Source organism: Oceanimonas smirnovii ATCC BAA-899, assembly GCF_000381965.1.
GTDB lineage: Bacteria > Pseudomonadota > Gammaproteobacteria > Enterobacterales > Aeromonadaceae > Oceanimonas > Oceanimonas smirnovii.
Map to the genome: position 1 here is coordinate 173,015 of NZ_KB908457.1, position 55,579 is coordinate 228,593.

Sequence of the window (55,579 nt, forward strand, 5' to 3'; positions counted from 1 at the left end):
GCTGCACACCCTGATGGCCGACGGCAGCTATTTTGAACGGCTGCTGACCCGCTTCTCGGTACCGGAAGAGCTGTTTGGCCCGCTGTCCATCAAGGCGCTGGAGCAGGACAGATACCTGCGCCAGACGCAAGGCTACCTGCCCGAGGCCTCCATTGCCTTTATTGATGAAATCTTCAAGGCCAACAGCGCCATTCTCAACAGCCTGCTGACCCTGCTGAACGAGCGCCAGTTCGATAACGGCAACGCGCGCCTGCCGGTGCCGCTGGTGTCTGTGATTGCCGCCAGTAACGAGCTGCCGGAAGGGGCCGAGCTGAACGCCCTCTATGACCGTTTTCTGCTGCGTTTTCAGGTGGCCCCGGTGGGCGACGATGCCTTTACCGGCCTGCTCACCCTGAACAGTGACTATCAGGCTCCGCCGGCCGAGCTGAAGCTGACCAGCACCGAACTGGCTGATCTGCGCAGCCAAGCCGAGCAGCTGCCGCTGTCGCCGGCGCTGATCCGCCTGCTGCACAGCCTGCGCCGTTTTCTTGCCGAGCAGGAAATTCCGGTGTCGGACCGGCGCTGGCGCAAGGTGGTCAAGCTGCTCAAGGTGTCGGCCTGCTGCAACGGTCAGTCACAGGCAGACCTGCTTGATGCCTGGCTGCTGCCCCACTGCCTGTGGCAGCAGCCGGATCAGCATGGCCGCCTCACCGACTGGCTGCACGAACACATTGCCGCCGACCCGGGCTTCAGTCCGCAGCTGGTGAGCGATATGGTAGACAGCTGGCAGGAGCGGCTGGATCAGGACGCCGATCCGGTACTGCCGTCCCTCAACGAGCAGGGCTATCAGCTTTATCTCGACGAGCAGGGTCAGCCGGTCACCGAAGCCAAAGGCCAGCGCCACAAGCGCAATGAAAGCGGCCAGCTGCTCTATCGTCAGCCCCGGCTGCCCGACTCGGTATTTACCGAGCAGGAAATTCGCAACCTGGGCGGCAATCTGGATCAATATCAGCCGCTGCTGGAAGATTATGTGCGCCCCAGCGCCCTGCAGCCCAAGGCCTGGCCCGCCAGCCACGTGGCCTCGCGCCTGCGCCAGCTGGATGAACGCATTAACGAGCTGGCGGACTATCTGGCCTGGCTGGAGACTCAGCAACAGGGGCTGGGCCAGCGTTTGCGTCAGCATCTGTGGCTGAGCCCGGAGCTGGGTGAGCGCGCCCGCGCTCAGCTGGAGCAGCAACAGGCCGGCCTGAGCCGCCAGCATGAGCGGCTGCAGGCCCTGCGTGAGGCCTTTGCCGACCTGCCGGTAGAAGGCTGACATGGCCTCTGCCCAAAGCGCTGGCCTGGCGCCGTTAAGCGAGCTGCCCGAGAGCCTGTTCAGTCTGGTGGTCACCCACCCCCTGGGCAGCCTGCTGCCCAGAGCCAGCCGGGTGCTGGATATGCTGAGCGAGCTCGACAAGGGCCGGCTGCCGGCCCCCGGCAACTGGCTGAGCACCAGCACGGAGCGGCGCATTCGTCAGCTGCTGGTGCGCGCCAATGCGCTGGAATACAGCAAGGAAACCCCGGACGTGGCCCGGGCCATCGTACAGGACATATTGCTGGTGCTGGAGCAGGTGGAGCTGGACTGGCCGGCCACCGCCGGTTTGCTTACGCAACAACTGGGCATTGCCGCCGAGCGGGCCGAGCGCCGTGCCCGGGCCCGGCACACACGGCGGGCCCTCGCCAAACTGGCGGAGCAGTGGCAGCAGCGCATCACTCTGTGGCAGGCGCTGGATGACGTGGCCGAGGAGTTTGGCATAGCGCCGGCCATCGGCACCGATAAAGACAGCGGCAACCTGCGCGATCGCGCCTGGTTTGATCTGCTGCGGCTGGCCCGCTGGGTGGCGGAGATTCGTGAGTTACAAAAACTGCTGAAACTCATGGGCCAGCAGCGTCCGGATCCGGAGCAGAGCGCCACCCTGAGCCAGCTGCAGCAGATGATGAGCCCGCGGGATAACGGCCCCAGAGAGCGGCGGCTGCCGGGCATTCCCATGGAAACCCAGGGCATTACCCGCTCCGATAATCTGTCCCGCATGCTGGCACTGGAAGCGGCCCTGCTGGGGCATCCGTCTTTGCATATGCTGTGGCACGCACGCCGGGCCGAGCAGAGCCTGCTCAGCTACGCCGTGGCCGGGGTGATGCCCATCGACTCGGGCAACGACTGGCCCCTGCCCCGGGCGGGCAAGGGCGAAGGTGACGGCAAGGGCACTCAGCTGGGCCCCATTATTCTGTGTCTGGACACGTCCGCCTCCATGCACGGCCTGGCGGAGCAGGTGTCCAAGGCCATGGTGCTGGAAGCCCTGCGCATGGCCAAAAAGCAGCAGAGAGGTTGTCTGGTGTATCTGTTTGGCGGTGCCGGTGAATTACTGGTGCTCGACAATCAGACCCTGACCCTGCCCGAGCTGCTCGACATGCTGCGCGGCTCCTTCAGTGGCGGCACCGACGTGAGCACACCACTGAACGCTGCCCTCACCCGGCTGCAGCAGCAGGAGTGGCGGCAGGCGGATATTCTGCTGGTAAGCGACGGCGAATTTGAAGTGTCCCGAGAGTTGCAGGCGCAGGTGAAGCACGGCAAGGAGGCATTGGGCGTGCGCCTGTTTGGCCTGCAGCTGGGCTACGCCACCGCCCTGCACGCCATGCGCAAGGTGTGCGATCCTGTGCACCTGTTCAGCGACTGGCGCAGCCTGGAGCAGGCGGCAAGAGCTTAAGCTTCGTAAGCGTTTGCTTTGCCGTGCTCTACCGTCGGCCAAAGCGCACTGCTTCTCCGGCACGCCGTGAATACCTCCCTGTAGGCTCCGCTGCGCCATCCATGGCGCAGAGGGCACAGCGAAGCAGACACCCTTTGCCCTCCTAGAGACACTCGGCGCTGACTGAACGATGAAATTCAGCGCCGATGTTACTCGAAGCCACTGCGGGGATTGCCGAAGCCGAGCGCTACATGGAAGTACTTGCAAGTGCAACCACGCAGCTGCTTCGCATGGCAATTGTTGGTGTATTTAACTTCTCACCATCACCAGCCGGGGTTCGCCGGGGCCGAAGTAGTCGTTTTCCCGGCCGGCTTCAACAAAGCCGAGGCTCTGGTAAAGCTGTAGTGCCGGATTGTCGGGCAGTACCGTCAGTTTAATGCGCGCGCAGCCCCGCTCTTCCAGTGCGGTAACCGCCGCCTGCAGCAATTGCCGGCCCAGCCCTCGGCCCCGTGCCGCCGGTGCAACTGCCAGCGACAAGATCCAGCCCTCGTTTACTTTCTCTCCCCTGCCCGCCAGCACATAGCCCTGCAGCTCTCTTTCACTTTCTGCCACCAGCAACGAGCCCGGCCACAGATCCCAGGCCTGGCGCAGAAAAAAGTACGGATAGCCGTGTTCACCAAAGGCGACGCATTCCAGCTGGTAAACCTCAGCCAGATCGGCCTTGGTGGCTGCTCTTATTTTCATGTTTTGTTCCTGATCTTTGTATTGCGGACAATATGGTAAGGCATGGCCCCTGCTTTAACTGTTTAAATAACAACCAACCAGCTAAGCTTCAAAGTATGAACAAAAAGGAGGCAGTATGGCGTGGCGAACAGGCTGGTGGGCATGGTGGCTGCTGCTGGTCAGCGTTATGGTGCCGGCTCAGGAGCGTTACTGGCAGCTGGATATCAAGGGGGCCATCGGCCCCGGCATTTCCGACTATCTGGTGACCGAGATTAATCAGGCTCAGAGTGAGCGCCCGGCGCTGGTGCTGCTGACCATGGACACCCCCGGCGGCCTGTACAGCGCCACCCGCGATATTATCAGTGCCATGCTGGAGTCCAGTGTGCCTGTGGTGGTGTATGTCTCCCCCGGCGGTGCCAGAGCAGCTTCTGCCGGTACTTATATTCTTTATGCCAGCCACGTGGCCGCCATGGCCCCGGGCACTCACCTGGGTGCCGCCACCCCGGTGCAGATGATGCCCGCCCCAGCCGGCGAGGCGGATAAAGACGAAGAGAAAGATGACAGCAGCCCGCCTGCCGGCAGCGCCATGGAGCGCAAGTCCCTGAACGATGCCATTGCCTATCTGCGCAGCCTGGCCCAGCTGCGCGGCCGCAATGTGGAATGGGCCGAACAGGCGGTGCGCAACGCCGCCACCCTCACCGCCCCCGAGGCACTGGAGCAGAAGGTGATTGAGCTGGTGGCCAGTGATATTGCCGAACTGCTGCAGCAGCTCGACGGCAGGGAAGTCTTCCTTAAAAACGATACCATCACCCTGGCCACCGCCGGGCTGATTGCCGAACAGCGCCAGCCCGACTGGCGCCAGCAGTTCATTATTACCATCAGCAACCCCAATATCGCCTATCTGCTGATGCTGGTAGGGGTCTATGGTCTATTGCTGGAGTTTTACAGTCCGGGCTTTGGCGTGTCGGGCGTGATTGGTGCCATCTGCCTGCTGCTGGCCATGCTGTCGCTGCAGATGCTGCCCTTCAATATGGTGGGGCTGGGACTGCTGGCCCTGGGGCTGGCGCTGATGGTGGCGGAAGGCCTGTCCCCCAGTTTTGGCATTCTCGGCGGCGGTGGTCTGGTGGCCTTTGTTATTGGCTCTGTGCTGCTGTTCGACACGCCCGATCAGGCCTTTCGCGTGGCCTGGCCCTTTATTGCCGCCTTTACCCTCTTTTCTCTCAGCTTGATCCTTGTGGTGGTGCGCCTGATCGTAAAACAACGCCGGGCGGCCCCCGTCTCGGGGGCGGCGGCCATGATTGGCGAGCAGGCCAGAACAATAACGGCGCTGGATCCCGACGGTACCGTATTGCTGCAGGGTGAACGCTGGCAGGCACACAGCCACAGCCGGATTGCCGCCGACAGGGCTGTGGTGGTGGTGGCGGTGCACGATCTGGTAGTAGAGGTAAAACCGATACAGGAGAGCGAAGCATGATCATTGATTTTATTTATTTTCAGCTGCTGATCATTATTCTGCTGATCATGCTGTTTGCCAGCATGTTCCGCATTCTGCGGGAATACGAGCGGGGCGTGGTGTTTCTGCTGGGGCGCTTTCACAAGGTAAAAGGACCCGGCTTTATTATTCTGATCCCTCTGGTGCAGCAGATGGTGCGGGTGGATCTGCGTATTGTGACCATGGATATTCCGTCTCAGGATCTGATCTCGAAAGACAACGTGACCGTGCGGGTCAACGCCGTGCTGTATTTTCGTGTGCTGGATCCGCAAAAGGCGATCATTAACGTAGAGAATTATCTGGAGGCCACCAGTCAGCTGGCCCAGACCACAATGCGCTCTGTGCTGGGGCAGCACGAGCTGGACGAGATCCTCTCGTCCCGGGATACGTTAAATGCGGATCTGCAGCGCATTCTGGATCAAAGCACCGATAACTGGGGTATCAAGGTGTCGGCGGTGGAGATCAAGCATGTGGATCTTGACGAGTCCATGATTCGGGCCATCGCCCGTCAGGCCGAGGCGGAGCGTTCCCGCCGGGCCAAGGTGATCCACGCCACCGGTGAGCTGGAGGCCTCAAAACAACTGCTGGAAGCGGCCCGCATGCTGGGGCAACAGCCGGAAGCCATTCAGCTGCGCTATCTGCAGACCCTCACCGAGATCAGCAGCGACAACAGCAAAATCGTGGTGTTTCCCCTGCCCATGGAGCTGGGAAAAATATTGCAGAAAATGAGTTCGGACGAGCCGCCGTAAGACACCGACGGGCCAACGCAAATGACTTAAGCAAGCTGTAGGCCGTAAGCTGTAAGAAAAAACCGGATTACTTCCAGCTTCCAGCTTCTCGCTTACGGCTCACCTGCGCAGCAGGTGTGATTACCGAATATTCAGGGGCTCAAAACTTTTGATCAAGTCATCCAGCGCCTTGAGCTGGGTCAGGAAGGGCTCGAGTTTGTCGAGAGGCAGGGCGCTGGGGCCGTCGCAGCGGGCCTTGCTCGGATCCGGATGAGCCTCCAGGAAGAGACCGGCCAGACCGGTAGACAGGCCGGCCCGGGCCAGATCCAGCACCTGTTCACGACGACCGCCGGACGCTTCACCCAAAGGATCCCGGCACTGCAGGGCGTGAGTCACGTCAAAGATGATAGGGGCGTCATTCGTAGCCTTTTTCATCACGCCAAAGCCGAGCATGTCCACCACCAGGTTGTCGTAACCAAAGTTACTGCCCCGCTCGCACAGAATAAGCTGGTCGTTGCCGCATTCAATAAACTTGTCGGTGATGTTCTTCATCTGCCCCGGGCTGAGGAACTGGGGCTTTTTGATGTTAATCACCCGGCCGGTGTCGGCCATGGCCTGCACCAGATCGGTCTGGCGGGCCAGAAAGGCGGGCAGCTGGATAACGTCTGCCACCTCGGCCACCGGGGCCGCCTGATGGGGCTCGTGCAAGTCGGTGATCACCGGCACCTTAAAGGTGTCTTTTACTTCCTGCAGCAGCTTCATGCCTTCTTCCAGACCCGGACCACGGAAGGAATGAATGGAAGAGCGGTTGGCCTTGTCCCAGCTGGCCTTGAACACATAGGGAATGCCCAGCTTTTCGGTCACCTTTACATAGTGTTCGCAGGCCTGCATGGCCAGATCCCGGGACTCCAGCACGTTGATGCCGCCAAACAGCACCATGGGCTTGTTGTTGGCGACCGCAATGTTATTGATGTGTACGGTTTTCATATCGGCTTCCTAGTGAAGGGTTTTGGGGCTGAGATCCAGGCCGGCTATCTGGGCTTTGAGCACATCGGCAATGGGATCATCCGGTCTGTGCTCAATAAAGAATTCAAAGTCGTCGGCGGCCAGTTTGCCGCAATCCAGCTGCTCATACAAAAAGCCCCTGTCCCGCCGCTCAAAGGGGCAGTCGGGCTTGAGCCGCAGCAGAAGCTCGCTGCAGGCCAGCGCCTTGCCAAACTGCTGTTGATTGATATAGGCGGCCTTGGTCACGTTCAGCAGCCGCACCAGCACTTCTGTGTCTGAGGTACCTTTAAGGTGCTCCGGTGTCAGCCGGGCCAGGTTGCCCCTGGCCCCCCGCAGCAGCAGCTCTACTTCATGACGGGGCAATTGCCGGCCGGTGAAAGGATCGATCACCGCCCCTTCTTCTTCCGACCACATACGAACAAGAAAATGGCCGGGAAAATTAATGCCTTCGGCATCCACCCCAAAGCGCCGGCACAGATGAATAAGCAGGATGCCGAGGCTCACCGGAATACCTTCCCGCCGGGCCAGTACCCGGTTCATCAGGCAGTTATCAACGGAGAAAAAGGTGTCGCTGTCGCCGGCAAAGCCCAGCCCGTCATAGAGACAGGGCAGCAGATGCAGGGGGGCTATCATGTCTTCCAGCTCTTCCGCCAGCGCCCGCTCCAGCGCAAACAGCTCCCGCTCGGCTTCATCCCGGGCCGCCGGCCCTTCCAGGCTTTCCACCACATCCAGCGCCAGCGTCATCAGATCCAGCAGTTCGTCGCTGTGCCAGCGCTCACTGATATTACTTTCAAGCATGCTTCCTCCCGGGCCACTGGCCCAGGGTCACTCTGTCCTGCCCGCCGTAGTCGCGCAGCGTGGTGACCTGTTCAAAACCATTGTCGGTAAAAACGGACTGCACCGCCTCACCTTGCTGCCAGCCGTGCTCCACCAGCAGCCAGCCGCCGGCACAGAGGTGGGCCGGTGCCAGGCTGGCAATATGGCGAATATCCGCAAGGCCCTGATCGTCGGCCACCAGGGCCGACAGCGGCTCAAAGCGCACATCCCCCTGAGCCAGATGCGGATCGGCGGCATCAATATAAGGCGGATTGGAGACTATCATGTCAAAGGTCAGGCCGGCGAGGGGTTCAAACCAGCTGCCCTGGCGCACTTCCACATCGAGATCCAGCCGCTCGGCATTGCGCCGGGCCAGAGCGGCGGCTTGCGGGTTAAACTCCACCGCCATAACGGTATCGTCAGGGCGCTCGCATTTGATGGACAGCGCAATGGCACCGGTGCCGGTGCCCAGATCCACCACCCGTGCCGGCCTTTCGGGCAGGCGCTCAAGTGCAGACTCAACCAGCACTTCGGTATCAGGCCGGGGAATAAGGGTATCCGGGCTCACCTCCAGCATCAGGCTCCAGAACTCCCGCTGGCCGGTAAGATGAGCCACCGGCTCGCCCTGCTGGCGACGGCGAATAAGCTCGGCCAGCTCGGCCTTCTGCCCGGCAGACACCTCAAACTCGGGCCAGGCCAGCAGAAAGCTGCGGGGCTTGTTCAGCACATGGCACAGCAGCACGTCCGCATCCAGCGCCGGGGATTCGCCGCCGGCCAGTTGCTCGCGCAGTTGAGCGCGCAGTTCGCTCAGGCGCATTATTGTCCCGCCAGGGCGGCAAGCAAATCGGCCTGGTGCTCCTGCAGAATAGGCTGAGTGAGCATATCGAGCTGGCCTTCCAGCACTTCACTCAGCCGGTACAGAGTCAGGTTGATGCGGTGGTCCGACACCCGGCCCTGCGGGTAGTTGTAGGTGCGAATGCGATCGGAGCGGTCACCGCTGCCCAGCAGGTTGCGGCGGGTGCTCTGCTCTTCGGCGTGGCGCTTGTCCTGCTCGGCCTGAGCCAGACGCGAGGCCAGCACCGCCATGGCCTTGGCCCGGTTCTTGTGCTGGGAGCGTTCGTCCTGACATTCCACCACCATGCCGGTGGGCAGGTGAGTAATACGAATGGCAGAGTCGGTTTTGTTAACGTGCTGACCACCGGCACCGGAGGCGCGGAAGGTATCTACCTTGAGATCCGCCGGATTGATCTCCGGGGCCTCGGCCTCGGGAATTTCCGGCATTACCGCCACCGTGCAGGCAGAGGTATGAATGCGGCCCTGAGATTCGGTTTCCGGCACCCGCTGCACCCGGTGACCGCCAGACTCGAACTTGAGCTGGCCGTACACGCCGGTGCCCTCAATGCGGGCAATGATCTCCTTGAAGCCGCCGTGCTCGCCCTCGCTGGCGCTGACAATTTCCACCCGCCAGCGCTGAATCTCGGCATAGCGGCTGTACATACGGAACAAGTCGCCGGCAAAAATGGCCGCCTCGTCGCCGCCGGCCCCGGCGCGAATTTCCAGAAAGCAGTTATTATCGTCCCGCGGATCCTTGGGCAGCAGCAAAATCTGCAGCTCCTGGCTCAGGGTCTCGATGGCGGCTTCGGCGCTGTCGATTTCTTCCTTTGCCATGGCTTTCATCTCGGCGTCGTCTTCCGCCAGCATTTCTTTCGCCTCGGCCAGATTCTCCTCGGCACGGCGGTAGCGCTGAAAACAGGCCACCACGTCTTCCAGCTGAGCATATTCCCGGGTCAGGGCGCGATAGTGATCCTGGTTGTTGATTACCGAGGCCTCGCCCAGCAGCGCCTGCACTTCCTGGTAGCGCTCTTCCAGGCCTTCCAGTTTTTTCAGTACGGATTCGTTCATCAGCGTCTCGCGGTTGTGCCGGTCAGGGCCGGCTGATGCCCAGGCTGCGGGACAGCACCGCCAGCATGTCCTGATCGCCGTCTTTGCCGGCCTGACTCAGGGCCTGGGTGGGAGTATGAATAAGCTTGTTGGTCAGCCGGCGGGTCAGCTGCTGCACCACCTGGGTGGCGTCTTCGCCCTGGGCCAGCGCCTGCAATGCCCGGGCCAGCTCCTGCTCGCGCACCGCCTCGGCCTGAGCACGGTAATGACGGATCAGATCCACCGAGTGCAGCGAACGGTACCAGGCCATAAACTGATCCCGCTCTTCCAGAATAATGCGCTCGGCCTGAGCCGCGGCCCGTTTGCGGGCTTCCATGTTCTGCTCGATGATGCCCTGCAGATCGTCCACGGTATAAAGGTAGGCGTCGTTCAGTTCATCCACCTCGGGCTCAATGTCCCGGGGCACGGCAATGTCCACCAGCAGAATGGGCTTGTGCCGGCGGGCCTTGAGCGCCCGCTCCACCATGCCTTTGCCGATAATGGGCAGGGGGCTGGCGGTGGAGCTGATCACTATGTCGGCCTGAGGCAAAAAGTCGGGGATCTGCTCAAGCGTCATCACCTCGGCTTCAAATTCCTGCGCCAGGTTCTGAGCCCGCTCCAGAGTACGGTTGGCCACCATCATTTGAGTGACCGACTGCTCACGCAGGTGCCGGGCCACCAGCTCGACGGTTTCACCGGCGCCCACCAGCAGCACCTTGGTGCGGCCCAGATCCGAGAATATACGCTTGGCCAGACTGACGGCGGCAAAGGCCACCGACACGGCACTGGCACCGATGTCGGTTTCAGTGCGTACCCGTTTAGCGACAGAAAATGACTTCTGAAACAGCCGCTCCAGCAGGCCTTTCAGGCTGCCCGCCTGATGGGACTGACTGTAGGCCTGCTTTATTTGCCCCAGTATCTGCGGCTCGCCCAGCACCAGAGAATCCAGCCCGCAGGCCACCCGCATCAAATGGCGAATGGCCTCTTCACCCTGATGCTGATACAGGCAGGCAGTGAGCTCATCTTCGTCAAGATGATGAAACTGCTGCAGCCAGTGGCGCACCACGTCACTGTCGCCGTCCGCACTCAGGCTGCAATACAGCTCGGTGCGGTTGCAGGTAGACAGGATCACGGTTTCTGCCACACCTGGAGTAGCCATCAGCTCCTGCAGTGCCCGGGGGGCAAGATCAGGGCCAAACGCCACCCGCTCGCGCAGGGCGACGGACGCTGTCTTATGATTGATTCCCAGTACCAGCAGGCTCATGAGGATTTTATGCGGCTCACATCGTTTTTCGATTAGCCGTCTATTGTACGAGAAAGGCCAAATCTTTAAAAGTCACCGGCCTTGCCCTTATACTGGCTTTCTCTTTTTTCAGCGGGGTGCCTTACGTGCGTACTGTATTGATTTTTATTGGCTTGTTGCTGGTTTCCGGCTGTGCTTACCGGGCAGAGCAGGCACCGGCAGGTTCCTGGCTGGCTCAGAAGCAACAGCTGAGTGAGCTGGAAAACTGGCAGCTGGCGGCCAGACTCGGCATCATCACCCCCGACGAGCGCGGCAGCCTGAGCCTGTTCTGGCGCAATAACAGTGACGATTACCGCCTTAATCTCACCAATGTGGTGGGCAAACGGGTATTTGATCTCAGCCGGCGCAATGGCCGCATTGAACTGATCGACAGCGAAGGCCAGCGCCACACCGCCAGCAATGCCCGGGATCTGGTGTATGCCCTTACCGGCTGGGACCTGCCGGTGGAACAGCTGGCCGACTGGATAAAAGGCATGCCCGGCGATGCCGACACCGTCAGTTTTGATGCCGATGGCCGCCCGGCACAAGTACAGTCTCATGGCTGGCAGCTGCGCTATCTGGGGTATACCCAAATCGACCGGCTCTGGCTGCCCAGCCGGCTGGAGCTGAGCCACAACACCACTACCCTAAAGCTGGCAGTCAGCCGCTGGGAGCTGAACCCATGATATGCCTGCCCGCCCCGGCCAAGCTCAACCTGTTTCTGTACATTACCGGTCGCCGTGATGATGGCTACCACAACCTGCAGACCCTGTTTCAGTTTGTGGACTTTGGCGATGAGCTCGGCTTTGAAACCGCCGATGAGCTGACCTTGTCTCCTGAGCTGCCCGGCGTCGCACCCGAGAGTAATCTCATCATAAAAGCCGCGCGCCTGCTGCAGGCACACACCGGCAGCCATAAAGGCGCACATATTACCCTCACCAAGCGGCTGCCCATGGGCGGTGGACTGGGCGGCGGCTCCAGCGATGCCGCTACCACCCTGGTGGGGCTGAACCGGTTATGGCAGCTGGGTCTTGGTAATGACGAGCTGGCAAGCCTGGGACTTCAGCTGGGTGCCGATGTGCCGGTGTTTGTGCATGGCCGCGCCGCTTTTGCCGAAGGGGTGGGCGATATTTTTACCGATGCGGTGCCACCCGAGCCCTGGTATCTGGTGTTGAACCCGGGGGTGGAAGTGTCGACGCCGGCTGTTTTTACCGATCCTGAACTGCCCCGTAACAGTCCGGTAATGAGCCTCGAACAGCGCCTTAACTCACCCTGGCAAAACGACTGCGAAGCACTGGTTAAAAAGCGACACCCCGAGGTTGCCAAACTTCTGAGCTGGTTGCTAGAATATGCGCCGTCACGAATGACGGGCACAGGTGCGTGTGTTTTCGGCACCTTTGACAGCCGGAAAGCAGCTGAAAATGCGCTTGAAAATGCGCCGGCAGGCACAGTGGGGTTTGTTGCCAAAGGCTGCAACCAGTCTCCTTTGCTTACGGCAATCAAGGCCCTGTAAGCAACCGTCAATAATCCGTGAACAAGGCAGAATCAGGCAGCGATGGCATGAAAACGGGGTGGGCTCGTTTTCTCCCTTATCCCAAGGGTCAGTTCGCTGCCGGCGGTCGCCAGCAGGACGACACGGCCAATGGCCGGCTCACCGTTGAGTGCTCTCATTCAACACCCTGACTGACGTTCCGAACCAGACTAAAATTCCGAAACCACCACCCACGAAGCAACCCCGAGGTTTTAAACCGTGCCCGACATGAAGCTGTTTGCTGGTAATGCAACGCCGGAACTCGCCCAACGTATCGCCGATCGTCTTTTCATCAAACTGAGTGCTGCCGATGTTGGCCGTTTCAGCGATGGTGAGATCAGCGTACAAATCAACGAAAATGTACGCGGCGGCGATGTCTTCATCATCCAGTCCACCTGTGCGCCCACCAACGACAACCTGATGGAGCTTATCGTCATGGTCGACGCCCTGCGTCGGGCCTCTGCCGGTCGTATTACCGCTGTCATTCCTTACTTCGGCTACGCTCGTCAGGATCGCCGTGTGCGTTCTGCCCGGGTGCCGATCACTGCCAAGGTAGTGGCCGACTTCCTGTCCAGCGTGGGTGTAGACAGAGTACTCACCGTAGATCTGCACGCCGAGCAGATTCAGGGCTTCTTTGACGTGCCGGTAGACAACGTATTCGGTACCCCGGTACTGCTGGAAGACATGAAAGCCAAAGGCCTGCAGGATGCCGTTGTGGTGTCTCCCGACATTGGTGGTGTGGTGCGTGCCCGTGCCGTGGCCAAACTGCTGGACGAAACCGATATCGCCATTATCGACAAGCGCCGCCCCCGCGCCAACGTGTCTCAGGTAATGCACCTTATCGGTGACGTGGAAGGCCGTGACTGCGTGATCGTCGACGACATGATCGACACCGGCGGCACCCTGTGCAAGGCCGCTGAAGCGCTGAAAAACCGTGGTGCCAAGCGCGTATTTGCCTATGCCACCCATGCCGTGTTCTCCGGCAACGCCGCCCAGAACATCAAGGACTCAGTAATCGATGAAGTCATCATCACCGACTCCGTGCCCCTGAGCGATGAAATCAAGGCCATCAGCAAGGTCAAGCAACTGACCCTGTCGCCCATGATGGCCGAGGCCATTCGTCGCATCAGCAACGAAGAGTCCATCTCCGCCATGTTCGAGCAATAAGCACGGACAAAACAGCTGGAAGTAAAAGCCCGCGAGATTCGCGGGCTTTTTTGTAATTGCAACGGACATGCATACAGTCAACGCCAATGTTTAATGAAGCAGCAGTGGGGATTGCCGAAGCCGACCGTCAAATGTCATGGATGACATTTGACGAGCGTCCCAGGGATGGGCCCGAAGCGTGTCGGCGGAGCGTAACCGCACTGATGCTTCACATTGCGTATCCATTACAGCTCCCCGAAGGGGGTGTAAAAACGAATAAAATAATACCCGCTCAGCGCCATACCAAAGGCGACAATGCCCCAGGCCAGCAGGCGGGGTTTTATCCATTCCAGCACCCGGGCACCCAGCTTGCCGCCAAGCAGATAACCCAGCGCCAGCAGCAGCGCCTCATGCCAGTACACCAGCCCCGACACGGAATACACCACTATAGTGGCACCGCTGGCCAGCATCGACAGATACAACTTGATGGCATGTTGCTGCAAACTGGAGCCCATGCGCAGCTGGCCCATCAGCGCCATCAGCAGAACCCCAAGGCCACCGCCAAAAAAGCCGCCGTAAAAACTGCCCCCCAGGAGTGCCGGCCAGGCTGCAGGTTTCATCAGCAAAGGCCCCTCAAACCCTTTGCTGCTCAGCAGCTGGCGGCCATAAAGCAGGCTCACCCCCAGCAGCAGCCAGGGCACCAGATAGTTAAAATTGTCAGCCTGAAACCGGGTCAGGGCAAAAGCCCCCAGACCGCCACCGGCAAGGCCAATCAGCGTCAGCGCCAGCAGCGGGCCGCCCCGCAGGCGCTTGCGCATGCCCCAGAAGGCGCTCACATAACCGGGCCAGGACGCCACACTGGCGGTGGCCACGGCCCCGGTGCTGGGAATGCCTGCCCCCAACAGTGCCGGCAGAGTAAAAAACAGACCGCCACCGGCCAGCGCATTAACCACGCCGGCAAGCAGGGACCAGCCCAAAAGTTCAAGCATGATGATGTCCGTAAAATAGATTCTGTGCAGATAAAGCAAAAAGTGAAGGACTCACTTTTGAATGAACAATCATAGCACAGATTGTAAACAATTAATCTGAAAGTCCCTCATGGTGGCCATTATCACCGCACTTCATTAGAATATGGCGTCATTTTAACGGCCAATTCAGCTATGCAATCTATCGAACTTATTGTCGGACTGGCTAACCCCGGCCCGGAATACGCCCAGACCCGGCACAATGCCGGTGCCTGGTATGTGGCCGAGCTGGCCCGCATGCACGGCACTCAGCTCAAGGAAGAAGGCAAATTCTTCGGCTGGACCGGGCGCGTGCGCATTGGCGGCAAAGAGGTGCGTCTGCTGGTGCCCGCCACCTTTATGAACCGCTCGGGTAAAGCGGTAGCGGCTCTGGCCAACTTTTACCAGATCCCGCCCGAGTCAATTCTGGTGGCCCACGACGAGCTGGACCTGTCACCGGGCATAGCCCGCTTCAAGCAGGGCGGCGGCCATGGCGGCCATAATGGCCTGCGCGACATTATCAGTTGCCTTGGCAACAACAAGAACTTTTACCGGCTGCGGCTGGGCATAGGCCATCCGGGCGATAAATCCCGGGTCTCTGGCTTTGTACTGACCAAGGCCCCGGCTGCCGAGCAGACTCTGCTTGATGCCGCCGTGGACGAAGCTGCCCGCGCCACCGATATTTTATTCAGTGACGGCATGGTCAAGGCAATGAACCGCCTGCATGCCTTCAACGCCAATTCCACCAAGTAATTCAGGACATTATCATGGGTTTTAAATGCGGTATTGTGGGTCTGCCCAACGTAGGCAAATCCACCCTGTTCAACGCACTGACCAAGGCCGGCATCGAAGCGGCCAACTTTCCGTTCTGTACCATAGAGCCGAACACCGGCGTGGTGCCGGTGCCGGACAAGCGTCTCGACGCCCTGGCCAAAATTGTTAACCCTCAGCGGGTGCTGCCCACCACCATGGAGTTTGTGGACATCGCCGGTCTGGTAGCAGGTGCTTCCAAGGGCGAAGGTCTTGGCAACAAGTTCCTGGCCAATATTCGCGAGACAGATGCCATCGGTCATGTAGTACGCTGCTTTGAAAACGACAATATAGTGCATGTGGCCGGCAAGGTATCACCGAAAGACGATATCGAAATCATTAATACCGAGCTGGCCCTGGCGGATCTCGACACCTGCGAGCGTGCCATTACCCGCAATGCCAAGAAAGCCAAGGGCGGCGACAAGGATGCCAAGTTCGAGGTCTCGGTACTGGAAAAACTGCTGCCGGTACTGGAAGAAGCCAAAGTGCTGCGCAGCGTGGAGCTGACCAAGGAAGAGCGGGCGGCCATCGACTATCTGAACTTCCTTACCATCAAACCCACCATGTACATTGCCAACGTCAATGAAGACGGCTTTGAAAACAATCCCCTGCTGGCCGAGGTGGAAGCCATTGCTGCCGCTGAAAACGCCATCGTAGTGCCGGTATGTGCCGCCATGGAGTCGGAAATTGCCGAGCTGGATGCAGAAGAAGCCGCCGAATTCATGGACGACATGGGTCTGGAAGAGCCGGGTCTGAACCGGGTGATCCGCGCCGGTTATGAGCTGCTTAACCTGCAGACTTACTTTACTGCCGGAGTGAAAGAAGTACGCGCCTGGACCATTCCTGTGGGTGCCACCGCCCCTCAGGCCGCCGGTAAAATTCATACCGACTTTGAAAAAGGCTTTATACGCGCCCAGACCATAGCTTATGAAGACTACATCACCTATAAAGGTGAACAGGGTGCCAAGGAAGCGGGCAAACAGCGTGCCGAGGGCAAGGATTACATCGTTAAAGACGGTGATGTGATGAACTTCCTGTTTAACGTGTAAGCCCTTTTGAGGGAAGGTTGGGACTCGTCCCAACCTACTTCCTCCCTAATCCCCCAATGCTGTAAATCTCACCGGCTTTTGCTCAGCTTCACGACAAGCCGTTCAGTTTGTGGCCAACCGGCTGCTGCAAAGCAATTTTTTGAAGAAAAGAGGTTGACGCTGTCGGAACGGATACGCATAATGCGCCCCGTTCGGTGACGGAAGGTCATCAACAAGCAGTGGCTATGTAGCTCAGTTGGTTAGAGCACATCACTCATAATGATGGGGTCGCAGGTTCGAATCCCGCCATAGCCACCATTGCTGGGGTATCGCCAAGCGGTAAGGCAGCGGGTTTTGATCTCGCCATTCCCAGGTTCGAATCCTGGTACCCCAGCCATTTTCAGAAAAGGTTGAAGAAAAATTTTCTGCTTATCTTCAGCCATTTTCAAATGTGCTGGTATATGTTAAAAATACGGGCGCAGCTGTTGGGGTATCGCCAAGCGGTAAGGCAGCGGGTTTTGATCTCGCCATTCCCAGGTTCGAATCCTGGTACCCCAGCCATTTTCAGGAAATGTTGAAGATACAGCACCAGATGCACTTCAGACGTTTCAGGAACATTGAGGCGACTCAATGCTTTATGTGGCTATGTAGCTCAGTTGGTTAGAGCACATCACTCATAATGATGGGGTCGCAGGTTCGAATCCCGCCATAGCCACCACTCTTTTGCGGGAGTGGCGAAATTGGTAGACGCACCAGATTTAGGTTCTGGCGCCGCAAGGTGTGCGAGTTCAAGTCTCGCCTCCCGCACCATTTAAAAAATTGGGGTATCGCCAAGCGGTAAGGCAGCGGGTTTTGATCTCGCCATTCCCAGGTTCGAATCCTGGTACCCCAGCCATATATCGAAAAGCCGGCCTCTGAGCCGGTTTTTTGCTTTCTGAGATTAGGGATTAGGGATTAGGGATTAGGGATTAGGGATTAGGGATTAGGGATTAGGGATTAGGGAATCGTACCTGTCCCAATTCCCCATTCCCTGCTCCCCCGCAGTTAAAGTCCCATGGCGTATTTCATCACTTGCTTTTTCAGCGGTCCGCTGTGCTCGGCGGCCTTTAGCCCCAGGTTACGCAGCAGCTTGAGCGGTGGCAGCTCGTTGCTGAAGGCCTGATAAAACACATCCATGGCCCCCTGCATCAGCAAGTTGTCGGGACGGCGGCGGCGTTCAAAGCGCTTGAGCAGCTCAGGGGCGGCAATATCCTCACCCTGCTCCACCGCCTGATGAACCAGCTCACTCAGCACCGCCACGTCCTTGAAGCCCAGGTTTACCCCCTGCCCCGCCAGCGGATTGATGGTGTGGGCTGCATCCCCCAGCAGCACCACCCTTCCCTTTACGTACTGGTTGGCATGACGCCGGCGCAGAGGAAAGTGGCCTTTATCGAGCACGGTCACCGGGCCAAGCCGGGGCGGAAAATGCGCCGCCACCTCGGCAGCCAGCGCCTCATTACTCAGGGCCGCCAGCTGCTCAATACGGTCTTTGCTGTCATACCACACCAGCGAGGCTTTGCCGTTGCCCAGCGGTAACAGCGCCCGGGGGCCGGATGAACAGAACTGCTGCCAGGTAATGTCCTGCTCAAGCTGCGCTCCTGCCACGCTGATCAGCATACACTGCTGGGCATAGTCCCAGGCGGTCACGCCCATGCCCGCCAGCTGCCGCACCCGGGACTCGGCCCCGTCACAGGCCAGCACCAGCCGGGCCTGCAATTGCTCGCCATTACCCAGGGTGAGCAAGGCACCTTCGGGGGTTTGTTGCAGTGTCTCCATGGTCTGAGGGCAGTCGATGGTCACGTTATGCCACTGGGCCAGGGTCTGCCACAGACCCAACTGAATAATACGGTTTTCCAGCATGTAGCCCAGATACTCACAGTCCAGCTCTTCAGCACTGAAATGAGTGGCAAAGCCCTGCCACTCGCTCGCCTCCAGCTTTTGGTAAGGCCAGGCGCGCATGTGAGTAATGGCCTGCCAGGCACCGGCCTGCTGCAACAGCCTTACCGAGGCGGCACTGATGGAAGAAATACGCAGATCATGAGGTTGTGCGGGTGAAAACTCGACGGGCTGGCGGCCTTCCAGCACGCGAATGGATAGCCCGGCAGATGCCAGCATGGCAGCGGCCAACGCCCCTACCATGCCGCCGCCTACAATAGCGATATCACACTGTTGCATTGTTTACCCTCCGGATTTTTCCGTTATTCTACCCTAACTCTCATTGTTTGGCCGACGGCAATTTGCTCATTTGGCACCGGACCGCGACTGGATATTATCTGGCCACTGTGCAGAGAAAAGAGTAGAATGCCCGGTCCAAAATGCACGACTCACAGCAGTAACTAGAGCGCCATGAGCAAAAAACTTCATATCAAAACCTGGGGCTGTCAGATGAACGAATACGATTCATCCAAGATGGCCGATCTGCTGGATGCCAGCCACGGCTACCAGCTTACCGAAGAAGCAGACCAAGCCGATGTGCTGCTGCTTAACACCTGCTCCATTCGCGAGAAGGCCCAGGAGAAGGTCTTTCATCAGCTCGGGCGCTGGCGTCCGCTCAAGGAAGCCAACCCCAAACTGGTGATTGGTGTGGGCGGCTGCGTGGCGTCCCAGGAAGGAGATGCCATTCGTGCCCGCGCGCCTTTTGTGGACATTGTGTTCGGTCCGCAAACCCTGCACCGGCTGCCCGCCATGATCAAATCCGTGCTTGAGGGCCGTGGTGCTCAGGTAGACGTGGCATTCCCGGAAATTGAAAAGTTCGACAACCTGCCCGAGCCCAAAGCCGAAGGGGCCACCGCCTTTGTGTCCATTATGGAAGGCTGCTCCAAATATTGCTCCTTCTGCGTGGTGCCCTATACCCGCGGCGAGGAAGTGAGCCGCCCGCTGGACGATGTGCTTTATGAAATCGCCCAGCTTGCCGATCAGGGCGTGCGGGAAGTGAACCTGCTGGGCCAGAACGTCAACGCCTACCGGGGCGAAACCCATGACGGCGACATTTGCACCTTTGCCGAGCTGCTGCGGCTGGTGGCCGCCATCGACGGCATCGACCGCATTCGTTACACCACCAGTCATCCCATCGAGTTCACCGATGACATTATTGAGGTGTATAAAGACACGCCTGAAGTAGTAAGTTTCCTGCACCTGCCGGTGCAAAGCGGCTCGGATCGCATTCTCACCCTGATGAAGCGCCCGCACACCGCCATTGAATACAAGTCCAAGATTCGCAAGCTCAGGGCCGCGCGCCCCGACATCACCATCAGCTCCGACTTTATTGTGGGCTTTCCCGGGGAAGAGGCCGACGACTTTGAAAAGACCATGAAACTCATTGAAGACGTGGGCTTTGATATGAGCTTCAGCTTTATTTACAGCCCCCGTCCGGGCACACCGGCCGCCGATTTGCCCGACGATATTTCGATGGAAGAGAAAAAACAGCGCCTGTACCGGTTGCAGAACACCATCAATAATCAGGCACAGCTGATCAGCCGGCAGATGCTCGGCTCCGTCCAGCGTATTCTGGTGGAAGGGCCGTCCAAGCTGAACCCCATGGAGCTGCGCGGTCGCACCGAGAACAACCGGGTGGTGAACTTTGAAGGCCCGCATACCCTGATTGGCGGTTTTGCCGATGTGGAGATCACCGAAGTGATGCCCCACAGCCTGCGCGGCAAATTCCTGCACGGCGAAGACGGCATGGATCTGCGCACTCAGGTGTCACCCCAAAGCATTCTGGCCCGCCGCCCAGACGGCGTGCCCGACGACACCGGTGTCGCCACTTTTACCCCTTAACAGCAGCTTGAAGCTGGAAGCTGGAAGCTGGAAGTCAACAGCAAGTCACTCCGCTTCCAGCTTCGAGCTTATCGCTTCCAGCTTTTGAACAGGAGTTACCTTGACAGCCAACGTCACTCATCTGGACCTTGAACTGCAACCCGCCGACGGCCAGCGTCTGGTCAGCCTGTGCGGCCCCTTTGACGACAATATCAAACAGCTGGAACGCCGTTTAGGGGTGGAAATCAACCACAGCGATGAGCACTTTCAGATTGTCGGCCCCGCGCGTCTGGCTCAGGTGGCCAACGACATTCTCACCCGCCTTTACGTCGACACTCAGTCCGTCAAGGGCCAGCCCGTGCCCGATATCACCCCTGAACAGGTACATCTGGCCATCAAGGAAAGCCGCGTGCTGGAGCAGGACGACGAAGACGATGCCGGCTATCGCTACGGCAAGGAAGTGACCATCAAGACCAAGCGGGGCCTTATCAAGCCGCGCAGCCCCAATCAGGCGCACTATGTGGCCCATATTCTGAGCCACGATATCACCTTTGGTATTGGCCCGGCAGGCACCGGCAAAACCTATCTGGCGGTAGCTGCGGCAGTCGACGCGCTAGAGCGTCAGGAAATCCGCCGCATTCTGCTTACCCGGCCGGCAGTGGAAGCAGGCGAGAAGCTTGGCTTTCTGCCCGGCGATCTGAGCCAGAAAGTGGATCCTTACCTGCGCCCGCTTTACGATGCCCTGTTTGAAATGCTGGGCTTTGAGCGGGTGGAAAAGCTCATTGAGCGCAACGTCATTGAAGTGGCCCCGCTGGCCTACATGCGCGGACGCACCCTGAACGATGCCTTTGTGATCCTGGATGAAAGCCAGAACACCACTGTGGAGCAGATGAAAATGTTCCTCACCCGTATTGGCTTTAATTCCAAGGCGGTGATCACCGGTGACATCACGCAGATTGACCTGCCCCGCAACGCCAAATCCGGCCTGCGCCACGCCATTGAGGTCTTGAGCGGCGTAGAAGGCCTGTCGTTCAACTTCTTTCGCGCCGAAGACGTGGTACGCCACCCTGTGGTGGCACGCATAGTGCGCGCCTATGAAGCCTTTGATGACGCCCAGAAGCGCCAGCAAAGCAACACCAACGGAGCATCATCAGCATGACACTGTGGCTGGATCTGCAAATCGCCTGCGATGAGGCACCCGGCCTGCCAACCGAGCAGGATTTTGAGCGGTGGCTGACTGCCGCCCTCAACGGTGAGCGCGATGAAACCGAAATGACGGTGCGGCTGGTAGATGAAGCAGAAAGTCAGGCGCTTAACCGGGACTACCGCGGCAAAGACAAACCAACCAATGTGCTGTCGTTTCCGTTTGAGGCACCACCCGGCATAGCGCTGCCGCTGCTGGGCGATCTGGTGATCTGCCGGCAGGTAGTAGAGCGGGAAGCCGCCGAGCAAAATAAGCCCTTGCAGGCACACTGGGCGCACATGGTGGTGCATGGTTGCTTGCATTTACTCGGGTTTGACCATATTAAGGATGATGAAGCCGAAGAAATGGAGGCCAGAGAGATTGTTATTCTGGCCGGGCTGGGCATGGATAACCCCTATCAAGACGACGACGAAGGTTAACAAGTGAGCGACGACAATTCACACTCAGACAACGGTTCGTCCGCAAAGAAAAACTGGCTTGAACGACTGGGCCAGATGTTTCAGGGCGAACCGAAGAACCGGGAAGAACTGGTAGAAGTAATCATGGACGCGGGTGAACGGGATCTGATTGATCAGGACACCAAAGACATGATTGAAGGCGTACTGGAAGTGAGCGAACTCAGGGTTCGCGACATCATGATCCCCCGCTCCCAGATGGTGACGGTGGAAAAATCCCAGCCGGTCTCCAGCTTTTTGCCCATGATCATCGAGTCTACCCACTCCCGTTTTCCGGTGGTGAACGAAGACAAGGATCATATTGAAGGCATACTGCTGGCCAAGGATCTGCTGCCCTACGGCTTTGGCCTCACCGAAGAAGACTTTTCCATTGAAAAGGTCCTTCGTCCCGCCGTGGTGGTGCCCGAGAGTAAACGCCTCGACAAGCTGCTCAAGGAATTCCGCGAAGAGCGCTACCACATGGCCATCGTCGTGGATGAATTTGGCGGCGTGTCGGGCCTGGTCACCATTGAAGATATTCTCGAGCTGATTGTGGGTGATATTGAAGACGAGTTTGATGCCGAAGAAAGCGCTGAAATCCGCCAGATCAGCAAGCGGGTGTTCTCGGTGGCGGCACTTACCGACATTGATGATTTCAACGACTTTTTCAACTCCGACTTCAGCGATGAAGAAGCCGATACCGTCGGCGGTCTGGTGATGCACGCTTTTGGCCACCTGCCCGGCAAGGGCGAACAGCTGGAGCTGAACGGTTTTGTATTTAAGGTGGCTCATGCCGACCGTCGACGCCTGCTGCAGTTACAGGTTAAGATACCGGACAATCAGGAAACCTCCTCATCGGAGCCGGCATAAGTGTATAAATTGCTGCCATTATTCGGGGCCCTGCTATGCGGGGCCCTTGGCGTTTTAGCCTTCAGTCCTTTTGATATCTGGCCTCTGGCGCTGGTATCACTGACGGGCCTGTTTGCCTTAACTCATCACTGCGCCCCGGGCGCTGCTGCCCGCCGTGGCTTTGCCTGGAGCCTGGGCTTGTACCTGCCCGGCCTGTGGTGGATCCACAACAGCATGACACTGTTCGGCGGCCTGCCGCTGCCGGTGGCCTTTGTGCTGGTGGCCCTGCTGGCGGCCTATCTGTCGGCCTATACCGGCCTGGCGCTGTGGCTGGCCCATCGCTTTGTGGCCTCGCCCCGGGCGCGGTTACTGTGGGTGCTGCCGGTATTGCTGATAGGCGCCGACTGGCTGCGGGGCTGGGTGCTGACCGGCTTTCCCTGGCTGTGGGCGGGCTACTCTCAGCTCGACGGCCCGGTGGCAGGGCTGGCCCCCATACTGGGAGTGCAGGGCATCAGCTGGCTGCTGACCTTTTCTGCCGCTGTGCTCTGGTGGGCAGGGGCAAACCGGCGCTGGCGTGCACTGGCCTTTACCGGTGTGCTCTGGGGGCTGGGGGTGGCCAGTCAGCAACTGCAATGGGTGTCTCCCACACAACCGCTTAGAGTGGCTCTGGTGCAGGGCAACATAGAGCAATCCCTGAAGTGGATTCCGGGCCAGCTGGAGCTGAGCCTGCAACGTTATCTGGATCTGACCCGCCCGGCATTAAATGCCGATGTGGTGATCTGGCCCGAGTCAGCTCTGCCTGCCTCGGAGCAGCAACTGGCTCCCTGGCTGGAGCAGGTCGACAAACTGATGTTTGAACGGGGACAATCGCTGATCACCGGCCTGGTGTCCCGCCCCAACGACGACCATGTTTATAACGCCGTACTGGGCCTTGGCAGCGGTGATTATCAGCCCGGTCAGAGTAACCGCTATTACAAACAACAACTGGTGCCCATTGGTGAGTTTGTGCCCTTTGGTAATCTGCTGCGCCCGCTGGCTCCCTTTTTCAACCTGCCCATGTCGTCTTTTTCCCGGGGCACAAACGAGCAGGCGGATCTGAAGGCCGCCGGCAGGGACATGAGTGTGGCTATCTGCTATGAAGTGGCCTTTCCCGGCCTGGTACGCGATAACCTGAAGCCGGAAACCGACTTTCTGCTGACGGTATCGAACGACACCTGGTTTGGCCGCTCCATCGGCCCCTGGCAACATCAGCAAATTGCCCGCATGCGTGCCCTTGAGCTGGGCCGGCCCATGATCCGTGCTACCAATAATGGCGTCACGCTGGTGACCGATGAAAAAGGCCGCATGACCGCCAGTCTGCCTCAGTTTGAAAAAGGGGTGCTGACCGCCGACGTCATTGGTATGACTGGGCTGACACCCTACGCCCGATTTGGCAGCCTGCCGCTGCTGGGCATATTGGCATTCAGCCTGCTGATTGGCCTGCGTTGCCGCCAGCCGGCCAACAACCGGCTGGTCATGGCAGAGCGACAATTATTTAAATAATCAATGTTCTGGTAACGCCCTCAGGGCGTTAACGGATGGCGAATAAAGGTGTGGTGATTGCACTCCAGGCAGGTAGTCAGCACCTCGGGGTGAGTCACCTCGTGGCGGTGGGCGCACAGGGTGCAGTCATACAGACCCGGCCCCACCACTTCACCGGCCTGATATTCGCCGTGATGAGCCAGGTCTTCGCGCAGCTCCTGCCATTCCAGCTGGCTTCTGTCGGTAATGTCAGCCAGCCAGCTCCATACCGTCTCACTGATGCGACGATAAAACAGGCTGTCGCGAAAGCCGCCTTTCTCTTCGCCAAAAGCGGCCAGATCCCGTTTTACATATTCAGCGATGAGCGCAAGCTCGTCTTTGGTCAGATCGCTGGCCGCTTCCATATAGGCCTGGGTTTTTTCCACCGCTTCTTTTAGCGTGGTGGTTTCAGCCATTTCCCACTGACGCTGCAGCTCTTCCACAAAGGCGTCATACCCTTTTTTCTGCTTGTCGTCTTGTTCGCTCATGACGTTATCCTCACAGTCAGTGCCGGGGCCGGTATTGTTGCCGGCTACCCCCTAAGGTATTCTATGCCGATTTATCGCTGGTGTTACCACTCATTTACGGAACCGGACGTCATAATGCAAGAGCAATATAACCCCCAGAATATCGAACCCCAGGTGCAACGCCATTGGGACGAGCAGCAGACCTTCAAGGCCACCGAACAAGCCGGCAAAGACAAATTTTATTGCCTTTCGATGTTCCCCTATCCTTCAGGTCGGCTACATATGGGGCACGTCCGTAACTACACCATAGGCGACGTTATCTCCCGCTATCAACGGTTGCAGGGCAAAAATGTGCTGCAGCCCATCGGCTGGGATGCCTTTGGTCTGCCCGCCGAAAACGCTGCCATCAACAACAAGACAGCGCCGGCCCCCTGGACCTACGAAAATATCGACTACATGAAAAACCAGCTCAAGCGACTGGGTTTTGGTTACGACTGGAACCGTGAGCTGGCCACCTGCACGCCGGAATATTACCGCTGGGAGCAGTGGTTCTTTACCAAGCTGTATGAAAAAGGCCTGGTATATAAAAAGACCTCTTCAGTGAACTGGTGCCCCAACGACGAAACCGTGCTCGCCAACGAGCAGGTCAACGACGGCTGCTGCTGGCGCTGCGACACGCCGGTAGAGCAAAAGGAAATTCCTCAGTGGTTTATCAAGATCACCGACTACGCCGATGAGCTGCTGCGCGATATCGACGAGCTGGAAGGCTGGCCCGATCAGGTGAAAACCATGCAGCGTAACTGGATTGGCCGCAGTGAAGGCGTGACCCTGCGCTTTGATGTGGCCGGAGCCGACGACAGCTTTGAGGTGTACACCACCCGCCCCGATACCCTGTTTGGTGTGACCTATGTTGGCATTGCCGCCGGTCACCCGCTGGCCGCCAAAGCCGCCGAAAACAATCCGGAGCTGGCTGCCTTTATCGACGACTGCAAACATAACAAGGTGGCCGAAGCCGAGATGGCCACCATGGAGAAAAAGGGCATGGCCACCGGCCTGATGGCGGTGCACCCGCTCACCGGCAAGCAGGTGCCGGTGTGGGTGGCCAACTTTGTGCTGATGGATTACGGCTCCGGTGCTGTTATGGCCGTGCCCGCCCACGATCAGCGTGACTATGAGTTTGCCGGCAAGTACGGCCTCGACATAGTACCGGTGATCAAGCCCGCCGACGGCAGCGAGCTGGACGTAAGCACCGAGGCCTACACCGAGAAAGGCCTGCTGTTCGGCTCCGGTGAGTTTGACGGCCTCGACTTCGCTCAGGCCTTTGACGCCATCGCCAAGACCCTGGAAGAAAAAGGCCTGGGCCGCAAGACCGTGAATTTCCGCCTGCGCGACTGGGGCGTGAGCCGCCAGCGCTACTGGGGCGCGCCCATTCCCATGCTCAATCTGGAAGACGGCACAGTCGTGGGTGCGCCGGAAGACACACTGCCGGTGGTGCTGCCGGAAGACGTGGTGATGGACGGCATTCAGAGCCCGATCAAGGCGGATCCCGAGTGGGCCAAAACCACTTATAACGGCCAGCCGGCGCGGCGTGAAACCGACACCTTTGACACCTTTATGGAGTCGTCCTGGTACTATGCCCGCTACTGCAGCCCGAACTATGACGAAGGCATGCTGGACGTGGAAAAGGCCAACTACTGGCTGCCGGTGGATCAGTACATCGGCGGCATTGAGCACGCCTGTATGCACCTGCTCTACGCCCGCTTCTTTCACAAGCTGCTGCGTGACACTGGTCTGGTCGAGTCCGACGAGCCGTTCAAGCGTCTGCTGTGTCAGGGCATGGTACTGGCCGACGCCTTCTACTACACCGACGACAAGGGTGCCCGCGTCTGGGTAAGCCCGCTCGACGTGACCGTGGAGCGGGACGAAAAAGGCCGCATCAAGAAAGCCACCGACGCCGACGGCCACGAGCTGGTGCACACCGGCATGACCAAGATGTCCAAGTCCAAGAACAACGGCATTGATCCCCAGGTCATGATCGACCGCTACGGTGCCGATACCGTGCGCCTGTTTATGATGTTCGCCTCTCCCGCCGACATGACCCTGGAGTGGTCCGACTCCGGGGTGGAAGGTGCCCAGCGCTTCCTCAAGCGGGTGTGGAAGCTGGTGTTTGAGCACCAGTCTCATGGCACTGCTCCGGCTCTGAACAAGGCTGCTCTTGATGGCAACCAGAAAACCCTGCGTCGGGAACTGCACAAAACCATTGCCAAGGTGAGCGACGATATCGGCCGCCGCCAGACCTTTAACACTGCCATTGCCGCCATTATGGAGCTGCTCAACCATCTGGCCAAAGTGGACATGAGCGACGAGCAGAACCGCGCCCTGCTGCAGGAAGCGCTGGAAGCCGTGGTAGTGATGCTGCACCCGATTGTGCCCCACACCTGCTTTGAGCTGTGGCGTGCCCTGGGCCATAACGACATCGATCACGCCGCCTGGCCGGTAGTGGATACCGACGCCCTGGTGGAAGACGAAAAACTGGTGGTAGTACAGGTAAACGGCAAGGTACGGGGCAAAATCACCGTGCCCGCCGATGCGGATAAAGACGCGGTAGAAGCCGCCGGCACCGCCGATGACAACGTGGCCCGCCACCTGGACGGCAAGACCATTCGCAAGGTGATCTACGTACCCGGCAAGCTGCTGAACATAGTGGCTAATTGATAGCTGGAAGCTGGAAGCTGGAAGCTGGAAGCTAGAAGCTAGAAGCTAGAAGCTAGAAGCTAGAAGCTAGAAGCTAGAAGCTAGAAGCTAGAAGCTAGAAGCTAGAAGCTAGAAGCTAGAAGCTAGAAAAAAGCATGACACAACAAGCTGGTGTGTCTGTGTTTTTCTTCAAGCTTCCGGCTTCCAGCTTCAGACTATGTTTTATAGGAGTAGTTATGCTCACTCGAATCAAGGCCATTGTGCTGCTGTCGCTGACCCTGGCACTGGCCGGTTGCGGCTTTCAGCTGCGCGGCGGGGATAACCTGCCGCCTCAGCTGCAGCGGCTGGTGCTGAATGGCGATGACAAAACCCAGTTCTACCGGCTGGTGTCGGCCCGGTTGCTGCGCGCCGGTGTGGTGCTGGTAGACAACGACGGTGATACCCCTGTTCTCTCTATTACCGGTGTCGGTCAGGGCAACACCACAGCGTCGGTCAAGCCTTCCGGTGACACCCTGGAATATGCCATGCGTTTTGGCACTCGCTTTACCCTGGATATGCCCGATGAGCCCCGTCAGGTATTTAATGTTACCTTTAACCGCAGCTTTCTCGACAAGTCGTCTCAGGCGCTGGCATCAAGCCGGGAACAACAGCAACTGCGGGAGCAGATGGAGCATGAAGCCGCAGAGCAAATTGTGCGGCAGCTGAGCCGTCTGTCATTCTGATGCGTCTGTATCCGGAGCAACTGAGTAAACATCTTCAGGCAGGGCTGGCCCCCTGCTATTTTATTTATGGTGATGAGCCACTGCTCAGGCAGGAGGCCCTGGATCAGTTGCGCCGGGCCGCCCGGGCACAGGGCTTTGATGAGCGTTACCGCTTCGATGCCGACGACGGCCCGGACTGGGATGCGATTTTTGATGCCAGTCAGAGCATGAGCCTGTTCAGCAGCCGGCAGATTATCGAGCTGGCACTCCCGGAGAAACTGGACAAAACCGCCTCAGACCGGCTCAGAGAGCTGCTTGCTCAAAGCCACTCCGATCTGTTGTTACTGATAAGCGGTCCCCGCCTTAACCAGCAGCAACAAAAAACCGCCTGGTACAAAGCCCTCGCTGCCGCCGGCCCGGTGATCCCGGTATTTACACCCGATGCCCGCCACCTGGCACGCTGGCTCGAGCTGCGCCTGCGCCAGCATCAGCTTGCTGCCGAGCCCGATGCCCTGCACTGGCTGACTCTGGCCTTTGAAGGTAACCTGCTGGCCGCTGCCGGCGAAATTGAAAAGCTGGCCCTGCTTAACCTGCCTCAGCCGCTGACCTTACCGGCGCTGCAGCAGCATGTGCAGCCCCATTACCATTTCAACCCGTTTCAGCTGCTGGATCCTTTGTTGCAGGGCAAGGTAAAGCGGGGCTGCCGTATTCTGCAGCAGCTTCGCCAGGAAGGTGTAGAAGCAGGCATGCTTTGTTACCTGCTGACCAAAGAGCTGAATACACTGCAAAGCCTGCACGCGGCACTGGCCGGCGGACAGTCTTTTCAGCAGGCCGCTGCCGCTTTGCATGTGTGGTCCAGTCGCCAGCCGCTGATGCAGGCCGCACTCAACCGGCTTAAAGGCCCTAAAATTACCGCCCTCTCCCGCATGCTGGCTGCGGCCGATGCTGCCGTGGCCGGGTTTGATGACGACAGTGCCTGGCGCTGGCTGCAGGCCCTGTGCGTTGGATTTTTCGACGACAAGGAGCCCGTCATACTGCCATGACTGCCCCCATCGGATTACTCGGAGGGACCTTTGATCCCGTCCACATTGCTCATCTGCGTACTGCCATTGTGGCCAAAGAACAACTGGGCCTGAATGAAGTGCGGCTGCTGCCCAATCATATTCCTCCTCACAGAGCTACCCCCGACAGCGCACCGGCACACCGGCTGGCCATGGTGCGCCTGGCCGCTGCGGCTACCCCAGGACTGGTGGCAGACGAACGCGAACTGACCCGCAGCACACCCTCTTATACGGTCGACACCCTGGCAGCCCTTCGTGCCGAGCAGGGTGACCGGCCCTTGTGCTTTATTATGGGTATGGACTCGCTGTGCAGTCTTGATAAATGGCATCGCTGGCAGGAGCTGCTGGAATATGCGCATCTGGTGGTCAGTCACAGGCCCGGCTGGAAACCGAAGCTGAACACCAGGTTAACCGCCCTGCTTGAGCATCACGGCACTCAGGACAGAGAGCGACTGCATCAGACACCCGCCGGCCATATTTTTCTGCTGAACAACCCCGAGCTTGAAGTATCATCCACACAAATACGCAACAGCATCAAAGCGGGGAACAATCCGCAATATTTGTTGCCCGAGGCAGTGGCCAACTACATTCGACAGCAGGGACTCTATACCGGCACCATGGTATAATTCACGGTTGTATCATCAAGGAGAATGCACTTTTGCAAGACAAAGCACTGCACGATTTTATCGTCGATAAACTGGACGATCTCAAAGCCCGGGACATTCGTGTGCTGGATGTAACCGGTAAATCCACTATCACAGACTGCATGATCGTCTGTTCCGGTAATTCAAGCCGGCACGTTAACTCCATTGCAGACCACCTGGCTACCGAAGCCAAGCATGCCGGCCTTAATCTGCTGAGCATGGCGGGTCAGGATGCCGGTGAATGGGTGCTGGTCGATTTGGGTGATGCCATCGTCCATGTGATGCAGGAAGAAACCCGCGATTTTTATCAGCTGGAAAAACTCTGGGGTGGCAGCGCCGCCGGAGCCATGGCCGGATGAAACTCCAGCTGGTGGCGGTCGGTACCAAAATGCCGGCCTGGGTAACCACGGGCTTTCAGGAATATCAGCGTCGCTTTCCCCGGGATATGCCTCTGGAACTCACCGAGATCAGCGCCGGCAAGCGGGGAAAAAATGCCGATATTGACCGCATTCTGCATAAAGAAGGCGAACAGATGCTGGCTGCCATCAATAAATCAGCCCGCATCGTCACCCTGGATATTCCCGGCAGACCCTGGACCACAGAGCAGCTGGCCGAGCAACTTACCCGCTGGCAGCACGACGGCCGGGATGTGGCCATTCTGATCGGTGGCCCCGAAGGGCTGGCGCCGGCCTGCAAGGCAGCTGCCGAGCAAAGCTGGTCACTTTCACCGCTCACTTTGCCCCATCCGCTGGTTAGGGTGCTGGCTGCTGAAAGCCTTTATCGTGCCTGGAGCATCAACAATAACCATCCCTATCACCGGGAGTAAGTCGTGGCCAAATCCCGGGTAAAAATGCGCGATCATGTCGCCGAATCTTCTTTGCACTGGCGGCGCACCCTGGTGTCGTTTATCGCCATTGTGCTGATGATGGGCGGCCTGTTTGCCAACCTCTATCATCTGCAGATTGAAGAGCATCAGAGCTACCAGACCAGGTCCAACGACAACCGCATCAAGGTGGTGCCCATCGCACCTACCCGGGGGCTGATTTATGATCGTAACGGCGTGCTGCTGGCAGAAAACCGCCCCATTTACAGCCTGGAGATCACGCCGGAAAAGTCGAATGACCTCAATGATACCATCGAGCAGCTGATCACCCTGCTGGATCTGGATCCTGAGCTGAAAGAACGTTTTTTTCATGATGTACAGCGTCATCGCCGTTTTAACCCGGTGGTGCTGGTCAGCCGTCTGAATGAAGATCAGGTGGCCCGTTTCAGTATTAATCAGCACAAGTTCCCCGGCGCGTCCATTGAAGCCTACCTGAAGCGTTACTATCCCTACAAAGACACACTTACCCACGTACTGGGCTATATGGCCAAAATCAATGACAGAGACGTGGAGCGACTGAAACAGGACAACAAGCTGGCCAACTATGCTGCCACCCGGGATATCGGCAAACTGGGCGTTGAGCGCTATTACGAAGACCTGCTGCATGGTCATGTGGGCTACCAGGAAGTGGAGGTCAACAACCGGGGCCGGGTGATCCGCACGCTGAAATATGAGCCACCGGTGCCCGGCACCGACATTTATCTTAATCTTGATATTCGCCTGCAGCAGCAGGCCCAGGCATTGCTGGACGGCAAGCGCGGTGCCATTGTGATGATGACCCCGAAAGACGGTCAGGTACGGGCGCTGGTCTCCAACCCCAGCTATGATCCCAACCTGTTTGTGCACGGCATCAGTGGTCCGGATTATCGCGAGTTGCTGCAAAATCCCGATCGCCCTCTGATTAACCGCGCCAGCCAGGGTATTTATGCCCCCGCCTCGACGGTCAAGCCCATGCTGTCGGTTATGGCGCTGAATGAGGGAGCCATTACACCGTCTACCCGTTTTTTTGGTGGTCCTTACTTTCAGATCCCCAATACCAAACGTAAATTCCGTGACTGGCGGCGCTGGGGGCATGGCTGGATGGACGTATACAGAGCCATTGAAATCTCGGCTGATACATTCTTTTACGATATAGCCTACCGGCTGGGCATAGATACCATGCACGATTACATGAGCCGTTTTGGCTTTGGCCAGAACTCGGGCATTGATCTGCACGAAGAAGCAAGCGGCACCATGCCATCCCGGGACTGGAAACAACGCCGGCATAAGCAGCCCTGGTATCAGGGCGACACCATTTCCGTGGGCATAGGTCAGGGTTACTGGACCGCCACCCCGCTGCAGCTGGCCCGGGCCACGTCCATTATGGTCGATCACGGCGATACCGTGCATCCGCGCCTGCTCAATGCCATTGTATTGAATGGTAAAAAAGTCAGCATGCCGATCAGTCATGGCGATCCTATCGAGCTCAAGCAGGATAATCACTGGAATGTGGCGCTCACCGGCATGTGGCGGGTCATTAACGGCAAGGAGGGCACTGCCCGCCGGGCCTTTGCCGATACTCCCTATATTGCCGGCGGCAAGTCAGGTACGGCTCAGGTGTTCAGTCTGGCGGAAAACCAACAGTATGATCATCAAAGTCTGAAGGAACACCTGCGGGATAATGCCCTGTTTGTGGCCTTTGCTCCCTTTGATGAACCTGAAGCCGTGGTCTCTGTGGTACTGGAAAATGTCGGTGGCGGCAGCTCTCATGCCGCTCCCGTGGCCAGGGCCATGCTGGACGCCTATCTGTTGCCTGATACGCCCGAGCTGAATGAAGAGGTCACCGCTCATGAATAAGCATCGCCGCTCTTTGGGTGAGCGCCTGCATCTGGACTGGCCGCTGCTGGGCGGCCTGCTGATCTTACTTACTGCCAGCCTGGTGATTCTCTATTCTGCCAGCGGGGAAAATACCGATACCTTAACCCGTCAGGGCATACATATTGCTGTATCACTCAGTGTGATGGTGATACTGGCCCAGTTCTCTCCGGGCTTTTATGCTCGCTGGGCTCCTCCTGTCTTTATCATTGGCGTTGTGCTGCTGATATTGGTGCTGCTAATCGGTGATGTTGGCAAGGGAGCCCAGCGCTGGCTGGAAATTGGCTCATTCCGGTTTCAGCCGTCAGAAGCACTGAAGCTGGCCATGCCCATTACCATTGCTGCCTATATCAGCCGCTATCCGCTGCCGCCCAGCCTGCTGCATGTGGCACTGGCTTTTGCCCTGGTGCTGGTCCCTACTCTGCTGATTGCCAAGCAGCCGGATCTGGGGACGTCTCTGCTGGTTGCCGCCTCTGGTCTGTTCGTTATTTTTCTTGCCGGTCTGCCCTGGCGCCTGATCATGCTGGCACTGGCGGGTCTGGCGGCCTTTTTGCCGGCGCTCTGGTATTTTCTGATGCACGACTATCAGAAACGACGAGTACTGACCCTACTCAACCCGGAAAGTGATCCACTCGGTGCCGGCTATCATATTATTCAGTCTAAAATCGCCATAGGCTCAGGCGGGCTGTGGGGGAAAGGCTGGCTGCACGGCACTCAGTCTCAGCTGGAATTTCTGCCCGAACGCCATACCGACTTTATTTTTGCGGTGCTGGCAGAAGAATTCGGGCTGGTGGGAGTCAGTGTGCTGATCCTGATGTATCTGTTTATTATTGGCCGGGGCCTGCAAATTTCAGTACAGGCTCAGGGAGCTTTTCCCAGGCTGCTGGCAGGTGCACTGACACTGACCTTTTTTGTTTATGTGTTCGTGAATATCGGTATGGTCAGCGGCCTGCTGCCGGTGGTGGGCGTCCCGCTGCCGCTGATCAGTTATGGTGGCACCTCCATGGTGACACTGATGGCCGGATTTGGCATTCTCATGTCCGTGCACACTCACAAACGCCTGTTGGCAAAATAACACACAAGGAATCACGCAATGCGCCTCGCTCTCCTTTCAGCGGCACTTTGGTTTTCAACCTCGGTTTCAGCCGCCCCCACTGTTACCGAGCAGCAGCAATGGCTGAATGAGCTGGCGGACAAATTTGAGTTGAGCCAGCAAGATCTGGATCAGGCCATTGCCGGCGCTACCTATCAGCAGTCCATTATTGATGCCATGACCCGTCCGGCCGAGGCCAAACCCTGGCGTGATTATCGCCCCATTTTTCTGACCGACAAGCGTATTGAGCAGGGTGCCGTTTTCTGGAAAAAGCATGAGGCTCTGCTGGCCCGCGCCGAGCAGGAGCTGCAGGTGCCGGCCCAGATCATTACCGCCATTATTGGTGTGGAAACCTACTATGGTGCCCACATGGGCACTCACAGGGTACTGGATGCACTCTATACTCTTGGCTTTCATTACCCGCCCAGAGGCGCATTTTTCCGCTCCGAACTGGGCCATTACCTGAAACTGGCCGAGCAGCAGCAGTGGGCACTGGATGAACAAAAAGGCTCCTATGCCGGTGCCATGGGCATGGGCCAGTTTATTTCCTCCAGCTACCGTCACTATGCGCTCGATTTTAATGATGACGGCCACATCAATCTGTTTGAGCCTGTGGACGCCATTGGCAGCGTGGCTAACTATTTCCACCAGCATAAATGGCAGCCGGGTGAGCCCGTGGTGCACAAGGCCAGCGTGACCGATACCGATGCTGCCGATGCCATGGTGTCTGCCGCTCTTGAGCTGGATTACAGCTGGGCCGAGCTGAACGCTGCCGGCATTACCACCGCCGTCAAACTGGCCTCGGATACGCCGGTCAAACTGCTCAAACTGGAAGGTGCAGATGGTCCGGAATATTGGGTGGCACAGCATAACTTTTATGTCATTACCCGTTATAATCGCAGCCCGCTCTATGCCATGGCGGTGTATCAACTGAGTGAAGAGATAAAACATGCGTTTGAACAACAGCGTTAAGCTTGTGCGCTCCGGGCTGCTGCTGCCACTGGCGGCACTGCTGCTGGCCGCCTGCAGCAGCCAGCCCGATGCTCCGGAGCAGACCAAAGATGACAGCTACGACCGGGAAACCGCCGGTGGCCGCTATTCCATGCGCCAGGATAAGGCACCGGGCGAAATGCCCGACATGTCTCATGTCAAGGATGCGGTGCCGCGCTTTGAGCCTTACAGCCGCCGGGGCAATAAAGATTACAACGTCTGGGGTCAGGACTATGAAGTCTGGCGCGAGGTAGAAAATTACCGGGATGAAGGCATGGCCTCATGGTATGGAGCCAAGTTTCATGGTCACGACACATCCAACGGTGAGGTGTACGACATGTATACCATGACGGCTGCTCACAAGAACCTGCCGCTGCCGTCGTTTGTCAAAGTGACCAATACTGCCAACGGCAGACAGGTCATAGTGCGAGTAAACGACCGCGGACCGTTTCACGACGGCCGTATTATCGATTTGTCTTATGCTGCGGCCTGGAAGCTGGGTATGCTCGATAAAGGCACAGCCCCGGTAAAGATCGAGCTGATTAAAATGTCTCCCGGCAAGCAGGACAGTCTTCTGGCCAATAAAGCCACAGGTCGTCATATTCAGCTGCTGGCTACCCGTTCCGGCGACAAGGCCAGAGCACTTGCTGCCCGCCTGAGCAAAGAGTATGGTTTTCCGGCCCGGGTAGAGCAGCGTTCTGATTGGTACCGATTGCAAATGGGTCCCATTCCGGCTACTCAAACAGATAAGATTCTTACCCGTTTGGTGGCTGAAGGCTTTGAACAGGCATATTTCCTGAACTAAATAACCTGATATCCATCATAAAACGGCAATTCACGCCATTCATTATTTAATAAAGGTCTGATTTACCTTATGCGTACGGTCAACATTCTGCCTACTCTCGCCATTGCCGGCCTGATGTCTTTTTCCGCTCAGGCACAAAATACCATTTCCATGATCCCCGAGCCGCCGGCCATTGCGGCCAAATCTTATGTGCTGATGGACTATGCCAGCGGCCAGGTGCTGGTGGCAGAAAATGCTGATCAGAAGCTGCCGCCGGCCAGCCTGACCAAAATGCTGACCTCCTATGTGCTGGGCCAGGCACTGGAAGAAGGCAAGGTCAAGCGTGACGACATGGTGACCATCAGTGAAGCGGCCTGGGCCCAGAACTTTCCCGGCTCTTCGGTGATGTTTCTGGAAGTCGGCAAACAAGTGAGTATTGATGATCTGAACCGGGGCATCATTATTCAGTCGGGTAACGATGCCACCGTGGCCGTAGCCGAACACCTGGCGGGCAGCGTCAACTCCTTTGCGGACCTGATGAACTCCTGGGCCGCACGGCTGGGAATGAATGACAGCCACTTTGTCACGCCCCACGGCCTGCACAGTGATGAGATGTATACCACCGCCCGGGATATGGCCAAACTGGGTCAGGCGCTGATCCGCGATGTGCCCGAGGAATATGCCATCTATGCCGAGAAGTCGTTTAGCTTTAACGGTATTACTCAGCACAACCGCAATTCCCTGCTGTGGGATCAGTCCCTCAATGTAGACGGCATCAAAACCGGCCATGTCAGTGCTGTAGGGTACAACCTGGTATCTTCTGCCACCAAGGATGATATGCGTCTGATTGCGGTAGTGATGGGTGCCAGCAGCGAGCGTGCCCGGGCGGCCGAAAGTAAAAAACTGCTGACTTATGGCTTTCGCTTCTACCAGACCCTGACCCCGTATGAAGCGGGCAGCAAGCTGGTAGATCAGCAAATCTGGATGGGTGACAAAGACACTGTCGCCCTGGGCGTAGACAAGGCGGTGGCAGTGACCATTCCCCGTGGCCAGGCTCAGAACCTGCAAGCCGACTTCACCCTGGATCAGGCCCTGAAGGCACCGCTGGCGAAAGGCGAACAGGTAGGCACACTGCACCTGAAGCTGAATGACAGTGAAGTCGCTACCGTACCGCTGGTGGCGCTGGAAAATGTAGAGCAGGGTGGTCTGTTCAGCCGGTTTATTGACTATATTACGCTGCTGATTCAAGGTCTGTTTAAATAATATCTTATTGGGGCCGCACTCAAACGGCCCCGTTCCCGCTTCTCTCTTCACCAATAACCCTGCAAGTTGTCGGTTTCAGATTAACCGTTTTTATGTTAGAAATGCGACATGGGTTGTGAAAATTTACACCATTCCCGATTGAATACTGCTGTTTCAAAGGTTGCCATGAATACCAAATTTGATGAGTTGCTTGATTTTCCCTGCCACTTTCCCTTCAAGGTGCTGGGCCTGGCTGACGAGCGCCTGCCCGATCTGATCGTGGAAGTACTGCAGCAGCACGCTCCCGGCGACTACAGTCCCAAGGTGCGTCCCAGCAGCAAAGGCAATTATCACGCTGTCAGCGTCAATGTGACGGTGCACAGCAAAGAGCACATAGAGCTGCTTTATACCGAGCTTGGCAAAATCGAGCTGGTTAAATACGTACTCTGAGGCACTCACTCATGCAGCAGGACAAACTCACCATCAGAAACTGGGGGCTGGCGTCTTACGAGCACGTCTGGCACACCATGCAACACTTCACCGACCAGCGTGATCAAAACACCGGTGATGAGTTCTGGCTGGTGGAGCATATGCCGGTATTTACCCAGGGTCAGGCCGGCAAGGCTGAGCATGTGCTTAACGCCGGTGATATTCCGGTCATTCAGGCCGATCGTGGCGGTCAGGTTACCTATCACGGCCCTGGCCAGCTGGTGCTGTATCTGCTGCTGGATGTGCGCCGCAAAAAACTGGGGGTGCGTAACCTGGTTACCGCCATGGAAGAGTCAATTGTCGCCCTGCTGAAAGAATATAACGTGGAAGCCTACGCCAAGGCCGATGCTCCCGGCGTGTATGTCGCCGACAGCAAAATTGCCTCTCTGGGCCTGCGGGTACGTCGGGGCTGCTCTTTTCATGGGCTGGCGCTTAACGTCAACATGGATCTCAGTCCGTTTTTGCGTATTAACCCCTGCGGCTATGCCGGTATGGCCATGACCCAGTGCAGTACTCTGGGTGGTCCTCAGAACCTGGATGAAGCCCAATCTCGCCTGGTCCCCCTGCTGGCCGGCCGGTTGGGCTATCAACATCTCTACTACACCACAGAGAAGTATCATTATGAGTAAACCTGTGCGCGTCGAACCCGGCGTTAAACTGCGCGACGCCGACAAAATGGCCCTTATTCCGGTCAAATTCATGCCCGAGCAAGAAGAAGAAGTGCTGCGCAAGCCGGAGTGGATGAAGATTAAACTTCCTCCCAGCAATCAGCGCATACAGGGTCTCAAAAACATTATGCGCGAGAACAACCTGCATTCTGTGTGCGAGGAAGCCTCCTGCCCCAATCTGGCCGAATGCTTTAACCACGGCACCGCCACCTTTATGATTCTGGGTGCCATCTGTACTCGCCGCTGCCCCTTCTGCGATGTGGCTCACGGCCGCCCGCTGCCGGTGGATCCGGAAGAGCCAGCCAAGCTGGCCAAGACCATCAAAGAGCTGGGTCTGAAATATGTGGTGATCACCTCGGTCGACCGGGACGACCTGCGCGATGGCGGTGCCCAGCACTTTGCCGACTGCATCAAGGCCATTCGCGAGCAAAGCCCCAATACCAAAATTGAAATTCTGACCCCGGACTTCCGTGGCCGCATGGACACGGCGCTGGAGATCCTCAAAGACACGCCGCCGGATGTGTTCAACCACAACCTGGAAACCGCCCCCCGCCTGTATCGGGTAGCCCGCCCCGGCGCCGACTATAAATGGTCACTGGAGCTGCTGCGCCGGTTCAAGGAAATGCATCCTCAGGTGGCCACCAAGTCTGGCCTGATGATGGGGCTGGGTGAAACCAATGAAGAGATCATGGAAGTGCTTAAGGATCTGCGTGAACATAACGTCACCATGCTGACCCTGGGCCAGTATCTGCAGCCCAGCCGTCACCACCTGCCGGTGAAGCGCTATGTGCCGCCCGCGGAGTTTGACGAACTGAAAGACTTTGCTGACGGCATTGGCTTTACTCATGCCGCCTGTGGCCCCTTTGTGCGCTCCTCTTATCATGCCGATCTGCAGGCGCAGGGTGTGGAAGTGAAATAACCCCGTGAGGGTGAGGGGTGAAGGGTGAAGAGAAAAGTCCAGCCCTTCCATCATCACCATCAGACACAAAAAAGGAGCCTAAAGGCTCCTTTTTTGTTCAGCTCAGAAGTCGGAGGTAGTTAACCCCCTCCCCCCCTGACTCCTCTCTCCTCACTTAGATTACGCCTGACGGCGGGCCGCCACGGCTTCTGCCAGCTGTGCCAGCATTTTCTCGGTATCTTCCCAGCCGATGCAGGCATCGGTAATGCTCTGACCCCAGGTCAGCTCACAGCCCTCTTTCAGATCCTGGCGGCCTTCCACCAGGTGACTTTCCACCATCACGCCCATAATGGCCTGCTGACCGGCAGCAATCTGGCCGCACACGTCTTCCGCCACCAGCATCTGCCGCTGATATTGCTTGCTGCTGTTGGCATGGCTGAAGTCGATCATCAGCTTTTGCGGTAAACCGGCTTTTTCCAGCCCTTCACACACCGCCGCAACATGCTCTGCGCTGTAGTTGGGCTCTTTGCCGCCCCGCAGAATAATATGGCAGTCCGGGTTGCCGGCAGTGGAAACAATGGCGGAATGGCCGTATTTGGTAACCGACAGAAAATGATGAGAGGCACTGGCCGCACCAATGGCATCAGCCGCCACCTTGATGGTGCCGTCTGTGCCGTTCTTGAAGCCCACCGGGCAGGACAGACCCGACGCCAGCTCGCGGTGCACCTGAGACTCGGTAGTACGGGCACCAATGGCGCCCCAGCTCATCAGATCTGCCAGATATTGCGGCGTGATCATGTCGAGAAACTCGCTTGCGGCAGGCAGACCCATATCGTTGAGATCCAGCAGCAGCTTGCGGCCGATGCGCAGCCCGTCATTGATCTGAAAGCTGTTGTCGAGATAAGGATCGTTGATAAGTCCTTTCCAGCCAACGGTAGTACGCGGCTTTTCAAAGTAGACCCGCATCACCACTTCCAGCGTGTCGGCATAGCGCTCACGCAGCGCCTTCAGCTTCCGGCCATACTCAATGGCAGCGTCGGTGTTGTGAATGGAGCAGGGCCCCACCACTACCAGCAGGCGATCGTCTTCACCGGCCAGAATGCGGTGAATGGCCTCCCGGGATTCAAACACGGTGGCCGAGGCGGTGTCGGTGGCCGGATATTTCTCCAGCACCGCCACCGGCGGCAACAGTTCTTTGATTTCGTTAATGCGGATATCGTCGGTCTGAAAATGCATGAGCAACCCTGCTTTATATTTACTGATGAGCACCCTGGCTCGAATTCACTGTGTTTTTTCCAATCTATCCCGAGCAGGGTCCGGCTGTAAACGCTCCATTAGCCTTACAGCCCATTTGTAACAGAGAAAATGCCGATGAAACCGATAACAAGGAACGATTGGACCTATTTACAATAATAATTATCATTTGAGATGTGAACCCCCTTTGCTCAAGGAGCCTGTTATGTACAAAACACTGACCTTCGCACTGGTGCATTTCACCGTCGCTTTCAGTGTGGCCTGGCTGCTTTCAGGCAGTCTGCTGGTAGGCGGGCTGATTGCACTGGTGGAGCCCTTGATCAATACAGTGGCCTACTTCTTTCATGAAAAGGCATGGCAACGCTTTCATGCGCATAAGCTGGACAAAACCACTGGTGTAGTGTGAACATGCCAGCTAATTCACCAGAGCGAGAACCGGTATGAGCTATACCCTCAATGAACAAGACAAGGCGCAGGTACTGAGCCTGAGCGATAACGAGCGTTTCAATCACCTGGTCAACCGGGTAAACGAACAACAGGAGCTCTGGATCCTCACCGATGAACACGGCTGCATGATGCTGACCACAGACGATGATGAAGACTGCATTCCGGTATGGCCCCACGCCGGCTATGCCCAGGACTGGGCCCAGGGCGACTGGCAGCACTGCAAACCGGAAGCCATCAGCCTGAATGTGTGGCTGAAGCGCTGGGTGCCGGGCATGACCGACGACGAGCTGCTGGTGGCCGTATTCCCTACCCTGAATGAAACCGGCATAGTGGTGGATCCTTACGAGCTGAAAGACGCGCTGGATCGCAAAAAGTCCTCAGGGCGGCACAACTGATGCAGGTTTGGGTAGATGCGGATGCCTGCCCCCGGGTTATTCGGGATATCTTGCTGCGCGCCGCCGAGCGCACCGGCACACCACTGATTCTGGTGGCCAATCATGTGTTGCCGGTTCCCGCCTCAAAACTGGTGCGCCAGCTGCAGGTGGCGAAAGGGTTTGACGTAGCTGATAACGAAATTGTGCAACGTATTGAGCCCGGTGATTTGCTCATTACCGCGGATATTCCACTGGCGGCAGAGGCCCTGGAACAGGGAGCTGACGTGCTCAGCCCCCGTGGCGAGCGCTTTGACAAGGGCACCATTCGCGCCAAACTGACCATGCGTGATTTTATGGACACAATGCGCGCCAGCGGCGTACAAACCGGCGGCCCGCCCACCCTGAACCAGGCCGACCGTCAGGCCTTTGCCAACCAGCTTGACCGGCTTTTAAGCTCAAGGCCATAGGCTTTTCGCAGCGGCCAGCTTTAAGCTGTAAGACAAGATGGCTTGTACGCGCTGAAACATGAACAAAAAACTTACACTTTTTGCCGGGCTGCAGGCTTTAAACCAAGGTTCGCAGTCATGCAGAAGTAGTTTTACTTATAGCTGACAGCTTACGGCTTACAGCTCCCGAAAGAGGTACACCATGTTCAGAACCCTTACCCTTGCTCTTGGTGCTCTGCTGCTGAGCGCCTGCGCCGGCGTCAGTCAATACAGCGTGTCTGAAAGCGAGCTGGAAAAAGCGCTTTATACTCAGCTGGAGCAGCAGGCCCCTACACTCACGCAGGGGCTGGTAGAAACACGCATTGACGATTTGAATCTCACCATAGGGCCGGATAACCGTCAGGTGGTGCGCCTCGATATTCGCGGCGAAACCGCCATCAATGCCATAGTGGCACGTTTTCCCGCCATGCTGGATCTGCAGATTGAAGGCCGTCCGGTCTACGATCGTCAGAAAAACGCCATCTTTATTCGGGATCTCAATCTGCTGAACAGCAAGGTCAATGCCTTTGGCTATCAGGGGGAAGTCGGGGTCGCGTCAGCCGGCATGATGCAGCTGGTGCGAGCTGTGCTTGAAAACCAGCCGGTATACCGTCTTGATGATGGCCGTTATCGCTGGGTAAAAAATGTACCGCTGGCGCTGGATATTGTGCCCGGCCGGCTGGTACTCAGCCCCCGTTTCAGTGACTGACACAAACGCGCCGGGCTGGCCTGATAGATGGCATTTGGCCTACAATGGCGATGATTGTATTTAGTCCTAGCGCCACTGGCAGGCAGGTGATCTATTAACGCATCGGTTTTAATGGTGTTTGTGCCCACTTTTTTCTTTGTGTCCATCACCCCGGGCATGTGCATGACACTGGCGCTGTCACTGGGTATGACAGTGGGCGTTAAACGCACCCTGTGGATGATGCTGGGGGAGCTGGCGGGCGTGGGGCTGGTGGCCTGTCTGGCGGTAGTGGGAGTGGCTGCTCTGATGCTGCAATACCCGCAGCTGTTTCTGCTGCTTAAATACGGCGGCGGTCTTTATCTGGCCTGGCTCGGTATTCAGCTGTGGCGTTCCAGAGGCAAGCTGGCGTTAAGTCCGGTGGATGCAGGTCCGCGCCATATTCCGGCTGTTAACCTGATTAGTCAGGGCTTTATTACCGCCATTGCCAATCCCAAGGGCTGGGCTTTTTTTATTGCCCTGCTGCCTCCCTTTATCGATAACCGGGCACCACTGCCCGGGCAGCTGGCCGGACTGATATCCATTATTCTGACGCTGGAGTTTATCTGTATGCTGCTCTATGCCAGCGGCGGCCGGACATTGAGCCGGATATTGCAGCAAAAAGGTAAGGTTCAGCTGATGAACCGCATTGCCGGCAGTCTGATGCTGGGTGTGGCGTTATGGCTGGCACTGGGCTGAGCCGGGGCCGGCTGGCCATTATGCTGGTGTTGCTGGTGGGCGTGCTTTGCCTGGGTCAGCGTATGGGCATAATGAACTCATGTGTGCAACAAACCCAGATAAGCCAGAGCGACGATGCCGCCGGCGCGGACAGCCATGAGCGCTGCTCGCTGTCGGAACAACTGCTGACCAAGTTCTGGGATCATCCCGACAGCCTGCTGCTTGGACTGATTACCCTGTTATTCTGGTGGTGGCTGCCCCCCCGCCGTCATGGCCGCCGGCTGATACCTCCGCCAGAACCGGTGCCTGAATACCGGCGACACCTGTTACTGTGTGTATTCCGGGAATGACAGCCAAGGTAAGACTTTCTTATCTTTTGCGTTGATCACCGGAGACATTAATCGTGTATAGACTTTTTTACTTCTGTTTGCTGCTTGTCACCCTGAGCGCTCAGGCCACCGACACCGGCTGGCTGCAAGCTCCCGACCATCCGCCTGTGCAGGTGCGGCTGGTACAAAACGGCCCGTTGAACGAGGCCACCGGTCAATATGCCGCCCTGCTGCAGGTGCGTCTGGCTGACGACTGGAAAACCTACTGGCGCTCTCCCGGTGAGGGCGGCATAGCGCCCAAACTCGACTGGCAGACATCACAAAATGTTCAGGCCTTTGACTGGCGCTGGCCCCTGCCCGAGCGCTTTCATCTGCTGGGCATAGAAACTCAGGGTTATCAGCACGATGTGAACTTTCCGGTCTATATCACACCAGAAAAACGCCAGGCACCGGCTACCTTCAATGCCACTCTGACCCTGCCCAGCTGCACCACCATCTGTGTGCTCACCGAATATCAGCTGACGCTGCCGCTGCAGGCTGATGCTCCCCTGAATGAAACCGTTAACCATGATTTTCAGCAGGCGCTGTCGCAAGTGCCGCGTCCGGCAACGCTTGTGCAGGCCGGTGACTGGCGCTGGGACGCAGAAAAAGAACAGCTGGCCATTCGCTTGCTGCACGACGCTGGCTGGAGCAGCCCGAAGGTATTTGTAGACGATACCGACACCGCCGTATTCAGCCAGCCTCAACTCAGCACTACAGGCAACCAACTGGAAGCGCGCTTTACCGTCAGCAGCTGGGATCCGGAGCTCAACCTGCATGACCAACAGCTCACCGTTACCGTGGCCGATGACAACCTGGCCGAAGAGCTGAGCGCTTCGGTGACCCAAGGCACACTGGCAGCTGCAGCCAGCAGTCAGCCCGGCCTGCTGCTGGTGCTCGGTTATGCCCTGCTCGGCGGTCTTATTCTCAACATCATGCCCTGTGTGCTGCCAGTGCTGGGGCTGAAGCTAAACACCCTGTTACTGGGCGAGCGCAGCCGTGCACAGGTACGCAAACCGCTGCTGCTGTCTGCTGCCGGCATCATGCTGTCGTTCTGGGGTCTGGCAGCCTTTATGCTGTTCCTCACCTGGTCCGGCGCTCAGCTTGGCTGGGGCATTCAGTTTCAGCAGCCGGGCTTTATCGGCTTTATGCTGGCGGTCACAGCCCTGTTTTCTCTTAACCTGTTCGGGTTATTTGAAATTCGTCTGCCCAGCGCTCTGAGTACCTGGCTGGCCACCCGTCCGGGCGGCGGCAACAGCAGCCATCTGCTGCAGGGCATGTTTGCCACTTTGCTGGCTACTCCCTGCAGTGCACCGTTTCTGGGCACCGCAGTGGCGGCGGCCCTGGCGTCATCACCACTGATCCTGATTGCCATCTTTACTGGTCTGGGGCTGGGCATGGCCCTGCCCTGGCTGGTGCTGGCGGCCTTTCCGGGCTTTGTGCGCTTTATGCCCAGGCCCGGCCCCTGGATGGTCAAAGTCAAATGGCTGTTTGGCCTGATGCTGCTGGCCACCAGCCTGTGGTTGCTGTCGTTGCTGTCAGCTACTCTGGGTGGCCCCATCAGCCTGTTACTGGCCGCTCTGTTGGTCATATTGCCGCTCTGGTCCCTGCTGCGCCGTCATGGCATGCGCGCGCTTGTCTTTGGTGCCGCCGGCATCAGCCTGGCCGGTGCGGTACTGGGCGGTGTGGCACTGCTTACCCAGGAGCACTGGGTCACGCCGGCCAAGCCAGAGCTGCCCTGGCAGCCCCTTGATGTGGCCCGCATCGAGCAGGAAGTGGCGGCGGGCAAGCGTGTATTTGTAGATATCACTGCTGACTGGTGCATTACCTGCAAGGCCAACAAGGTGGGCGTGATCCAGCGGGATCCGGTATACAGTGCACTGAGCAAGCATGATGTGGTGCTGATGCAGGGCGACTGGACCCGGCCCGATCCGGCCATCACCGACTACCTGCGGGCCCATGGCCGGGCTGGTATTCCCTTTAATCAGGTGTTTGGTCCCGGCTTGCCCGAAGGACGGGATCTGGAGGTGCTGCTGACCAGCGACAGGGTTATTTCAGCACTGGAAGCGGCACAATGAGCTGGCTTAAACGCTTGCTGGGCTATGCCCTGGTATTGCTGGTGGTGATGACGGCTGTAGATTTATGGCGCAGCCGCAGTCTGCCGGCTTCGGCTGACGCACTGGACGGTCTGGTCACTCTGCAGGGCAAGCCGGTGAGTCTGGCCACGCAAAGTCAGCACGAGCCGGTGCTGCTGTATGTGTGGGCCAGCTGGTGCGGCGTATGCCGGCTGGTGTCCCCCATGGTGGATCTGGTACCGGGCCGGGTGATGAGTATTGCCATTGCGTCAGGCAGCCGTGAAAAAGTACAGGCCTATATGAACGACAAGGGCTATGACTTTCCGGTGATTAACGATGAAAACAACCGGCTGGCACGTGCGCTGGGCATTGGCGTAACGCCCACCCTGATGATAGTGCACAAGGGTGAACTGAAACTGGCCACTACCGGCTTTACCACGCTGCCGGGCATGATGCTCAGACGCTGGCTGGTTCAGTTCGGGGACTAAGGACTGGGGGCTGGGGATTGGGGATGCTATTCCCTATTCCCCGCTCCCCATTCTCTGCCGTTAAAACAGCACCCGCCGGCCTTTAAGGCATGTCCGGCAGGTGGGATCCCCCATCAGCGAGCCCAGCTCTTCGGGCGCACAGCGTTTGCCGCAGTGGCTGCATTCATGAAATGACTTCAGCCGCAGGGCAATGCCTTCTTCAACCAGCGCCAGCAACTGCTCCAGGGTGCCGGTATTGCCGTCTACCACGCCCTGAGAGGTGGGCTTGGTCGTTTGCATATCATGATGCCGCCACTCCATGGCAGGCAATAACACTTCCGCCTGACCATGCTGAAACGACACGATAACCAGCACAGGATCGCCGATAAACAGACTTTGGGCTCCCTGCACCGGATAGTTCAGGTGATTAATCAGATGCTGACGCCAGGACTCCAGCGTGGGCGATAACGGCATCGCCAGCAACAGGGCATCCAGCAACTTGGATGGCATATCAGTCCTCTCCCCTCAATAAAGTTCCGGCCCCTGATACGGGGCCGGTGGTTACTCGCGAATAAGATAATCGGCCTGGCCTACCCATTTGTAGCTGGTCAGCTCTTCCAGCCCCATTGGCCCCCGGGCATGCAGCTTCTGGGTAGAGACCGCCACTTCGGCCCCCAGGCCAAACTGGGCACCATCGGTAAAGCGGGTAGATGCATTCACGTACACAGCCGCAGACGGCGCGCCATTAATAAAACGCTCGGCATTAACCAGACTATTGGTCAGAATGGCATCGGAGTGAGCCGCATTGTGTGCCCGCAAATGGGCCAGCGCCGCGTCAACATCGCTCACCAGCTTCACGCCCAGCGTCAGGCTCAGCCATTCGGTATCAAAGTCGCCGTCTTCAGCAGCGCGCACCGTGGCGGGGCCGTTTTGCAATAGTGCCAGTGCCGGCGGAGCAGCCACCAGGGTCACATTTTTTTCCGCCATGCGAACACTCAGGGCTGGCAGCAGGTCAGCGGCAACCCGTTCATGCACCAGCAGCGTGTCTATGGTGTTGCATACACTGGGACGCTGGGTCTTGGCATTATCAATGACCTCAACAGCACGCACCAGGTCGGCACTTTCGTCCACAAACATATGGCCAATACCAAAGCCACCGATAATGACCGGAATGGTAGACTGCTCCTTGCACAGCTGGTGCAGACCGGGGCCGCCACGCGGAATAATCATGTCTACATACTGATCCAGCTTGAGCAAACCGCTCACCCACTCCCGTCCCGGCTCACCGATATACTGCACACAGGATTCAGGCAAATCGCAGGCTGTCAGTGCCTGACGGATCACTTTTACCAGCTCCTGATTGGTATGAAAGGTTTCCCGGCCACCGCGCAAAATGCTGGCATTTCCGGTTTTCAGGCACAGAGCAGCAATGTCGATGGTGACATTCGGGCGAGCTTCATAAATAACGCCTACCACGCCCAGCGGTACCCGGCGGCGGGACAGCCGCATGCCATTCTCCAGCACCCGGGACTCAAGCTCGGCACCCACCGGGTCCGGCAGCCGCACCACATTGCGTACATCGTCGGCAATGGCGGTAAGCCGTGCGCTGTTCAGCATCAAACGGTCGAGCATGGCATCACCAATGCCGTTTTCCCGGGCAATGGCCAGATCCTTTTCATTAGCCGCCAGAATGGCAGCCGCGTTTTGCTCAAGTGCACCGGCCATGGCAATGAGGGCCGCATTCTTGGTTTGGGTACTGGCTTGCGCCAGCACATAAGAGGCCTGTTGGGCAGCATCGCCCATTTGTTGCAAATCCATGATATCTCCTACAAAAGCACCAGATCGTCACGATGAATGGCAACACTGCCATAGCCATAGCCAAGCAGTGTTTCTATTTGATCTGAGTGCTGTCCTTTAATATGGTCCAGATCCTGTGCGTCGTAACGACAAATTCCCCGGGCCACTTCCCGGCCGTCGGCATTGACAATGCGCACGGCCTCACCCCGGCGAAAACGCCCTTCCACCCGTACTATGCCCTTGGGCAGCAGGCTGGATCCCTTGTCTGTTACCGCCCGCACAGCGCCGGTATCAATATGAATCTCACCATGGGGAGGCGGGCCCGCCAGGATCCAGCGCTTGCGGCTTTCCAGCGGCGTGGCCAGTGCCGGAAAACGGGTACCCACCCGCTCGCCGGCAGCCAGCCGGCCTACCACTTCCGGAATCTGACCGGTAGCAATCACCACATCCACCCCGGCCCGGCGGGCGACGTCGGCGGCCTGCAGCTTGGTGGCCATACCACCGGTGCCCAGACCAGTGACACTGCCCCCGGCCAGCTTGCGCAGGGTATCGTCTATGGTCTGCACTTCTTCAATCAGCTGGGCATCGGGGTTATTGCGCGGATCGGCAGTAAAGAGACCACGCTGATCGGTCAGCAGGATTAACAAGTCGGCCTCGGCCAGAATGGCGGCGCGGGCAGACAGATTATCGTTATCCCCCACCTTGATCTCATTGGTGGCCACGGCGTCGTTTTCGTTGATCACCGGAATAATACGGTGATCCAGCAGGGCACGCAGACTGTCCCGGGCGTTGAGATAGCGCTCTCTGTCTTCCAGATCGGCACGGGTCAGCAGCAACTGGCCCACATGCAGGCCATAGATATTGAATAACGACTGCCAGGTCTGGATCAGCTGGGTCTGGCCAACGGCTGCCAGCATCTGCTTGTTGGCCATGGTACCGGCCAGTTCAGGAAAGCCCAGGTGCTCACGGCCGGCAGCAATAGCGGCTGAGGTAACGACAATAATGCGGTGGCCAGCCCGGTGCAGGCTGGCGCACTGGCGCACCAGCTCCACCATGTGTGCCTTGTCGAGATGGCGGGTGCCGCCGGTGAGCACACTGGTACCCAGTTTTACAACAATGGTTTTGCCTTTCATGGAACGCCCTGCGGCTCCTTTACTACACAGCAATGCCGGCATGGTGCCGGCAATTGTTATTTAAAATTTGGTTTTGCGGCGGGCCGAAAAACGCTTAGGCGGGGCTCAGCAGGTGCTTGTCACCAAGCTCCGGTGCCGGGCCGGCACTGAGAGAAAGTTCGTCAAGACAGGCAGCCAGCTTGTCGTAGAAGTCACGCAGGGTACGGGCAACTTCCTCTTCATGCTTGCGGGGAATATCCCGCTCCTGCCACTCACCCCCTTCGCCACCAAAGTGACCAAGACGATAATGAAATTCAAAATACTGGTCGCTTTTAGGCACAAGCTTCAGCCACCAGCCCCAGAATTCCCGTTTTTCCGGCTCCGCCTTGGCACTGACGCACACCGCCAGGCAATCAAAGAAGTAACCGTCCTGACTGGACTGCTCACTGCGCAGATAGGGGCCAATGGCCGCAAACAGACGCAACAGCTTGCCATGACTTACTGTTTCAGTACTCATAACCACCTCCCTGGTAACTGGCCTATATGTAACGCTTTTTCGCTCAAGAATAAAGGATACACAGCACTGATGAGCAAAAAAGTCGCAACCATACCTTGCCCCGAATTTAAAGGTGGTCTAGCAACCAGTCACGGGCACGGGTCAAGGCAGTTTCATATACATCCAGCAAGGGCAGTTTATCCAGCACCTGCGCCTGGCCACTGCGGCTGATCCCCGCCAGCGCCTGAATTTCCTGCTCCGGGCATAAAAAGTCATGACGATGGCCAATACTGAGCAGGGGGACGGAGGTTTTTCGTGCCATCAGTCCCTGGGTTTTTAAAGACAGTCCCCGGCAATGATGAAACACGCTGTTCCAGTCGTTACTGATCATGCCCAGCCGGTTGGCCACACTGTCTCTCAGCATGGCCGGTGCCCGCATAAAGCGCTCCTGTTCGCTGAAAAACAAATTGGCGGCACCGGCAATGCTGACGGCAGCCCGCAGCCGGAATGGCTCCAGACTGGCCAGCCGGGCCGCCACATTGCCGCCCATGCGCACCCCCAGCATGGCGACCCGGCGTTCATCAACCCAGGGAATATTCGGCACATAATGCAGCACCGCCTGATGCAGCCGGCTGCTGTCCTGTACCAGAGGCCAGTGAGAAGAGTAACCGATACCGGGCATGTCAACGGTCAGCATGGCAATACCCGCCGGAGCCAGAAAACGATGATAAAAATGCCAGAAGTCGAGCTGCAGGCTGTCCAGGCTACCGCTTACTATCACTAAAGGCAGTGGTCTGTCGGCGGCGGGCAGATGCAGATAACCCTGCACTTCCTTGCCGTTAAAGGGAATACGCAGTTCTTTTAACGGCACCGGCAGCAACCGCCCGGCTTCCCGGTAAGCCTGATTGGCCAGTAACTGAGCCTGCAACGCAAGCCGGTCACCTTTCAGATGAGGATAACTGGCCAGCGAAAAGTAACGGGCCGCGGCCAGAAAGTGCTGCTGAGCCTGATGCTGACCACTGGCCTGACGCGCCTGTTGTTGTGCCGCCGCTCCCAGCTGACTCCACTCAAATACCCAGTGGCCGGGCCCATATTCCACCAGCGTATCCAGCCAGGCATCCACACTGCGCCTGCCGGTAGCCATGGCCATGCGCGCCAGTGTGGCTTCTATTTCGATACTGTCTATACCCTGCCAGTGCCAGAGAGCCCGCTTTTGCAGCCGGTAAAAGGCGGGCAGATCGGCACCATCTACAAATGGAGCCGGCTCTTGTGGTACCGCCGTGCGCCGGCCGGCATAGCTGATGGTGGATGTTTCAGGAACATGGTGTACAGCTGAAAACAATTGCTCGGTCAGGTTGCTTTGCAGGTCTGTCATCGGCACTCCGGCGTCTGAAAATAAAAAAGGCTCCGAAGAGCCTTTTTATCATGCCTGGTCCTGATCGCACAGAGGCGTTACAAAGGTCACGCTCATGTCCCAGGGTTGTTCAATCCAGGTATCCTGGCCAACACGCACTTCAAAGTCATCTACCAGCGGCTCGCCTTTGGGCTTGGCAAACACGGTAATGAACTTGGCCTTGGGATACAGCTCGCGGATCACCTTGGCGGTATTACCGGTATCAACCAGATCATCCACAATCAGGAAACCTTCGCCGTCGCCGTTTACCTGCTTGAGTACCTGCAGATCATCACGCTGCTGATTATGGTCGTAGCTGGAAATGCACAGGGTGTCTACGTGACGAATACCCAGCTCACGGGCCAGAATGGCGGCAGGCACCAGACCACCGCGGCTGACGGCAATAATGCCTTTCCACTGGCTGGCCGGCAGCTGGCGGGCGGCCAGCTTGCGCGCTTCGCGCTGAAAAGAGTCCCAGGTGACGACGAATTTGTTGGACATATAAAAGAACCTTTGGGTGTTGGCTTTAAAACAGAATGGCCACCCGGCAGCCTGCATTGACGGACTGGCGGGCAAACAATGGGCGCATTATAAAGATCGCGCTCATTCTTGACCAGCTAAACAGCTTTTTCGGCGAAGATCCTTCCCCACCATGTTAGACCAAAGTCTAAGACGACTTTATCTCATTTCCCTGAATACATACTTACTTTGTGGGAATTAGTACCTAGAATGAGTTCGGCACGGAATCTGACCACAATAAAAAGGAATTTAATGTGAACTGGCTTCGCTCTCTGACCATCGCAAAACGGCTCTACCTGAATCTGTTATTACTGTCTGCAGGCATTCTTGGTGTCACTCTGCTGATGTTATGGTTTTTTTATCAGAGCCTGGTAGAAGAAAAGCGCACTCAGGCCATGCATCAGGTACAGCAGGCCAGCAGTGTTATTCAACATTATTACGCTCAGCAATTAAGCGGCCAGCTTTCAGAAGCCCAGGCCCGCTCGCTGGCCAAGGTCGCGGTAGCCGGCCTGCGCTATGGCAACGATGACTATTTCTGGATCAATGATCATCACCCCCGCATGATACTGCATCCCATGAAGCCGGAGCTGAACGGTGAAGACCTGAGCGGCTTTCAGGATCCCAATGGCAAGCGGCTTTTTGTTGAAATGGTGCGGGAAATAGAAACCGGTGGCCGCGGCTTTGTACACTATCTCTGGCCCAAGCCCGGCCTGAGTGAACCGGTAGAAAAAGTCTCTTACGTCCAGCTGTTCGACCCCTGGGGCTGGATTATCGGCACCGGTATTTATATTGATGATGTAGAAACTCAGCTGTTTGAGCTGGCAGGCAAGGTCATGCTGCTGATGCTGGGCCTGGGTGCCGTGGCGGTGCTGGTAGCCGTGGTACTGATCCGCAGCATTCTTAATCCGGTGAGTCAGACAGTCAGTGCCCTGAGGGATATTTCTCACGGTGAGGGTGACTTGCGCCAGCGCCTGGATGAAAGCGGCAGGGATGAAATTACCCAGCTCAGCCAGAGCTTTAACCAGTTCTGTGCCCGCCTGGGCGACACCATTCGCCGGCTCTCGCCCATCAGCCAGGAAGTTACGCAGGCATCCGGCCGGCTGTCGGAAATCGTACGTCATAACCGCAGTGTGTCGGAGCAGCAGTCCGCTGAAACCGAGCAAGTGGCCACCGCCATGCAGGAAATGCTGGCCACCAGCAGTGAGGTTGCCCGCTCTGCCGGCCAGGCTGCCAACGCCAGCCGGGAGTCCTCCGTTGCTGCCCAGCAGGGCTCGCAACAGGTAGCAGAGACCTGCGAGCATTCCTCCGCGCTGGTCAATGAACTCAGTCAGGCTCAGCAACGGCTGGGAGCGCTGGCAGAACGTACCAAGGAAATTGGTACCGTGCTGGAGGTGATCCGTACCATTGCCGAGCAAACCAACCTGCTGGCACTGAATGCCGCCATTGAAGCAGCCCGGGCCGGTGAGCAGGGCCGCGGCTTTGCGGTGGTGGCCGACGAGGTGCGGGAGCTGGCCACCCGCACCCAAAGTTCCACCAATGAGATTGAGCAAATTATTCATGGTCTTCAGCAGGAGTCGGATGATACTGTCACCCGCATGCAGACGCTGATGCAGCGCGCCGAGGAAACTCAGGGCAGCGCGGTACAGGCAGGTGAGGCTCTGGCGACCATTACCGAGCGTATGACGCTGATTAACGACATGAACAACCAGATTGCCACCGCCGCCGAGCAGCAGCGCCAGACCACGGAAGAAATGAGCCGCAACCTCAGCCGTCTGAGCGAACTGGCAGAAGAAGTGCGCAGCAAAACCCATGAAACCGACAGTGCCGGCACCGCCTTGCTCGGTCTGGGACAGCGGCTGTCAGCAGAAGTTGACGGTTTTAAAGCCTGAGCCTCTCAGATTTTGAGGCCGGTAATGGATAACGGCCGCAGAGGCAGGGTAAGCTGAATGCACTGTTTTATTTGCCGGTAACCGCATGACTTCCATACGTACTTTAGCCCCGGCCAGTGTCTGGGGCTTTTTTGACACCATCTGCAGCATTCCTCACCCTTCCGGCCATGAAGCCGAACTGCGTCGCTGGATCACTCTATGGGCCAACGATCTTGGCCTGGTGGTACAACAGGATGAGATCGGTAACCTGCTTATTAAAAAGCCCGCCAGTCCCGGCATGGAAAACCGCAAGGGAGTGGTGCTGCAGGCCCACCTTGATATGGTGCCTCAGGCCAATGCCGGCACGCAGCATGACTTTACCAGGGATCCCATTCGTCCGCGCATTGACGGTGACTGGGTCTGTGCCACCGGCACCACCCTGGGTGCCGACAATGGCATCGGTATGGCCGCCTGTCTGGCCGTGCTGGCCGACAACACACTCACACACGGTCCGCTGGAAGTGCTGCTGACCGTCGATGAAGAAAGCGGCATGACAGGCGCTTTTAATCTTCAGCCTGGCTGGCTTGAAGGCGAGATACTGCTCAATACCGACTCGGAGCAGGACGGTGACGTTTATATGGGCTGTGCCGGTGGTGTGGATGCCAACATTACCCTGCCCTATCAGGCCGAGCCGGTACCACCAGGCCTGGTGGCGCTGCAGCTGAACATCAAGGGCCTGCGTGGTGGTCATTCCGGCATCAATATTCATGAAGGCCGGGCCAGTGCCAACAAGCTGCTGGCAGAGCTGCTGCATGCCTTCAGCCGGTTTGAGCAAGTGCGGCTGAGCACGCTTGCCGGCGGTACCCTGCGCAATGCCATCGCCCGGGAAGCCAGTGCTGTGCTGGTATTGCCCGAGCAGGACCAGCCCGAACTGCACGCGCTGCTGGCGCAATATCAGCAGCAATACTGCAGTGAGTTTCAGGGTGTTGACGATTTTATTCAGCTAGAACTGCTTCCTTGCGCACTGCCCGGGCGAATAATGAACCGGCCCCTCCAGCAACAGCTGGTGCGGGCTCTGCTGGCCTGCCCTCACGGTGCCCTGGCCATGAGCCGTACCATGCCTGACGTTACACAGACGTCCAGTAACCTGGGAGTCATTGAAACCCGCGATGATCATATTCATGTGCAATGCCTGATCCGCTCGCTGGATAATGCCGGACGAGACAGGGTGGCCGCCATGACCACCGCTGTATTTGAGCTGGCCGGTGCCACCGTGATGCTGGACGGTGCCTATCCGGGCTGGCAGCCCAACCCGGACTCCCCCATCATGAAGCTGGTGCTGGATACGCACAAAGACGTATTTGGCGAGCTGCCGGCGGTTAAGGTTATTCATGCCGGCCTGGAATGCGGTTTGCTGGGCCATGTGTACCCGCACTGGGACATGGTGTCGTTCGGGCCGACCATTCAGGGTGCTCACTCTCCCGATGAGCGGGTCAGCATCAGTGCTGTGGAGCGCTTCTGGCAATTACTGGTGCGCGTACTGGAGCAAACACCCGAGCGCGTCAGTTAACGACAAAGACAAGGCCGAAGACATATTCAGCACAGGGATTTTCGCTTATGATTTGGGCAGTTTATTATGGAGGTGCCCGATGAAAGCAAAATCCCTGTTACTGCTTGGTGTGCTGGTGACCACACCGGCACTGGCCGACAACCTTCTCAGCCGGGCTGTTGATTTTGGCCGTGAACTGCTGGATGAAACCCGCAAGCTGGCCCCGGGTGTGCAGAATGACTACAGCAATGACGGCTACCAGCAAAACCAGGCCCATCCCGATGACGGCCGTGATGCGCCGGCACTGGAGCCGGGCACAGCCACGACAAGCTCAGCGCAGGCACAGAGCAGCGGTCCCGCCGCCGTGGTGGGCAGCGTACAAGCCGCACCGGCGGCACCACAATCTAATCAGGGCTGGTTTGTGGAAGAAGATCACCTTAAATAACCCGGGAATGGGGAGTCGGGAATAGGGAATCCCTGCTCCCTAATCCCTATTCACTGGTTTCAATCCCACTCAAACCCGAGCTGGACGCCGCTGTCTTCCCCAGCCAGCTCCGCGCTTATGCCCACCAGCCGCACGCCGCGGCCTTCTGCCCGCTCCCAGATATGTTCACACAGCTTAAGGGCTGACTCCAGCTCGGGCACTGTGGTGCGCCGTGATAGTGTGGTCTGCTCAAAATCGTCAAACTTGAGCTTGATACACAGACCACTGATGGGCCGTTCAGCCAGCCGGCGCAGCAGTTCCGGCCAGAGCTGCTGTAATATTTCCCTGCCCTGCTCAGCAGCATAAATATCCGCAGCCAGTGTGGTTTCCACGCCCACCGATTTGCGTATTCTGTCGGTCTGCACCGGCCGTTCGTCAACGCCCTGAGCCCGCTGCCACAGCGCATAACCAAACTTGCCGAAATGGCGCACCAGAGTGTCTTCACCGGCAGCCACGGCCTGAGCGCAGGTTTCCAGCCCCATGGCAGCGAGTTTTTCTGCGGTTTTCTGGCCTACACCGGGAATCTTGCTCAGTGCCAGGCCACGCACATACTCAGGCACTTTCCCCGGTGACAGCACAAAGAGACCATCGGGTTTGTTTTCATCAGAAGCAATTTTGGCCAGAAACTTGTTGGGAGCCACGCCTGCCGAAGCAGTCAGCTGCAGCTCGTCACGAATGGCACGGCGTATATCCTCGGCAATTAAGGTGGCGCTGCCGTTAAACAGCGGGCTGCCGGTCACATCCAGATAGGCTTCATCAAGGGAAAGGGGCTCCACCAGTTCGGTGTAGCGATGAAAGATGGCCCGGATTTGCTGAGATACCCGCTTGTATTCCGCCATATTACCGCGAATAAGCAACAGATGAGGGCACAACCGCAGCGCCTGATGACTGGGCATGGCCGAGCGCACACCAAACTGACGCGCCGGGTAGTTGCAGGTGGCAATCACTCCCCGCCGGCTGGCACTGCCGCCAATGGCCAGGGGAATATTCCG

Annotated in this window: 57 protein-coding genes and 6 tRNA genes (2 of these 63 cut by a window edge); 46 read left to right on the plus strand and 17 right to left on the minus strand. The window is 57.9% G+C overall.

All coding sequences use genetic code 11. The annotated features are described in order from the left end of the window. Positions 1–1,294, plus strand: partial view of an AAA family ATPase gene (locus G364_RS0106450; protein ID WP_019934334.1) — the 3' portion only. 161 nt of this gene lie to the left of the window's left edge; the window shows 1,294 of its 1,455 coding nt (coding positions 162–1,455); its start codon lies off the left edge, out of view; it ends in the stop codon at positions 1,292–1,294. A gap of 1 nt (position 1,295) precedes the next feature. Next, positions 1,296–2,723, plus strand: coding sequence for a VWA domain-containing protein (locus G364_RS0106455; protein WP_019934335.1), 1,428 nt, complete (start codon positions 1,296–1,298; stop codon positions 2,721–2,723). Positions 2,724–3,011: 288 nt separating this feature from the next. Here the strand turns inward: G364_RS0106455 and G364_RS0106460 are convergent, their stop codons facing one another. Then, positions 3,012–3,446, minus strand: coding sequence for a GNAT family N-acetyltransferase (locus tag G364_RS0106460; RefSeq protein WP_019934336.1), 435 nt, complete (start codon positions 3,444–3,446; stop codon positions 3,012–3,014). 115 nt (positions 3,447–3,561) lie between these two features. Between G364_RS0106460 and G364_RS0106465 the strand changes: the two genes are divergently transcribed. Both G364_RS0106465 and G364_RS0106470 read left to right on the plus strand, forming a co-directional pair. Continuing rightward, a complete protein-coding gene (locus G364_RS0106465; RefSeq protein WP_019934337.1) occupies positions 3,562–4,899 on the plus strand; it encodes an NfeD family protein in 1,338 nt (445 codons plus the stop codon). After that, positions 4,896–5,666 carry a slipin family protein gene (locus G364_RS0106470; RefSeq protein WP_019934338.1) on the plus strand — a complete coding sequence of 257 codons (771 nt, stop codon included), beginning with the start codon at positions 4,896–4,898 and terminating at the stop codon, positions 5,664–5,666. The genes G364_RS0106465 and G364_RS0106470 overlap by 4 nt, the downstream gene beginning before the upstream one ends. Before the next feature lie 120 nt (positions 5,667–5,786). Here the strand turns inward: G364_RS0106470 and kdsA are convergent, their stop codons facing one another. The 5 genes from kdsA to hemA are packed head-to-tail and all read right to left on the minus strand — an operon-like array spanning position 5,787 to position 10,650. Further along, a complete protein-coding gene (gene kdsA, locus G364_RS0106475; protein ID WP_019934339.1) occupies positions 5,787–6,632 on the minus strand; it encodes a 3-deoxy-8-phosphooctulonate synthase in 846 nt (281 codons plus the stop codon). A gap of 9 nt (positions 6,633–6,641) precedes the next feature. Continuing rightward, positions 6,642–7,448, minus strand: a complete 807-nt coding sequence (locus tag G364_RS0106480; RefSeq protein ID WP_019934340.1) for a SirB1 family protein — start codon at positions 7,446–7,448, stop codon at positions 6,642–6,644. Next, positions 7,441–8,283: a peptide chain release factor N(5)-glutamine methyltransferase gene (gene prmC / locus G364_RS0106485; RefSeq protein ID WP_019934341.1), complete on the minus strand. Its 843-nt coding sequence runs from the start codon at positions 8,281–8,283 to the stop codon at positions 7,441–7,443. The genes G364_RS0106480 and prmC overlap by 8 nt, the downstream gene beginning before the upstream one ends. After that, positions 8,283–9,368, minus strand: coding sequence for a peptide chain release factor 1 (gene prfA, locus G364_RS0106490; protein ID WP_019934342.1), 1,086 nt, complete (start codon positions 9,366–9,368; stop codon positions 8,283–8,285). Before prfA ends, prmC begins: the two co-directional genes overlap by 1 nt. A gap of 22 nt (positions 9,369–9,390) precedes the next feature. After that, positions 9,391–10,650 (minus strand): glutamyl-tRNA reductase, encoded by a 1,260-nt coding sequence (gene hemA, locus G364_RS0106495; protein WP_019934343.1) that lies wholly within the window; start codon positions 10,648–10,650, stop codon positions 9,391–9,393. Between the two features lie 125 nt (positions 10,651–10,775). On the opposite strand from hemA, the gene lolB reads away from it, so the two are divergent. The 4 genes from lolB to G364_RS0106510 all read left to right on the plus strand — a co-directional run bounded on the left by lolB (position 10,776) and on the right by G364_RS0106510 (position 13,366). Continuing rightward, positions 10,776–11,354, plus strand: a complete 579-nt coding sequence (lolB, locus tag G364_RS0106500) for a lipoprotein insertase outer membrane protein LolB (protein ID WP_040614523.1) — start codon at positions 10,776–10,778, stop codon at positions 11,352–11,354. After that, positions 11,351–12,181, plus strand: coding sequence for a 4-(cytidine 5'-diphospho)-2-C-methyl-D-erythritol kinase (ispE, locus tag G364_RS0106505; RefSeq protein ID WP_019934345.1), 831 nt, complete (start codon positions 11,351–11,353; stop codon positions 12,179–12,181). Before lolB ends, ispE begins: the two co-directional genes overlap by 4 nt. 47 nt (positions 12,182–12,228) lie before the next feature. Beyond that, on the plus strand, positions 12,229–12,351 hold the full coding sequence (locus tag G364_RS17480; protein ID WP_281162849.1) for a hypothetical protein: 123 nt from the start codon (positions 12,229–12,231) through the stop codon (positions 12,349–12,351). A 67-nt stretch (positions 12,352–12,418) separates the two neighbouring features. After that, a complete protein-coding gene (locus tag G364_RS0106510) occupies positions 12,419–13,366 on the plus strand; it encodes a ribose-phosphate pyrophosphokinase (RefSeq protein ID WP_040614524.1) in 948 nt (315 codons plus the stop codon). Between the two features lie 224 nt (positions 13,367–13,590). Here the strand turns inward: G364_RS0106510 and G364_RS0106515 are convergent, their stop codons facing one another. Then, positions 13,591–14,334, minus strand: coding sequence for a TSUP family transporter (locus G364_RS0106515; RefSeq protein WP_019934347.1), 744 nt, complete (start codon positions 14,332–14,334; stop codon positions 13,591–13,593). Positions 14,335–14,505: 171 nt separating this feature from the next. Between G364_RS0106515 and pth the strand changes: the two genes are divergently transcribed. From pth to G364_RS0106555, 8 genes are all read left to right on the plus strand, one after another. After that, entirely contained in the window at positions 14,506–15,102 is a 597-nt protein-coding gene (gene pth, locus G364_RS0106520; protein ID WP_019934348.1) for an aminoacyl-tRNA hydrolase, read from the plus strand. Between the two features lie 14 nt (positions 15,103–15,116). Further along, complete coding sequence (gene ychF, locus G364_RS0106525; protein ID WP_019934349.1) at positions 15,117–16,208, plus strand: redox-regulated ATPase YchF; 1,092 nt, start codon at positions 15,117–15,119, stop codon at positions 16,206–16,208. Between the two features lie 220 nt (positions 16,209–16,428). Then, positions 16,429–16,505: transfer RNA gene (locus G364_RS0106530), tRNA-Met, on the plus strand. A 4-nt stretch (positions 16,506–16,509) separates the two neighbouring features. Continuing rightward, positions 16,510–16,584 (plus strand) — tRNA-Gln (locus tag G364_RS0106535). Between the two features lie 89 nt (positions 16,585–16,673). Beyond that, positions 16,674–16,748, plus strand: a tRNA-Gln gene (locus tag G364_RS0106540). A gap of 80 nt (positions 16,749–16,828) precedes the next feature. Then, positions 16,829–16,905: transfer RNA gene (locus G364_RS0106545), tRNA-Met, on the plus strand. Between the two features lie 7 nt (positions 16,906–16,912). After that, positions 16,913–16,997 (plus strand) — tRNA-Leu (locus G364_RS0106550). Between the two features lie 10 nt (positions 16,998–17,007). Continuing rightward, positions 17,008–17,082: transfer RNA gene (locus G364_RS0106555), tRNA-Gln, on the plus strand. Positions 17,083–17,231: 149 nt separating this feature from the next. Here the strand turns inward: G364_RS0106555 and G364_RS0106560 are convergent. Continuing rightward, on the minus strand, positions 17,232–18,401 hold the full coding sequence (locus G364_RS0106560; protein WP_019934350.1) for an FAD-dependent monooxygenase: 1,170 nt from the start codon (positions 18,399–18,401) through the stop codon (positions 17,232–17,234). A gap of 171 nt (positions 18,402–18,572) precedes the next feature. On the opposite strand from G364_RS0106560, the gene miaB reads away from it, so the two are divergent. The 5 genes from miaB to lnt all read left to right on the plus strand — a co-directional run bounded on the left by miaB (position 18,573) and on the right by lnt (position 24,011). After that, the gene (gene miaB / locus G364_RS0106565) at positions 18,573–20,003 is read left to right on the plus strand and encodes a tRNA (N6-isopentenyl adenosine(37)-C2)-methylthiotransferase MiaB (protein ID WP_019934351.1); all 1,431 of its coding nucleotides are present in this window, start codon (positions 18,573–18,575) and stop codon (positions 20,001–20,003) included. 100 nt (positions 20,004–20,103) lie between these two features. Beyond that, positions 20,104–21,141 carry a PhoH family protein gene (locus G364_RS0106570; RefSeq protein ID WP_019934352.1) on the plus strand — a complete coding sequence of 346 codons (1,038 nt, stop codon included), beginning with the start codon at positions 20,104–20,106 and terminating at the stop codon, positions 21,139–21,141. Further along, positions 21,138–21,605, plus strand: a complete 468-nt coding sequence (gene ybeY / locus G364_RS0106575) for an rRNA maturation RNase YbeY (protein ID WP_019934353.1) — start codon at positions 21,138–21,140, stop codon at positions 21,603–21,605. The genes G364_RS0106570 and ybeY overlap by 4 nt, the downstream gene beginning before the upstream one ends. Before the next feature lie 3 nt (positions 21,606–21,608). Then, a complete protein-coding gene (gene corC, locus G364_RS0106580) occupies positions 21,609–22,490 on the plus strand; it encodes a CNNM family magnesium/cobalt transport protein CorC (RefSeq protein WP_026344742.1) in 882 nt (293 codons plus the stop codon). After that, positions 22,491–24,011: an apolipoprotein N-acyltransferase gene (gene lnt, locus G364_RS0106585; RefSeq protein ID WP_019934355.1), complete on the plus strand. Its 1,521-nt coding sequence runs from the start codon at positions 22,491–22,493 to the stop codon at positions 24,009–24,011. It begins immediately after the preceding gene. Positions 24,012–24,031: 20 nt separating this feature from the next. Here lnt and G364_RS0106590 read toward each other — a convergent pair whose 3' ends face one another. After that, positions 24,032–24,517 (minus strand): zinc ribbon-containing protein, encoded by a 486-nt coding sequence (locus G364_RS0106590; RefSeq protein ID WP_019934356.1) that lies wholly within the window; start codon positions 24,515–24,517, stop codon positions 24,032–24,034. A gap of 114 nt (positions 24,518–24,631) precedes the next feature. On the opposite strand from G364_RS0106590, the gene leuS reads away from it, so the two are divergent. From leuS to lipA, 14 genes are all read left to right on the plus strand, one after another. Beyond that, positions 24,632–27,211 carry a leucine--tRNA ligase gene (gene leuS, locus G364_RS0106595; protein WP_019934357.1) on the plus strand — a complete coding sequence of 860 codons (2,580 nt, stop codon included), beginning with the start codon at positions 24,632–24,634 and terminating at the stop codon, positions 27,209–27,211. A gap of 215 nt (positions 27,212–27,426) precedes the next feature. After that, positions 27,427–27,912 carry an LPS-assembly lipoprotein LptE gene (locus G364_RS0106600; protein ID WP_019934358.1) on the plus strand — a complete coding sequence of 162 codons (486 nt, stop codon included), beginning with the start codon at positions 27,427–27,429 and terminating at the stop codon, positions 27,910–27,912. Beyond that, positions 27,912–28,934, plus strand: coding sequence for a DNA polymerase III subunit delta (gene holA / locus G364_RS0106605; protein ID WP_019934359.1), 1,023 nt, complete (start codon positions 27,912–27,914; stop codon positions 28,932–28,934). The genes G364_RS0106600 and holA overlap by 1 nt, the downstream gene beginning before the upstream one ends. Beyond that, positions 28,931–29,578, plus strand: a complete 648-nt coding sequence (nadD, locus tag G364_RS0106610) for a nicotinate-nucleotide adenylyltransferase (RefSeq protein WP_019934360.1) — start codon at positions 28,931–28,933, stop codon at positions 29,576–29,578. The genes holA and nadD overlap by 4 nt, the downstream gene beginning before the upstream one ends. 32 nt (positions 29,579–29,610) lie before the next feature. After that, positions 29,611–29,955 carry a ribosome silencing factor gene (rsfS, locus tag G364_RS0106615; RefSeq protein ID WP_019934361.1) on the plus strand — a complete coding sequence of 115 codons (345 nt, stop codon included), beginning with the start codon at positions 29,611–29,613 and terminating at the stop codon, positions 29,953–29,955. After that, positions 29,952–30,422, plus strand: a complete 471-nt coding sequence (gene rlmH / locus G364_RS0106620; RefSeq protein ID WP_019934362.1) for a 23S rRNA (pseudouridine(1915)-N(3))-methyltransferase RlmH — start codon at positions 29,952–29,954, stop codon at positions 30,420–30,422. Before rsfS ends, rlmH begins: the two co-directional genes overlap by 4 nt. 3 nt (positions 30,423–30,425) lie before the next feature. Then, positions 30,426–32,315 carry a penicillin-binding protein 2 gene (mrdA, locus tag G364_RS0106625; RefSeq protein WP_019934363.1) on the plus strand — a complete coding sequence of 630 codons (1,890 nt, stop codon included), beginning with the start codon at positions 30,426–30,428 and terminating at the stop codon, positions 32,313–32,315. After that, positions 32,308–33,408 carry a rod shape-determining protein RodA gene (gene rodA / locus G364_RS0106630; protein ID WP_019934364.1) on the plus strand — a complete coding sequence of 367 codons (1,101 nt, stop codon included), beginning with the start codon at positions 32,308–32,310 and terminating at the stop codon, positions 33,406–33,408. The genes mrdA and rodA overlap by 8 nt, the downstream gene beginning before the upstream one ends. 18 nt (positions 33,409–33,426) lie before the next feature. Beyond that, complete coding sequence (mltB, locus tag G364_RS0106635; RefSeq protein WP_019934365.1) at positions 33,427–34,398, plus strand: lytic murein transglycosylase B; 972 nt, start codon at positions 33,427–33,429, stop codon at positions 34,396–34,398. Then, positions 34,376–35,221 (plus strand): septal ring lytic transglycosylase RlpA family protein, encoded by an 846-nt coding sequence (locus G364_RS0106640; protein WP_019934366.1) that lies wholly within the window; start codon positions 34,376–34,378, stop codon positions 35,219–35,221. The genes mltB and G364_RS0106640 overlap by 23 nt, the downstream gene beginning before the upstream one ends. Positions 35,222–35,290: 69 nt before the next feature. Next, a complete protein-coding gene (locus G364_RS0106645) occupies positions 35,291–36,463 on the plus strand; it encodes a serine hydrolase (RefSeq protein ID WP_019934367.1) in 1,173 nt (390 codons plus the stop codon). Positions 36,464–36,628: 165 nt separating this feature from the next. Further along, positions 36,629–36,892, plus strand: coding sequence for a DUF493 family protein YbeD (gene ybeD, locus G364_RS0106650; RefSeq protein ID WP_019934368.1), 264 nt, complete (start codon positions 36,629–36,631; stop codon positions 36,890–36,892). An 11-nt stretch (positions 36,893–36,903) separates the two neighbouring features. Beyond that, positions 36,904–37,560 carry a lipoyl(octanoyl) transferase LipB gene (gene lipB / locus G364_RS0106655; RefSeq protein WP_019934369.1) on the plus strand — a complete coding sequence of 219 codons (657 nt, stop codon included), beginning with the start codon at positions 36,904–36,906 and terminating at the stop codon, positions 37,558–37,560. Continuing rightward, positions 37,553–38,518: a lipoyl synthase gene (gene lipA, locus G364_RS0106660; RefSeq protein ID WP_019934370.1), complete on the plus strand. Its 966-nt coding sequence runs from the start codon at positions 37,553–37,555 to the stop codon at positions 38,516–38,518. Before lipB ends, lipA begins: the two co-directional genes overlap by 8 nt. Positions 38,519–38,677: 159 nt before the next feature. On the opposite strand, the gene aroG is transcribed toward lipA, so the two are convergent. Beyond that, complete coding sequence (gene aroG, locus G364_RS0106665; RefSeq protein ID WP_019934371.1) at positions 38,678–39,733, minus strand: 3-deoxy-7-phosphoheptulonate synthase AroG; 1,056 nt, start codon at positions 39,731–39,733, stop codon at positions 38,678–38,680. 223 nt (positions 39,734–39,956) lie between these two features. On the opposite strand from aroG, the gene G364_RS0106670 reads away from it, so the two are divergent. From G364_RS0106670 to G364_RS0106705, 8 genes are all read left to right on the plus strand, one after another. Further along, a complete protein-coding gene (locus G364_RS0106670; protein ID WP_019934372.1) occupies positions 39,957–40,157 on the plus strand; it encodes a DUF2061 domain-containing protein in 201 nt (66 codons plus the stop codon). Between the two features lie 34 nt (positions 40,158–40,191). Next, positions 40,192–40,593 (plus strand): DUF2750 domain-containing protein, encoded by a 402-nt coding sequence (locus G364_RS0106675; RefSeq protein WP_019934373.1) that lies wholly within the window; start codon positions 40,192–40,194, stop codon positions 40,591–40,593. Beyond that, complete coding sequence (locus G364_RS0106680) at positions 40,593–41,039, plus strand: YaiI/YqxD family protein (RefSeq protein WP_019934374.1); 447 nt, start codon at positions 40,593–40,595, stop codon at positions 41,037–41,039. Before G364_RS0106675 ends, G364_RS0106680 begins: the two co-directional genes overlap by 1 nt. A gap of 181 nt (positions 41,040–41,220) precedes the next feature. Beyond that, positions 41,221–41,766, plus strand: a complete 546-nt coding sequence (locus G364_RS0106685) for a YceB family lipoprotein (RefSeq protein ID WP_019934375.1) — start codon at positions 41,221–41,223, stop codon at positions 41,764–41,766. Positions 41,767–41,877: 111 nt separating this feature from the next. Further along, positions 41,878–42,480, plus strand: a complete 603-nt coding sequence (locus tag G364_RS0106690; protein WP_019934376.1) for a LysE family translocator — start codon at positions 41,878–41,880, stop codon at positions 42,478–42,480. Continuing rightward, on the plus strand, positions 42,462–42,809 hold the full coding sequence (locus tag G364_RS0106695; protein ID WP_019934377.1) for a hypothetical protein: 348 nt from the start codon (positions 42,462–42,464) through the stop codon (positions 42,807–42,809). Before G364_RS0106690 ends, G364_RS0106695 begins: the two co-directional genes overlap by 19 nt. Before the next feature lie 53 nt (positions 42,810–42,862). Beyond that, positions 42,863–44,905, plus strand: coding sequence for a protein-disulfide reductase DsbD family protein (locus G364_RS0106700; protein ID WP_245541392.1), 2,043 nt, complete (start codon positions 42,863–42,865; stop codon positions 44,903–44,905). Further along, entirely contained in the window at positions 44,902–45,390 is a 489-nt protein-coding gene (locus G364_RS0106705; protein ID WP_019934379.1) for a protein disulfide oxidoreductase, read from the plus strand. The genes G364_RS0106700 and G364_RS0106705 overlap by 4 nt, the downstream gene beginning before the upstream one ends. Before the next feature lie 60 nt (positions 45,391–45,450). On the opposite strand, the gene G364_RS0106710 is transcribed toward G364_RS0106705, so the two are convergent. The 6 genes from G364_RS0106710 to gpt form a co-directional block, all read right to left on the minus strand. Continuing rightward, positions 45,451–45,879 (minus strand): hypothetical protein, encoded by a 429-nt coding sequence (locus G364_RS0106710; protein WP_019934380.1) that lies wholly within the window; start codon positions 45,877–45,879, stop codon positions 45,451–45,453. A 51-nt stretch (positions 45,880–45,930) separates the two neighbouring features. After that, positions 45,931–47,187 carry a glutamate-5-semialdehyde dehydrogenase gene (locus tag G364_RS0106715; protein WP_019934381.1) on the minus strand — a complete coding sequence of 419 codons (1,257 nt, stop codon included), beginning with the start codon at positions 47,185–47,187 and terminating at the stop codon, positions 45,931–45,933. Positions 47,188–47,195: 8 nt separating this feature from the next. Beyond that, a complete protein-coding gene (gene proB, locus G364_RS0106720; RefSeq protein WP_019934382.1) occupies positions 47,196–48,299 on the minus strand; it encodes a glutamate 5-kinase in 1,104 nt (367 codons plus the stop codon). Positions 48,300–48,393: 94 nt separating this feature from the next. Then, entirely contained in the window at positions 48,394–48,795 is a 402-nt protein-coding gene (crl, locus tag G364_RS0106725; protein WP_019934383.1) for a sigma factor-binding protein Crl, read from the minus strand. A 106-nt stretch (positions 48,796–48,901) separates the two neighbouring features. Then, entirely contained in the window at positions 48,902–50,149 is a 1,248-nt protein-coding gene (gene frsA / locus G364_RS0106730; protein ID WP_019934384.1) for an esterase FrsA, read from the minus strand. A gap of 48 nt (positions 50,150–50,197) precedes the next feature. Next, positions 50,198–50,668: a xanthine phosphoribosyltransferase gene (gene gpt / locus G364_RS0106735; RefSeq protein ID WP_019934385.1), complete on the minus strand. Its 471-nt coding sequence runs from the start codon at positions 50,666–50,668 to the stop codon at positions 50,198–50,200. A gap of 272 nt (positions 50,669–50,940) precedes the next feature. Between gpt and G364_RS0106745 the strand changes: the two genes are divergently transcribed. The 3 genes from G364_RS0106745 (at position 50,941) to G364_RS0106755 (ending at position 54,548) form a co-directional block, all read left to right on the plus strand. Continuing rightward, on the plus strand, positions 50,941–52,575 hold the full coding sequence (locus G364_RS0106745) for a methyl-accepting chemotaxis protein (protein ID WP_019934386.1): 1,635 nt from the start codon (positions 50,941–50,943) through the stop codon (positions 52,573–52,575). An 85-nt stretch (positions 52,576–52,660) separates the two neighbouring features. Next, entirely contained in the window at positions 52,661–54,124 is a 1,464-nt protein-coding gene (locus G364_RS0106750) for an aminoacyl-histidine dipeptidase (protein ID WP_019934387.1), read from the plus strand. 79 nt (positions 54,125–54,203) lie between these two features. Beyond that, on the plus strand, positions 54,204–54,548 hold the full coding sequence (locus tag G364_RS0106755) for a hypothetical protein (RefSeq protein ID WP_019934388.1): 345 nt from the start codon (positions 54,204–54,206) through the stop codon (positions 54,546–54,548). Positions 54,549–54,607: 59 nt separating this feature from the next. Here the strand turns inward: G364_RS0106755 and dinB are convergent, their stop codons facing one another. Further along, positions 54,608–55,579, minus strand: partial view of a DNA polymerase IV gene (gene dinB, locus G364_RS0106760; RefSeq protein ID WP_019934389.1) — the 3' portion only. The gene runs 72 nt beyond the window's last position; 972 of the gene's 1,044 nt are visible here — the last part of the coding sequence; its start codon lies off the right edge, out of view; the stop codon is at positions 54,608–54,610.

What these genes read in the sequence shown, in the direction of transcription:
- G364_RS0106465 (WP_019934337.1), top strand. Translation starts at nt 3,562, where the DNA reads ATGGCGTGGCGAACAGGCTGGTGGGCATGGTGGCTGCTGCTGGTCAGC.
- G364_RS0106680 (WP_019934374.1), top strand. Translation starts at nt 40,593, where the DNA reads ATGCAGGTTTGGGTAGATGCGGATGCCTGCCCCCGGGTTATTCGGGAT.
- G364_RS0106470 (WP_019934338.1), top strand. Translation starts at nt 4,896, where the DNA reads ATGATCATTGATTTTATTTATTTTCAGCTGCTGATCATTATTCTGCTG.
- hemA (WP_019934343.1), bottom strand. Translation starts at nt 10,650, where the DNA reads ATGAGCCTGCTGGTACTGGGAATCAATCATAAGACAGCGTCCGTCGCC.
- G364_RS0106600 (WP_019934358.1), top strand. Translation starts at nt 27,427, where the DNA reads ATGCTCACTCGAATCAAGGCCATTGTGCTGCTGTCGCTGACCCTGGCA.
- G364_RS0106710 (WP_019934380.1), bottom strand. Translation starts at nt 45,879, where the DNA reads ATGCCATCCAAGTTGCTGGATGCCCTGTTGCTGGCGATGCCGTTATCG.
- G364_RS0106590 (WP_019934356.1), bottom strand. Translation starts at nt 24,517, where the DNA reads ATGAGCGAACAAGACGACAAGCAGAAAAAAGGGTATGACGCCTTTGTG.
- G364_RS0106685 (WP_019934375.1), top strand. Translation starts at nt 41,221, where the DNA reads ATGTTCAGAACCCTTACCCTTGCTCTTGGTGCTCTGCTGCTGAGCGCC.
- prmC (WP_019934341.1), bottom strand. Translation starts at nt 8,283, where the DNA reads ATGCGCCTGAGCGAACTGCGCGCTCAACTGCGCGAGCAACTGGCCGGC.
- G364_RS0106705 (WP_019934379.1), top strand. Translation starts at nt 44,902, where the DNA reads ATGAGCTGGCTTAAACGCTTGCTGGGCTATGCCCTGGTATTGCTGGTG.
- ychF (WP_019934349.1), top strand. Translation starts at nt 15,117, where the DNA reads ATGGGTTTTAAATGCGGTATTGTGGGTCTGCCCAACGTAGGCAAATCC.
- kdsA (WP_019934339.1), bottom strand. Translation starts at nt 6,632, where the DNA reads ATGAAAACCGTACACATCAATAACATTGCGGTCGCCAACAACAAGCCC.
- G364_RS0106675 (WP_019934373.1), top strand. Translation starts at nt 40,192, where the DNA reads ATGAGCTATACCCTCAATGAACAAGACAAGGCGCAGGTACTGAGCCTG.
- G364_RS0106755 (WP_019934388.1), top strand. Translation starts at nt 54,204, where the DNA reads ATGAAAGCAAAATCCCTGTTACTGCTTGGTGTGCTGGTGACCACACCG.
- gpt (WP_019934385.1), bottom strand. Translation starts at nt 50,668, where the DNA reads ATGTCCAACAAATTCGTCGTCACCTGGGACTCTTTTCAGCGCGAAGCG.
- G364_RS0106640 (WP_019934366.1), top strand. Translation starts at nt 34,376, where the DNA reads ATGCGTTTGAACAACAGCGTTAAGCTTGTGCGCTCCGGGCTGCTGCTG.
- holA (WP_019934359.1), top strand. Translation starts at nt 27,912, where the DNA reads ATGCGTCTGTATCCGGAGCAACTGAGTAAACATCTTCAGGCAGGGCTG.
- ispE (WP_019934345.1), top strand. Translation starts at nt 11,351, where the DNA reads ATGATATGCCTGCCCGCCCCGGCCAAGCTCAACCTGTTTCTGTACATT.
- G364_RS0106690 (WP_019934376.1), top strand. Translation starts at nt 41,878, where the DNA reads ATGGTGTTTGTGCCCACTTTTTTCTTTGTGTCCATCACCCCGGGCATG.
- G364_RS17480 (WP_281162849.1), top strand. Translation starts at nt 12,229, where the DNA reads ATGAAAACGGGGTGGGCTCGTTTTCTCCCTTATCCCAAGGGTCAGTTC.
- aroG (WP_019934371.1), bottom strand. Translation starts at nt 39,733, where the DNA reads ATGCATTTTCAGACCGACGATATCCGCATTAACGAAATCAAAGAACTG.
- G364_RS0106460 (WP_019934336.1), bottom strand. Translation starts at nt 3,446, where the DNA reads ATGAAAATAAGAGCAGCCACCAAGGCCGATCTGGCTGAGGTTTACCAG.
- ybeY (WP_019934353.1), top strand. Translation starts at nt 21,138, where the DNA reads ATGACACTGTGGCTGGATCTGCAAATCGCCTGCGATGAGGCACCCGGC.
- G364_RS0106750 (WP_019934387.1), top strand. Translation starts at nt 52,661, where the DNA reads ATGACTTCCATACGTACTTTAGCCCCGGCCAGTGTCTGGGGCTTTTTT.
- pth (WP_019934348.1), top strand. Translation starts at nt 14,506, where the DNA reads ATGCAATCTATCGAACTTATTGTCGGACTGGCTAACCCCGGCCCGGAA.
- G364_RS0106715 (WP_019934381.1), bottom strand. Translation starts at nt 47,187, where the DNA reads ATGGATTTGCAACAAATGGGCGATGCTGCCCAACAGGCCTCTTATGTG.
- G364_RS0106480 (WP_019934340.1), bottom strand. Translation starts at nt 7,448, where the DNA reads ATGCTTGAAAGTAATATCAGTGAGCGCTGGCACAGCGACGAACTGCTG.
- lipB (WP_019934369.1), top strand. Translation starts at nt 36,904, where the DNA reads ATGCAGCAGGACAAACTCACCATCAGAAACTGGGGGCTGGCGTCTTAC.
- miaB (WP_019934351.1), top strand. Translation starts at nt 18,573, where the DNA reads ATGAGCAAAAAACTTCATATCAAAACCTGGGGCTGTCAGATGAACGAA.
- G364_RS0106455 (WP_019934335.1), top strand. Translation starts at nt 1,296, where the DNA reads ATGGCCTCTGCCCAAAGCGCTGGCCTGGCGCCGTTAAGCGAGCTGCCC.
- leuS (WP_019934357.1), top strand. Translation starts at nt 24,632, where the DNA reads ATGCAAGAGCAATATAACCCCCAGAATATCGAACCCCAGGTGCAACGC.
- G364_RS0106670 (WP_019934372.1), top strand. Translation starts at nt 39,957, where the DNA reads ATGTACAAAACACTGACCTTCGCACTGGTGCATTTCACCGTCGCTTTC.
- crl (WP_019934383.1), bottom strand. Translation starts at nt 48,795, where the DNA reads ATGAGTACTGAAACAGTAAGTCATGGCAAGCTGTTGCGTCTGTTTGCG.
- G364_RS0106695 (WP_019934377.1), top strand. Translation starts at nt 42,462, where the DNA reads ATGGCTGGCACTGGGCTGAGCCGGGGCCGGCTGGCCATTATGCTGGTG.
- G364_RS0106515 (WP_019934347.1), bottom strand. Translation starts at nt 14,334, where the DNA reads ATGCTTGAACTTTTGGGCTGGTCCCTGCTTGCCGGCGTGGTTAATGCG.
- mltB (WP_019934365.1), top strand. Translation starts at nt 33,427, where the DNA reads ATGCGCCTCGCTCTCCTTTCAGCGGCACTTTGGTTTTCAACCTCGGTT.
- frsA (WP_019934384.1), bottom strand. Translation starts at nt 50,149, where the DNA reads ATGACAGACCTGCAAAGCAACCTGACCGAGCAATTGTTTTCAGCTGTA.
- G364_RS0106645 (WP_019934367.1), top strand. Translation starts at nt 35,291, where the DNA reads ATGCGTACGGTCAACATTCTGCCTACTCTCGCCATTGCCGGCCTGATG.
- G364_RS0106560 (WP_019934350.1), bottom strand. Translation starts at nt 18,401, where the DNA reads ATGCAACAGTGTGATATCGCTATTGTAGGCGGCGGCATGGTAGGGGCG.
- prfA (WP_019934342.1), bottom strand. Translation starts at nt 9,368, where the DNA reads ATGAACGAATCCGTACTGAAAAAACTGGAAGGCCTGGAAGAGCGCTAC.
- lipA (WP_019934370.1), top strand. Translation starts at nt 37,553, where the DNA reads ATGAGTAAACCTGTGCGCGTCGAACCCGGCGTTAAACTGCGCGACGCC.
- proB (WP_019934382.1), bottom strand. Translation starts at nt 48,299, where the DNA reads ATGAAAGGCAAAACCATTGTTGTAAAACTGGGTACCAGTGTGCTCACC.
- rlmH (WP_019934362.1), top strand. Translation starts at nt 29,952, where the DNA reads ATGAAACTCCAGCTGGTGGCGGTCGGTACCAAAATGCCGGCCTGGGTA.
- ybeD (WP_019934368.1), top strand. Translation starts at nt 36,629, where the DNA reads ATGAATACCAAATTTGATGAGTTGCTTGATTTTCCCTGCCACTTTCCC.
- nadD (WP_019934360.1), top strand. Translation starts at nt 28,931, where the DNA reads ATGACTGCCCCCATCGGATTACTCGGAGGGACCTTTGATCCCGTCCAC.
- rodA (WP_019934364.1), top strand. Translation starts at nt 32,308, where the DNA reads ATGAATAAGCATCGCCGCTCTTTGGGTGAGCGCCTGCATCTGGACTGG.